The sequence below is a fragment of the Jeotgalibaca caeni genome (assembly GCF_028863945.1).
Taxonomy (GTDB): domain Bacteria; phylum Bacillota; class Bacilli; order Lactobacillales; family Aerococcaceae; genus Jeotgalibaca; species Jeotgalibaca caeni.
In genome coordinates this window covers 1-41,476 of record NZ_JARBEA010000020.1, presented here as the reverse complement: position 1 = coordinate 41,476, position 41,476 = coordinate 1, and the positions used below count along the sequence as shown (strand labels likewise).

Here is a 41,476-nt window from a genome sequence, read left to right as displayed (position 1 = left end):
GAGAAAAATAAATAACGAATAAAAAGGAGAGAATTTCTTCTCTCCTACAAGTCCAACTTTTGGGGGTCAGTACAAAATAATCCTCACTCATACCAAAATGTCCGAAAGCGTGCAAGTGAGCTCTTTTTAAAAGGCTCACTTGCACGCTTTCCTGTTTAGAGCTGTTGAATCATTCTTCTAAGCCTGTTTTGCGAGTAAACACCGCCGCACCATTCATAAAGAACCTTGCTTCTTAGGGGCATATTGGGAAATAATTGCTTCAACTCATTCCAGTGGAACAAAATTAATGCGCGATGAGTCCCTCGTATCCCGCAATTGGTGCAGTCATAAACTTGCCTGGAATGATGGAGTGAAAACGAGCCACAATCGGGGCAGCGTAATCCTTTGTGCAAATCTTCGTAGCAGTAGGGAGGAATATGATCCCAAAATGCGCGCTCCACTCCTTGCTGTGCCAGCAACTTTTGTACGATTAGATGGTGGTACCGTGTGAGCGGTGGGGCTCCTTTTGCTAGAGAAGTGAAGTGCCGTTTCAATTGAGTCGGCAAGAGCAGGGTTTCTTGCTCAGGTGCTCCTAGCAGAGTAAATTCAGGATGAACCATGACCGCATAGGCTTTTACTTGGAAATCTTTTGCATACCCCAACTCCCTTAACAAATTCTTGAACCGATTTTTGTTGTCTTGCATTTGGATTTGCGGATTGCTGATTTCAAATCCTGTTTCCGACACCCACATTTCCTTTCCGTAGCGATAGGTTCCGCTAAAACTCTTTACTTCGTATAAATAGAAGGATGTACCGGCCAAAACAATCGTGTCCCATTGGAAGGCATTTCCCATTTGTGGTTGGAGCAATGCTCCCGGGAAAACCAATATCGAATCGCCACAACCTTCCATCTGCTGATCTAGTTTTTCTTCCCATTCGTGCCCCTTTCTTAAATGGATCAAATAATCAGCTGATTTCCCATTAAGAGCCGTGCGAGATGCCAGCGACTCCATGATATGCAATGTTAAACTCTTTTCTCGCCTGTATAAAAACATGAATGTTCACTCCCTTCTTAATAAAGTACGCAAAAAATCTGTCTTTCCACTAAAAAAATTATTCCTATTAGACTGAGGAGGTAACCGTTAACAAGTTGCTATTTTCATTGATTTTTAATCGAAATCTTTTCAATCTTCCCTCAAAAGTGATATGATTTACAAGAGAGATTAAAATTGGAGGAGTTTATTTATGCTAATCGGAGTACCGAAAGAAATCAAGAACAACGAGAACCGGATTGGATTGACGCCCCTGGGAGTAGCCTTGCTTGTAAAAAATGGCCACCAGGTAATGGTTCAATCGGGCGGAGGACTCGGCTCTGGATTTGAGGACAAGCAGTACGAAGAAGCTGGCGCCACTTTAGAACCTTCTGCAGAGAAAGTATGGTCGGCAGAAATGGTCATTAAAGTAAAAGAACCTCTGCAAGAAGAGTACAAATATTTCCGCGACGATTTAATTATTTTCACGTACCTACACTTGGCAAATGAATTGGAACTGACCAATGCACTAGAAGCAGCCGGAACGGTTGCGATTGGATATGAAACCATGGTCGGCGAATCTGGTGACTTGCCGCTCTTGAACCCAATGAGTATTATTGCCGGTCGTCTGTCTGTTCAAATTGGGGCCCAGTATCTAGAGAGTCAATACGGCGGCAAAGGCGTCTTGATTGGCGGGGTACCAGGTGTGCGTAACGGGAAAGTAGTCATCATTGGTGGAGGCGTAACCGGTAGGAATGCACTCCAAATCGCACTTGGACTTGGCGCGCACTGTACGGTTCTTGACGTGAAACCAGAAGTTTTGGAAGAGATTGAATCGTTATATGGGAACGAAGTCATCACTTTAATGTCAAACTCCGTGAATATTGAGCGTGCAATCCAAGACGCGGATATCGTGATTGGAGCCGTCCTTATTCCAGGACGCAAGGCACCAACACTGGTTACCGAAGAAATGGTGAAGAAAATGCAGCCGGGCTCTGTCATTGTGGATATCGCGGTGGACCAAGGCGGAATTTTTGAAACGGAAGACCGAGTGACGTCGCATGACGATCCAGTTTATGAAAAACATGGCATCTTGCACTACGCAGTACCAAATATGCCAGGTGCTGTTTCGAAAACATCAACGATTGCGCTAACCAATGCTACCTTGCCTTATGCAGTGAAGATTGCTAATCAAGGATACTTGGAAGCGGCGAAGAATGATGCTACCATCATGACTGGAATCAATGTCTACAAAGGTAAACTGACGAATGCAGATGTAGCCGATTCGTTGAATAAAGAATACACCAATATTGCAAAACTATTCTAGATAGGGAAAGACTGGAGAGTGTGGAAGCATCCTTCAGTTTTTTTGTGTAAAAAACCAGTTTGATAGGAAAATTAATAATTATGGGGTATAATTTCAAAGCAATTTATTTTTAAGTGCGTGAAAAATGAATGATTATAGAAGATAAAGAGGTGCTTTGATGTTTTTAGCATGGAATGAAATAAAATATTCCAAAACTCGTTTTGCGCTTATCATTGGTGTCATGATCTTGGTTTCGTATCTGGTGTACTTCCTAACCGGACTAGCTTACGGATTAGCTCAAGACAACCGTACAAGTGTAGATAAGTGGGACGCAGATGCCATCGTGTTAACCGATGAATCGAATGCGAATATTAGTATGTCGATGATGCCGCGGAAGTTGATGGACGAAGTGAACGCGGATGAAGTGGCTGTTCTTGGCCAGACGCCAACCGTTGTTCGAAAAGAAGGATCAACGAGTGAGGATGCAAAAATTACGGTTACGATTTTTGGGATTGAATCAGATCAATTCTTGATGCCCGAAGTAATTGAAGGAGAAACCTTCACGGAAGATCATCAAGTAGTGGCTGACATCAGTATGCAAGAAGAATTTGGAATTGAGATTGGCGATAAATTGAATCTTGCCGGTAATGATTTAAGCATTGAGGTTGTTGGTTTTACTGAAGATGCGAAGTTTAACGTGGCACCCGTTTTATACGGAACGGTTGGTACGTATCAAGAAGTACGTTTCGATCAACAAGATGATTCCGAAGAAGGAAGAATCAGCGCCTTGGTCGTTCGTTCTGAAAACGGAATTGAACTAGAGAATGATAATTTACGTTCGTATTCCATCAAAGATTATATTGAGGAAATTCCTGGTTACACGGCACAAGTGTTGACCTTTGGATTAATGATCGGCTTCTTGATTATGATTGCCGCAATCGTAATCGGAATCTTTATTTATGTATTAACGTTACAAAAATCAAGTATGTTTGGGGTCATGAAGGCACAAGGAATTTCTACCTTCTATATTGCGAAATCTGTTGTCGCGCAGACATTCCTGCTTGCAGCAATTGGAGTTGGAATTGGATTGTTGTTGACAGTAGGAACATCGCTTGTTCTTCCAGCTTCTGTACCATACCGCACGAATCCACTGTTCCTGGGTGGAATTACTGGCTTGCTGATTCTTTTCGCTGTACTGGGAGCATTCTTCTCCGTTCGTACCGTTGCGAAAATTGATCCGCTAGAAGCAATTGGATAGGAGGACAAGAAGATGAAACTAATTGAATTGCAAGGTGTTACGAAATCATTTAATGATGGAAATAAAGAAGTAGAAGCTTTGAAAAAGACCGACTTCTCAGTAGAGAGCGGCGAATTCGTGGCGATTATTGGTCCAAGTGGTTCCGGTAAGAGTACCTTCCTAACCATTATCGGAGGGTTGCAAACCCCGACAGAAGGGCGTGTCTTGATTCGTGAGCAGAAGTTCAGTGAAGTAGATCAAAAAGAACGCAATAAAATGCGTTTTGAAGAAATCGGCTTTATTCTTCAAGCATCAAACTTGGTTCCCTTTTTGAAAGTAGAAGATCAAATGCGTTTGGTTAATAAAGTAGAACGCTCGAAGTTTGATAAAGAGAAGGCAGAAGACTTATTCGAAGGGCTAGGCATTACGAAGCTGCGCAACAAATATCCAAGTGATTTGTCCGGTGGTGAACGCCAACGGGTTGCGATTGCTCGTGCCCTTTATCATGATCCATCCGTTATTTTAGCGGATGAGCCGACCGCAAGTTTGGATACAACGAAAGCATTTGAAGTAGTCGAAATTCTTGCCCGCGAAACAAAGGAAAAAAATAAAGCGACGATTATGGTAACCCATGACGAGCGCTTGATTGATTACTGCGATAAAGTCTACGTCATGAAAGATGGCGTCTTGTCTCTAAAAGAAGATTAGTACAACTTTCCCCTTGCCAATTCCATTTTGCTGGACTACAATGAAGGGGATAGAAGTACCATTCAAAGACAACGAAGATATGGAAGTTTGGTTCAATCCCAACACGGTCCCGCCACTGTAATCATATGGAAACATATGGAGTCAGATCTTTATTTTCGTTTGCTAATATGCATGCGTTGCTGTTTCGAGGTAAAACAGTGTCGTTTGAAGTCTATGTAATGGCGCATAGGCTTTTTTTGTACTCAAAAAAAACAGCTTCCATATTCATTTTAGCAAAAATGAGTAGGGGTTCTATCCGTCACAGCTAAGGGCAAGGACTGATCTTCAAGGTGGAAGGAAGGACCAACGTCGGTCAACCAGTCCTCGTTTTTAGCCAATAAAAATTAGGAGTGGTATTTATGAAAAAGTATTTGGCATTATTGGCAGCAGGGTTTATTTTAACAGGTTGTGGCGTTTCAGACAGTGACACACAAGTAACGGAAACGAGCAGCGCGGTATCCTCCAGCGTGGCTGAAGAAACCGTAGCGGTAACGATTCATGTGAGTGTAGACGGTGAAGAAATAGAAGACGGCACCAAAGAAGTGGAAGTAGAACCTGGAGCAATCTTATTAGAGGTTATGAAAGAAAATTATGAAATTGTAGAGAAAGATACGTTTATTGAATCCATCAACGGTCATGAACAAGATGTAGAAGCAAGTAAGTACTGGCTATTTGACTTAAACGGCGAAATGGCTCCGGCAGGTGCAAATGACACTGAACTCCAAGAGGGAGATGTTGTGGAATGGAAACTCGAACCACTATCCTAAAAAAACAGTCGAATTTTTCAGTCAAACGAATTGCGGTGCTCTCGATTTTAGTGGCTCTGTGCTATGTAGGTCGAATTGTTTTCCAGTTCTTGCCGAATGTACAGCCCATGACGGCCGTCTTGCTAATCATTACGCTGACGTTTGGCACGAGGGACGGGCTGATTGTGACAGCACTCTCACTCATCTTGTCGAATTTGGTGCTTGGAATGGGACCGTGGATTTTTTATCAGATGATTAGCTACATGGTAATGATCGGATTCACCGGTTTGTTCCTTAGACCTTTGTATAGAAGAATGGAGACAAAATGGCTCATGGTTATTTTTGCCTTTTTGGCAGGTCTTCTATATGGATTTGTTATTTCCATCTTCTCTTCCCAAATGTTTGGCATGACCAATTTTTGGTCCTACTACTTGATGGGCGTACCTTTTGACTTGATGCATGCATTTGGAAATGCAGTCTTTTACCTGATTTTGGAACCCATTTTACGACCGTTGATTCTTTCTTCGATGAAGAAATAAAGTTCCGTCTCTTGACAGAAATTTCAAACACAATTACTATGGACGTGTGTGTTGCGCTTTCATTCAAAGAAATGAGGGGCGAAGAAATGATACAAAAGGATCGTAAAATATTTGAGTCCGTACCAGGGAAGCAAGTTACTTTGGCGCATATCATTGCGCATCCGGATCGACGGATTTTTGAAAAGTTAGGGTTGCACGATGAGCATTATCAAGCAATCGGCATCATGACTATTACCCCAAGTGAAGTCGCGATTATCGCTGTGGACCATGCGAAAAAGGCAGCACCGGTTACAATCGGTTTTGTGGATCGGTTCAGTGGTTCAGTCTTTATCCTAGGCGATGTGGCTGCGGTGGAAATGGCAATGAACGCTTCAACTACGGCACTGAAAACACAGATGGGCTTCAGTGTTCCTGCGATTACGCGGACCTAGAAGGATGAGGAATCAAATGAAGAAAATCATGTTGATTGGGTCCATCGGTAGCGGCAAGACAACACTCTGTCAACGAATCGTTGGAGAAGAATTGCGCTACCAAAAAACGCAAGCCGTCGAGTACTATCCCCAGATGATTGATACTCCTGGTGAATTTGTGCAGCATCGGCGCTACTACAATGCGTTGCAAATGATGGCTGCGGAAGCAGAAGTAATTGGGTTGGTTGCGAATGTGATGGAAAAAGAACAAATCTATTCACCCAATTTTGCTCAAAACTTAATGAAGCCATGTATTGGCATCATTACAAAAACGGATTTATGTGAGGATGAAACGATCCTCCAGGAAGCCGAAGAGCGTCTCCGATTAGCCGGTGTGGAAAGAATTTTTCAAGTGTCGGCTGTATCGGATACGGGAATCACGGCATTAATTGAATATCTGGAAGGATGAAGAATACATGCAAATTTATACAAGAACAGGCGATAAAGGGTATACAAGAATTATTGGCGGTATGCAAGTTGCCAAAGATTCAGAGCGGGTAACCGCGTATGGAACAGTGGATGAACTAAATAGTATCGTCGGTATGGCTGCAAGTTCTGATGAAGCTACACCAGCGTTACGTGAAGAACTAATGACCATTCAACAATATTTGTTCGACTGTGGGAATGACTTAGCGACACCACATGGGAAGAATCCATACCGCGTTCATAAAGAACTGACACTCTGGTTAGAAAGTCGCATCGATGAGTATGCCGATGTTCCGCCAGTCGTTGAATCTTTCATTTTGCCAGGCGGCACGAAGCTTGCGAGCCAACTTCACTTCGCCCGCACGGTAGCGAGAAGAGCAGAGCGAGAAATCGTTACGTTCATGTGGACGAATGATATGAACGAAGAAGTGGTTCGTTTTGTGAACCGATTATCTGATTACTTCTTTGCCGTTGCTCGAGTAGTAAATGCAGAAGCAAACGTACAAGACGTGCTCTATGAGCGCAGTGGACGTGTCTTCCATACAGAAATTACGAAGGCAGATTTAAAAGATTAACGTTTTTGGAACCGTTTTTCAAAATTTTGTTGACAACCTGAAAAAACAATAGTACGCTTATAGCAGTTAGAGCACAAGGGCGTGCCATCAAATACGAGCGACGAAGCCGTAAGAAACAACGTATCGAATAAGATACTTGTTTGCTTACGGCTTTTTTTGTAGGAAGGAGGTTCAGAATGGAAAAAATCAGATTTGGAACAACTTTATATCTCGGTGAGAATAGCTTGTCCCGTTTGAGTGAATTTAGAGACGAAAAGATTTTAATCATTACGGATTCATTCATCGCTCATTCAGCAATCTATCAAACGGTAACCAGCCACTTTTCAGCGAGTGTGGAAACAATGGTGTTTTCTGAAGTTGTTCCTGATCCACCTATTGATACGATTGTTCAAGGAATTGAGCAAGCAAAAGACTTTCATCCAACCATGCTCCTCGCATTGGGAGGAGGTTCTGCGATTGATGCAGCAAAAGCAATGCTGTACTTTGGCAGACAAAGCGGTACTTTCGGTAGCATTCCTTTTCTCGTGATTCCGACGACCAGCGGAACAGGTTCAGAAGTAACCAATTTTGCAATCATTACGGACGCTGAGAAAGAAGTGAAGTACCCGTTAGTTACGGACGAAATTTTACCAGATGAAGCAATCCTGGATGCGTCATTGGTACGGGATTTGCCACCGATTCCGACGGCCGATACCGGTATCGATGTATTGACCCATGCTCTAGAGGCGTATGTCTCAACGAAGGCGAATGAAATATCCGATGCTCTTGCTGAAAAAGCGATTGTCTATGTGTTTGAGTATTTAGAACGAGCATATCGCGACGGGCAGGACATGGAGGCACGCGAGAAAATGCATGTGGCTTCATGTTTGGCAGGTCTGGCATTCAACCAAGCGTCTCTCGGAATCAACCACGGCATCGCTCATGCAGCCGGAGCACGATTCCATATCGCACATGGACGCTTGAATGGCATATTATTACCGCACGTTATCCGTTATAATAGTGGAGTGACGAGCAATGGGGCAATGAATCATTTGGAGATAGCAAAACGATACACGAAAATAGCGAAACAGCTGGGTTTAAGTGCAGGAAGTCCAAAGATGGGCGTTCGAAGCTTGACGAATGCAATCGTTTCGCTAGAAAAGCGTTTAAATATGCCGACCACTTTTTCGAAGTGGGGTGTTGAACGCAGTATTTTCGAAGAACACAAACACCAAATCGCAATAGATGCGCTGAAGGATCGCTGCTCTGACACAAACCCTGTCAAAGCGACGCCAGCGGACATCGTGCAAATCTTAGAACAGGCATATGCATAGTTAGGACAAGGAGGCGTACTCATTGGAAAAGGAAAGAATCATACAGGAGTATGTTCCCGGGAAACAAATTACGGTTGCCCATGCGATTGCAAAACCTGACCCTGAGATTTATGGGAAGCTTGGTGTGTTGAACACCCAGGCGGATGCGATTGGAATCATGACCATCACCCCAAGCGAAGCAGCGATTATTGCTGTTGATATTGCGACTAAAGCAGCAGATATTGAAATCGGGTTTGTTGATCGTTTTTCAGGTTCTGTTGTGATTACCGGAGATGTTTCATCTGTCATTGTCGCATTAGAAGAAGTGCTCGACACAATGGAAAAAGTACTAGGTTTTAACCGTGTCGCACTAACGGTTAGTTAAAACAATGAGGTGAAATAATGAGTGGAAGAATCGTAGTTGTTGATGATGAACCAATCACAAGGCTGGATATCCGAGACATTTTAGAAGGCGCGGGGCACCAAGTGGTAGGGGAAGCATCAGATGGTTTTGAAGCAATCCGGGTCTGTCAAGAAACGAAACCCGATTTAGTGATCATGGACATTAAAATGCCGATTTTAGATGGTCTGACTGCTTCAAAGAAAATCGTAGCAGAAGGAACAACGTCAGGGATTATCTTGTTAACTGCCTATAGCGATCAGCAATACATCCAAAAGGCGACTAGTTTTGGTGCGCTTGGATATTTGGTAAAGCCTCTTCATGAACAATCTTTGTTGCCGATGGTAGAACTAGCCTTAGCAAAGGGGAAAGAACATGAAAAGATGGCCAAAGAGCTGGAAACACTTGCCCGCAAGTTAGAAGAGCGGAAAGTGATTGAGAAGGCCAAAGGGAAATTGATGGCAACTGAACAAATTAATGAAGATGCTGCCTACAAAAAAATGCGCTCGATCAGTATGCAGAAGCGTATTCCGATGATTAAAGTAGCAGAATTATTGGTGATGCTTGATGAATAAGCCACATGTAGTGGATGAAGATATCCAAAATATTTGCGAACGCTACACCAAGCTGAATGATCAAGAAATTGCTTTCTTAAAAGAACAAGTAGCAGATGCTCTATCGGATAAGCGCTATGAAGATTATGATGTTTTCGTAGATGTGCGGGATGCCTTTACCGGCGAAGCAATTGTGGTTTGTCACCGCCGTCCCTTGTACTCCCCATCTTTGTATAAGGAGCGTGTGGTTGGCAAGATTGCTTATCGGAAAGACGAACCAGGGCCTTTGCGGACTTTGGAGACGTCGCAGACTTCGATTGAGTTAAATGCACGTTCGCAAGAAGGTGTACTGATCAAGCAAACCTCGTATCCGATGAAGTATAAAAACAAAACGATTGCGGTCTTCATTGTTGAGCAGAATATCAGCAATGAAATCAAGCATCAGTTTGACGTAAGAAACCGTGATCGATCGTACGAGGAAGTCAGTCTGGCACTTGAAGAAATGGAAAAGGTAGAGCAGTCCATCGCAAACTTTTTAGATGATATCATTTTAATCTTTGATGCAAAGGGGATTTTGAGACATCATAATAAAGCAGCGGGTCAATACTATCAAACGTTTGGCTATATGGACTCCATTAATTCGCTTCACTATGATAACCTGGCACTTGACTTAATGACTTTTGACCGTATTTTGAGTTTGGTTTCTCTAGGCGAGTTCGAAAGTTTGAAAGGCCGAGAAATCAAGTTCGACCAGTACTACTTCAAGAGTAAAATTATTCATCTCCCTTCGAACGGTTTTGTCATTCAAATCATGAAAGACATTACCGATCAGAAGGTGAAAGAGTCACGCAAGGAAGAAGAATTTGTAACGATCCAAGAAATCCACCACCGTGTAAAAAATAACTTGCAAACAGTAGTATCCTTACTGCGGCTACAAGCTCGACGAGCCGAGAGTCCAGAAGCGAAGAAAGTACTGAATGAGAGCGTCAACCGCGTCCTATCGATTGCAGCAACACACGAACTGCTATCTAAACAAAAGGAAGACAATGTACAGCTTAAAATGGTACTGGATGCCGTTATTTTCAACCTTACTCGGTTTTTCTCAGATCAAAGGGAAATTGATTTCCAAAGCGAAATTGACTCAGAAATTATTCTAGACAGCAACAAGGCTGTAACGATTGCCCTTATTATGAATGAACTAATTCAAAACAGTTATGACCATGCTTTTACCGATAAAGAAACCGGGATGGGCAAGATTCGTGTAGAAATTAAGCAAGAAAACGATTTGATTTTTATTTATGTCGCAGACAATGGCAGCGGCTTCGACTTTGAAGCACATGGCCAGCACAATTTGGGACTTTGGATTGTTACTAGTTTTGTGGAAAGTAAGTTGAACGGTACCATTGCGGTTGATTCTAACCCACATGGCACAAAAACTCGCATTACATTTAAGAACTAAATAATCCTTTCTTACAAGGTCGTAAGAAAAAAAGCAAAGGCGCTGATAAAAAGGACTCTCCTGTAGAGACCTTTCTTTCAGCGTCTTTTTTGAAGGGAGTGAGGGAATGGCTGAAAAATTATTGAGCGTGGGCATTGATATCGGCACTTCCACTACGCAGTTAGTGCTTTCTGAATTATATATCGAGAACATGGCTTCAGCTTTTACCATTCCACGAATCTCGATTACGGATAAGAAAGTCATTTATAAAAGTGACATTCTCTTTACACCAATCTTGACGAACAACTTGATTGATGCCAACCAAATTAAACGATTTGTGGAACAACAGTATCAAAAAGCTGGTGTGAAGCAAAAAGACATCCAAACGGGTGCCATTATTATTACGGGTGAAACCGTTCGGAAAGAAAATTCCCGCGCTGTAGCGGAAGCGTTGAGTGGATTCGCGGGAGACTTTGTTGTCGCAACAGCAGGACCCGACCTCGAGAGCATCATTGCTGGAAAGGGCGCGGGTACGCATTCTTACTCCGTACACTACCATACGACTACCGTTAATTTTGATATTGGTGGTGGAACAACGAACCTCGTTTGTTTCCATGACGGCGATATCCAAGATACAGGTTGCTTTGACATTGGCGGCCGGCTCATCAAGGTGAATGAGCAACGGAAGATTACGTATATTGCACCGAAGCTTGAGACTATTATTCAAGCAGAACGGCTACAGCTAAGGCTCAATCAGACCATTGATTTGACTGATTTGAATAAACTATTGTCCATTATGGTTCAAGTGATGGAAAACAGTTTGGGTGTTGGGGAAAAGAGTCCGTATTATGACTTACTGATTACGAATAAGGACTTGCGGACTGAACGAAAAGTAGAGTATGTCTCTTTTTCCGGTGGGGTAGCCGATTATATCCAGAAAGATACGGACGAAGCACCATTTAAGTATGGAGACATTGGTATTTTACTGGGACGAAAGATTGCCCAATCAAAACTTTTCGAGCAGTTTGAAGTAATCGAGAGTGTGGAAACCATCCGAGCAACGGTTGTAGGAGCAGGATCTCATACAACAGATGTCAGCGGAAGTACCATCACCTACAAAGACAAGATTCTACCGCTTCAAAATGTGCCGGTTTTGAAGCTTTCAAAAGAAGACGAAGACCAGGCCAGCATCGAGAAGATGGCGCAAGCTATTGAAGAAAAGCTGAATTGGTTTGAAGCAGACGGCGAACAGCAGCTTATTGCCTTAGCTTTTGAAGGAGCGGTCAATCCACGCTTCCAGTATATCCAAGATTTAGCAGCGGCCATCGTGAAGGGGTTAGAGAAAGTCATCCAAAAAGGCGATCCACTCGTCATCTTGGTCAAAGAAGACATGGCAAAGGCACTAGGACATAGTCTGTATGCACAATTACCAGCAGCGTATCCTTTTGTATGCATTGACAGTGTGCATGTACAAAATGGAGACTACATTGATATTGGTAATCCGATTGCAGACGGTTCAGTACTGCCTGTCGTCGTCAAAACACTTGTATTTAATTAATGATTAAAGGAGGATTCATTCATGATTTTAAAGACCACGCTCTTTGGCCGGACCTACTCATTCAATTCCGTAATGGAAGTGATGGGAAAAGCCAATGAAGAAAAATCAGGCGATCACCTAGCTGGTGTTGCCGCTGAAAGTGCAGAGGAACGTGTCGCTGCGAAGGTTGTTCTTTCCAATCTTAAGCTTTCCGATTTATTTAACAATCCAGCTGTTCCCTACGAACTAGACGAGGTAACCCGTATTATTATTGACCGGGTGAACTTGCATACGTACGAAAAAATCAAGAACTGGACCGTTGCGGATTTACGCGAATGGATTTTGGATTTGAATACAACAAATTATGATATTCACCGTATTTCAAACGGTTTGACCGCAGAGATGGTGGCGGCCGTAACAAAAATCATGTCGAACTTAGACTTGATTATGGGTGCACAAAAAATTATTGTGACCAAAACAGCGAATACAACGATTGGTGAGCCAGGAACATTCAGTGCTCGTCTACAACCAAACCATCCAACTGACAATATTGATGGAATTATGGCTTCCGTTATGGAAGGTGTATCCATGGGGATTGGGGATGCGGTTATTGGCTTGAATCCAGTGGATGATACGACAGAGAGTGTGAAACGAATCTTGCATAAGTTCAATGACTTTATGGAAGAATGGGAGATTCCAACCCAACATACCGTATTAGCACACGTTTCTACTCAAATGGAAGCAATCGATCAAGGAGCACCATCTGGTTTGATTTTCCAATCCATTGCCGGTTCTCAAAAAGGAAACGAAGCGTTTGGAATCAGTGCACAAATGTTACAAGACGCAAACGACCTAGCTTTGAAACGTGGTACGGCAGTTGGACCAAACGTAATGTACTTTGAGACAGGACAAGGTTCAGAATTGTCATCCGATGCGCATCACAACGTAGACCAAGTAACGATGGAAGCAAGATGTTATGGTTTTGCGAAGAAATACGATCCATTTATGGTAAACACGGTTGTTGGATTTATCGGACCAGAATATTTATATGATTCCCAACAAGTAATCCGAGCAGGGTTAGAAGACCACTTCATGGGTAAACTAACTGGAATTTCAATGGGTTGTGACGTATGTTACACCAACCATATGAAGGCTGACCAAAATGATGCAGAAAACTTAACCGTTCTTCTAGCTGTCGCAGGCGTAAACTTCATCATGGGAATTCCAAATGCTGATGACGTAATGTTGAACTATCAAACAACTGGTTTCCATGAAACAGCAAGCATTCGTCAACTATTGAATAAACGCCCAACCAAAGAATTCGATGCATGGATGGAAAAAATGGGCTTCAGCGAAAATGGTCGCTTGACCGAATTAGCTGGCGATGCATCTGTCTTCTTGAAGCGTAAATAAACGGAAAAAGCAAAGGAGGGAATCTAAGTGAACGAGAGCGATTTAAAGAATATGATTAAATCCATTTTAAGTGAGATTGTGGAAGAAACACCAATTGCAACCGCAACTACAGCTACAACTGCAACGAAAGAAGCACCAACGAAGCAGACAAATGTGGAAGAAGGCTCGATTCCGGATATCACAGAAGTAAATATTCGCAAACAATTTTTAGTGCCAAATGCACAAGATGCAGAAGGGTACAAAAAAATGAAGTCCTTCACACCTGCCCGTCTTGGATTATGGCGTGCCGGTACACGTTACAAAACGGAGCCAGCGTTACGCTTCCGTGCGGATCACGCAGCGGCACAAGATGCAGTTTTCTCTTATGTAGATGAAGACTTGTTGAAGGAAATGAAATTTGTTGAAGTAGAAACGCTTTGCGGTGACAAAGACACCTACATTACCCGTCCAGACTTAGGCCGTAAATTTGACGACCAAGAAATGGCGAAAGTCAAACAAGCAATCAAACCAAATACCAAGGTAGCAATTATGGTAGGAGATGGATTAAGCTCGGCAGCGATTGAAGCGAACATCCAAGACATCTTGCCTGCCATTCGCCAAGGACTGAAGATGCATGGATTAGATTTTGGCGAAGTAGTTTTCGTGAAACACTGCCGTGTACCAGCTATGGATCCAGTTGGAGACGCAACGGGCGCTGAAGTAGTTTGCTTGTTAATCGGTGAACGCCCAGGTCTCGTGACCGCTGAATCAATGAGTGCATACATTGCTTACAAACCAACCGTTGGAATGCCAGAAGCACGTAGAACCGTTGTTTCCAACATTCACCAAGGCGGAACTCCAGCAGTTGAAGCCGGCGCTTATATCGCTGACTTGATTAAGAAAATGTTGGATATGAAAAAATCAGGTCTTGACCTGAAAGAACAACGTTAAAAGGAGGATTCCAAATGAGACAAGACAGACTTGGAGCATCCGTTCTAAGTGTAAAAATCATTCCGAATGTGGATGATGCACTGGCAAAGGAACTCGAACTAGGACCCGATCAAAAAAGTATTGGAATCATCACATCGGACAGCGATGATGTCACTTATGTAGCACTTGATGAAGCGACTAAAAAAGCAGCAGTCGATGTTGTTTATGCGAAGAGCCTGTATGCAGGCGCAGCGAATGCTTCAACCAAGTTAGCCGGAGAAGTAATTGGAATGATTGCCGGACCAAGTCCAGCAGAAGTTCGCAGCGGATTGGATGCAGCGATAGAAGTCATTGAACATGGCGCAAGTTTTTACAGTGCCAATGAGGATGATTCCATCATTTACTTTGCTCACTGTGTATCTCGAACCGGAACGTTTTTATCAAAAGGAGCCAACACAAGAGAAGGCAATGCGATTGCTTATTTAATTGCTCCTCCACTAGAAGCGATTTATGCACTAGATGCAGCAATGAAGGCAGCAGATGTACAAATGGGCGTCTTTTACGGACCGCCTACCGAAACCAACTTTGCTGGCGCACTATTGACCGGTTCACAATCTGCCTGCAAAGCAGCGTGTGAAGCTTTCGAAAAAGCTGTCCTTGCTGTAGCCGACAATCCAACCGGCTATTAATAGGCGGTGGTGAGAATGGTACAAAGAGCATTAGGATTAATTGAAGTAAAAGGAATGCTTGGCGCTGTCCTTGCTGCAGATGCAGCGATGAAGGCAGCAGATGTAGAGTTGCTTGGCAATCGTCGAATCCGTGGTGGTTTAACAACCGTCCAGTTACTAGGAGATGTGGCTGCCATTCATGCAGCCGTAGAAGCAGGTGCAGAGGTTGTGAAAAATACAGACAGTTTTGTTTCCAGCCATGTTATCGCCCGTTTGGATGAACAGGTGGAACACATGTTGTTGAAGAAGTATCAAAAAGAAGAAAAACGTGAGGAGCCAGTTGCTTCTAATCCAGTGAATCCAATCGAAAAACCGGAGATTAAACCGGAAACGATGGAAGAATTGAAGACGGAAGTAGGGGAAGTTCCAGAAGAAGAAATCAAAAAAGTTCTGGAACAAGAGCAAGAACGGATTCCAGGAGCTGAGTTGGACCCAGAAAGATTGGACCAAATGAAAGTTGTGGAATTACGCTCCCTCGCCTATAAGCGGAACATTGATTCGTTGACGAAGAAAGAGATTAAATATGCCAACAAAGAGCAATTAATCCGCGCGTTACTAGAGAAAGGAGTGAAGGATGAGTGAACCTGACAGATAAAGATCTTTTGTCGATACAAGAAACGAGAAACTTACTCAAAAAGGCAAAAGCAGCACAAAAAGAATTAGCAACCCGTTCGCAAGAAGAGATTGACCTCATCGTCAAAACAATGGCAAAAGCAGCTTACGCCAACCGCGTAAAACTGGCCAAGATGGCAGAAAAAGAAACCGGATTTGGTAGATGGCAAGATAAGGTATTGAAGAATGCCTTCGCTTCCCGTGATGTATTGAACGCCATTAAAGACATGAAAACAGTTGGAATTGTTCATAAGAGCGAAGCGGCGAAGTATATGGAAGTAGCCGTACCAGTCGGAGTCGTTGCAGGATTGATTCCTTCAACAAACCCAACGTCAACCGTTATCTACAAGGCATTAATTTCAGTAAAGGCAGGGAATGCAATCGTCTTCTCCCCGCACCCAAGCGCACTAGATTCAATCATTGAAACGGTACGTATCATGAATGAAGCAGGTCAAAAGGTTGGATTACCGGAAGGCACACTAAGTGTCATTACCCAAGTAACGATGCAAGCGACCAGTGAATTAATGACAAACCGCGACACGAACTTGATTCTTGCGACAGGTGGTTCTGCAATGGTACGCGCTGCGTATTCTTCCGGCACACCCGCTATTGGGGTAGGACCAGGTAATGGACCGGCATTCATTGAAAAGACTGCAGACATTCCAAAAGCTGTGAAGCAAATTATGGAGTCTAAAACATTCGATAACGGTACGATTTGTGCTTCTGAACAATCGATTATCGTTGAAGAAGTCAGCAAGGCAAAAGTCGTAGCAGAATTCAAGAAGCAAGGCGGCTATTTCTTGCCAACCGAAGATGCCAAGAAATTGGAAAAATTCATTCTACGTCCAGACGGCCGAATGAATCCGAAAATTGTCGGCAAGCCGGTACAAGAAATTGCGAAGTTAGCGGGTATTCACGTGCCAGCAGAAGCACGTGTCTTAATAGCAGAAGAAGACCGCGTAGGCTTACACGCTCCTTATTCCAGAGAGAAATTGGCGCCAATCTTGGCTTTCTATACCGCAAAAGGCTGGGAAGAAGCATGTGATTTGTCGATGGAGATTCTCTACCAAGAAGGTGCTGGACATACGATGGCGATTCATTCATCGGACGATGCAGTCATTCAAGAATTTGCCTTACGCAAACCGGTCTCTCGCTTATTAGTCAATACATCTGCAACGTTGGGTGGTATTGGTGCTACAACCAACCTGTTCCCAGCGCTCACATTGGGCTGTGGTGCAGTAGGCGGAAGCTCAACGTCCGATAATATTGCCCCTCAAAACTTGTTCAACTTACGCCGGATTGCTTGGGGCGTTCGCGAACTAGAGGACTTGCGCGGTGACGACGTATTTGAAGAAACAGAAGCAACACCTGTAAAAGACATTGATAAGGATGAACTCGTAAACTTATTAGTAGAACGAGTGCTCGAAAAACTAAAGTAACACCCAACAACTAGGTAACAAAAATTAAAAAAACCCAACTATTAGGAGGAAAATAAAATGGCTAGCACAAACGCATTAGGTATGATCGAAACAAAAGGATTGGTAGCAGCAGTAGAGGCTTCAGACGCAATGGTGAAGGCAGCAAACGTAACATTGATCGGCAAAGAACACGTAGGTGGCGGACTCGTAACCGTTATGGTACGCGGAGACGTTGGAGCTGTTAAAGCAGCAACAGATGCAGGAGCAGCAGCAGCTGAAGCAGTTGGCGAATTAGTATCTGTACACGTAATCCCACGCCCACATGCTGAAGTAGATGCAATCTTGCCAAAATACGACCTACAATAGTCGTTTGAAGAGGCACCGTTAAAGAAAGACAATGAGGAAGCGGTAAGGAAAGCGGCCGTTTCAAAATGGAAGCAGGCGAATAAGCAGACCTTATCCGAATCCTACAGCAGGAGGCTGAGGCATATCTAGATATGTCCCAGCCTTTTCTTTAACGAAGGGACGTGAATAAATGGCAATTCTAACAGAAAATAACATTCGGAAATTGTTGCGGACTACAAATTTGAAGGAAACAAAAGTGTTGGTGCTGGAACCAGGAACCATCATTACTCCTTCAGCAAAGAGTTATTTGACCGATGTCAAAGTGATTTATGAAGAACAATCCGAGCCAGTTCCGGTTGAGAAAGCAGAGGAACCAGTCGTATGTCAGGCACCAATCATCCGTGATGAGAGCCTGTTGCATCCGCAATTCAGCTTGAATTGGAAAATCAAGGTGGAGCAAGTGATTGGTGAAGTTCTCTATGGTCAACAAATCAGTCTCCAGCAACAAAATCGAGGATTGATTACCGAATTAGACAGTGTTTTGAATGTATTGCAGGATTTCCGCCAATTGCGGTTTTATGAGAATGATTCTGTTCATTACCAGATGGATCCGGGAAAATATCCACAGGCAGATTTTTATTCATCCGATACCTTTCTGCCAAACTATACGGACGGCGAAGTGGCCGTAATGGTATACCGTCTTTATACACAGATTCGCAATTTACAAGTGGAAGCTTCCAGCTTCCAAACTTGCTTACCGTTTGAAGAATATTACCGACTCATCAAAGCATGCCGTTTTTTAGCGGACTATGTTTGGATGTTAATGATTCAAGAAATAGAAGAAAGTAATAAGGGGAGGAGCGTATGACCATCTCATTCGATCAATTAATTGAAGAAGTTGCTGTTCGTGTCAAAGCGAATATGGAACAAACCTTTGAAATAGAAGCAAGTGGTAGACATGTGCACCTTTCACAAGAACATATTGATATCTTGTTTGGAAAAAATCACAAACTACTACCTACAAAGTATTTATCCCAACCAGGCCAATTTGCTGGTAAAGAAAGAGTTACCTTAGTAGGTCCAAAAGGAGTTCTGCATCAAGTTGTGGTGCTGGGTCCTGCTAGAGACAAGAGTCAAGTAGAGATTTCCTTTACAGATGCTCAAAAACTAGGAGTTCGTGCACCGTTACGCTTAAGTGGAGATACAAAAGGAACTCCTGGCATCATGATTATGGTAGGCAATAAGCATGTCATTTTAGATGAAGGTTTAATCGTAGCGAAGCGTCATATCCATGTGAAGGAACAAGAGGCAGCCCGTTTGAATGTGAAAGATAAAGAAGTAGTGAAAGTCCAAGTGATGAGTGAGCGTCCGCTAATTTTTGACGATGTGGTCGTTCGCGTTAGTCCAAAGTTTGAAACCTTCATGCACATCGATTATGACGAAGCAAATGCATGTGGCTTCAAGTCTGGTACCAAAGGCCGCATCATCAAAAAGGACTGATTAGGATGGAACAATTAGAAAAACTCATTCAATTGGTAACCGACCGAGTGATGGCAGAGATAGAACCACAGCCAGACAAAGAACAGTTTACGTTCGTAGGGAAGACGAAAGATTACATTTCCCGTTACTACGAGGAGAGAGGGTTCCAACAAGTAGCACCAATGGAACTTTCCACTCCCGAAGTAGTGATTGTGACAGAACTTGAGTTGTATCAGATGACTCGTTTGGCAGGATTAATGCCCATGAATGAAATGGAAGAAGCTTTATTGAACCGGTTGATGCAGCAAAAGACTGTTGTGGTGCTGGAAGAAGGAATCGAGAAAGCGTTCATGCCAAAAAGTATGCAAGCTGCGTTCGAGAAAGCAAAGGTTGAACTTCGTAAATGGGGCGTTCAGTTTAAGCAAGAGTCAGCCTTTCATCATCCAGCAGTGACTCAAACAGCTCCAACTACTCAGAAGAAGAAAGAATTGATTACCGCAGCGAAAATTCAAAACAAGAGATTATCTGCCGGTGATACGTTCTATGCTACTCCTGACATGATTATTACGGCACTCGCGAAAGATTATTTACGTGAACAAAATATCCAGTTAGAAGTGAGGGATGCCGAATGATTATCGGAAAAGTAGTTGGGAGCTTATGGGCGACCCGCAAGGATGAAAAACTAAATGGATTGAAATTCCTCTTAGTCGAAAAGCAATTAAATGAACATGAAGCAAGTCCTGAATTAGTAGTAGCTGTTGACCATGCAGGAGCTGGAATTGGGGAACAAGTCTTAATTACAACCGGCAGTTCCGCGCGTATTTCTTTCGAAAACCGCACGATTCCAGTGGACATGGTGATTGTTGGGATTATTGATTCAGTAGAATATCCAAAAGAGTAAATACTTGATATTGGAGGGAAGCATATGAGCATTAATGAAATTATTATTTGGATCATGGCAATCATCATGGTCCTTGGTGCAATCGATCGTGCCATCGGAGATCGCTTCGAGCTTGGTAAGCAATTCGAAGAAGGCTTGTTAGCAATGGGAGCATTAGCACTATCCATGGCTGGTATTATTGTATTAGCACCTAAATTATCAGATTGGCTAAGTCCAATCGTTGTTCCATTGTTTGAACTAGTTGGCGCAGATCCTGCGATGTTTGCAGGAACGTTGTTAGCAAATGATATGGGTGGTTTCTTCCTAGCTCAACAAATGACTGCTGATGCAGAAATCGTTCTCTTCTCTGGTGGGATTTTGGGAGCCATGATGGGAGCAACGCTTGTTTTCTCGATTCCAGTCGGTTTAGGAATCATCGAAGTAAAAGACCGTCCATTCTTAGCTCAAGGAATCCTATGTGGGATTGTAACGATTCCAGTGGGCGCAATGGTAGGCGGGTTGTTGATGGGAATTGGTTTTGGTAAGATCTTGGTGAACTTGATTCCGATTATTCTAGTAGCAATCTTGATTGCTCTTGGACTATGGAGATTCCCATCGAAAATGATTAATGGTTTTATCGTCTTTGGGAAGTTGATTGTCGCAGTCGCAACAATCGGTCTGGCAATTGGTGGTTTAGAATGGTTAGTCGGCGTGAAGTTGTTTGACAACCAAGAATCGCTTGCTGTTGCGTTTGAAACAGTAGGTAGTATCGCCATTACCTTAGCTGGAGCGTATGGGTTGGTATTGATTATCACAAAACTCTTCAAGAAGCCGCTTATGAAAGCAGGCGATCTTCTTGGTATGAATGATATCGCTGCTGCTGGTTTGATTGCTTCTTTGGCAAATAACATCGCAATGTTCCAAGCTGTAAAGAACATGGATAACCGTGGGAAAGTAATTAATATTGCTTTCGCCGTTTCTGCTTCCTTTGCAATCGGGGACCACTTAGGCTTTACGGCTGGAGTTGCTCCTGAGATTATTATGCCGATGATTGTTGGGAAATTAGTAGGTGGATTCTCTGCGATTGCGGTTGCTATGCTGATTACCAAAAATATCAAAAAAGAAGTAACCTCTACTGAAGAAGTAGCCGCTTAAAGGATGTGGGCAGATGACAAATATAAATAGAGCAGACATCGAACGCATGGTCCGTGAGCTGTTGATGCAAGAATACAGCAATCAGGACTCTGCACGAGATATTGATCCAAGCGGAGTAATGGCAATTAAATTACCGTTGTTCGATGTGACCGAAGAACATCGCTTGGACACTGGGAACCCGAACCACCGTGTCTACACACGTGACTTAGTAACACTTGAAGAAAGTCCACGTTTGGGTCTTGGGTTAATGGTGATGGAAGACACTACCTTTGACTGGCATCTGGGTTATGATGAAATCGATTATATGATTGAAGGAACCCTCAGCATCATTATCAACGGAAGAAAAGTAACCGCCCATCCAGGTGAACTGCTTTATATTCCAAAAGACACAGATATTCAGTTTTCTGTGGAAGGAAAAGCACGCTTTATTTACGTGACTTATCCAGCAGATTGGAATAGTTAAATGTAGACTAAAAACGAGGCGGGAGTCATTTTCCTGCCTCGTTTTTTGAAAGGAGGGTGAAGAATGGAAGGTTTTACTTTTTCAAGTGGCGTAGAGGTGGCAAACCGATTGATGTTGGCGCCCATGACAACAAGCAGCGGTACAGAATCAGGTGGTTTATCAACTGAAGATGTGGCGTTTATTTTACACCGAAGTAAAGGATTCGGTGCAGTCATTCTTGGCTCGCACAGCGTTGCGCCAACTGGCAGTGCTTTTTCAGCAGGTTGGAACATTTATGATCCTTGTAATCATGCAGCATTAACCCAACTCGTAGAACAGCTCCACCAACAAAAAGTGAAGGTGTTTATTCAACTGTATCATGCCGGGAGGTTAGCGCAGCCTCTGTTTATTGGCGGACGACAGCCGATTGCACCGAGTCGGATTCCTGCTCTACGTCCGTTTGCCTCTTACCCGAAAGAGATGAGTATGGCTGAAATAAAAGAAATCATTCAAGCGTTCAAGAAAGCTACAGAGCTGGCGATTCGACTAGGCTTCGACGGTGTAGAATTGCACGGAGCAAACACGTATCTCATCCAACAATTCTATTCTCCTCATTCGAACCGACGAACGGACGAGTGGGGTGGCACAAGAGAAAGGCGGCTACGCTTTCCGCTTGCCGTCATACGAGCCTGCCAAGAAGCAATCAACGAATGCGCAACTAGACCCTTTTTGATCGGGTACCGCTTCTCGCCAGAAGAATATGAAGTCCCAGGAATTCGACTAGAGGACACTTGCTTTTTGGTAGAGCAGATTACGAAAGAAGGCTTGGATTATGTCCATGTGTCGTTGAATGACTTTCGGAAACAAGCTCAGACAGGAGAGCGGATTCTTCCGACCATCAAAGAGCATGTAGGGGATACGCCACTCATTGGCTGTGGAAATATTCGAACGCACAGAGATGTGGATGCTGTTTTACAACAGGTTCCTCTATGTTCCATTGGCAATGCGGCCGTAATTGATCCAGATTGGGCATGGAAGATTCTCCGGGGAGATCATTCCATCAAATCAAACCTGCACGTTTCTGAACGGGAGCAAGTGAAAATTCCGCAATCCTTGTGGCAATCTTTCCTCCGCAACCCACTGCGTTATTTTCTAGAGGAGGAAACCGATGAATAACTGGCAAATACCATATAAATTTCCGAATGGGATGGAAGTACGGAACCGGTTGATTTTTGCACCGATTTCGACAATGACCAGTACCGATATTGGTTTGCTGACTGATTCGGAGATGGCCTTTTATAAAAGTAGGGCGAAAAATGTTGGGATGGTGGTTCTTGGATCAGCCTATATTTCTCAAGCCGGAAAAGCTTACAACCAAAACGTCGGAATCGCTCATGATGCGGTCATTCCCAACTTGAAAAAATACAATCAGCAACTGCATCAAGCTGGCGCTAAATCAATAATCCAACTCTATCACGGTGGTTTAGCAGTACAGTATATGGCAGCTAAAAAAGAAGTACAAGTAGTCAGCAAGCTGCCAGCTCTCGAAACGAGTGATACGAAAAATAATGTGGAGCTAACCGACGTTGCTATTCAAAAAATCATTGAAGATTTTGGCAAAGCAATCGAACGAGCGATCCGTGCTGGGTTTGACGGTATTGAGATTCATGCAGGGAACCCGTTCTTGTTGCAGCAATTCTTATCACCGCGCACGAATCAACGAACCGATTTTTGGGGCGGCGACTTATCCAAACGGATGCGTTGCTTGGAAGTGATTCTGCGTCTTGCGGACAAAATTCGAAAGAAAGTTGAGAAGCCTTTCATCATCGGCGTTCGGCTCGCTTTGGAAGAGAAAGAAGCAGGTGGACTGTCATTCCAAGATACGTGTCAAATTGCAGGCCGTCTTTCCAAACTGAATATCGATTACCTCCATTTCAATCAGCACGATTTGTTTGAAGAAATAAACGGGCAATTCAAACTGGATGTAATTGCAGAAAGTTTAGAATCATCAGTCCCGATTATTGGTAACGGCGGAATCAAGAACGAGAGCCAACTCGAAGCTGCTTGTAACGTAGCGCCACTCGCATCCGTTGCACGCCCCTTCATACTGCAGCCGAACTTTCCATTTGAAACAGAATATTCCATGACCCAACTCTCAAAAACAGTACCAAAAGGGTTGTGGAGGAGCATTCAGAGTTCGCTGGAGTGGTACGAAGGCGAATAAAAAAGCTCTACTTGATACATAAATTTACTTTATGTATCAAGTGAGAGCTTTTTTCTATTTTCCCCCATAACCATCCGAATAGTAGTTCTGAATTTTTTGGAAGTAACTTCTTACAAGGGGATCTTGTTCAAGTGCCAAGGTTTCGGCATAAGTGAGCATGGCCTTTATTTTTGGCAATGTAGATTCACAAATTAAAACAAAAGCAGTAGCAAAATCTCGTTTTGGAATGACCAATGCCGTGGCGTTAGCCATGTTTACGACACGAACGAATCCTTTTTTTGCAGCGCGTTGTGATTCACCAGTAGCTTCTCCTAAATGCCCAAGAACACTATCACCAAAACCAAAAAGGTCAACTGGTCCTTCTTCTGATATGAAAAAGTCGCACAGAGGAAGGGTTTCTTTCAAATAGGCAATTAAAGGTTCACGCGGTCCGTATAAATCTAAAGAAGAATCGACTCTTGTAACGGTCGGCTCTGCGGAACAGGTCGATGAAGGCAATTCAAGGATCAGTTCAATTGCTTCTTTCATTTCTGGAAATTCCCGAGTGATAAACCCTAGGGAAACAGAAAAAGGAATTCCATCTGTTGAAGTAGAAGAGAACAGTTGAACATAGTCCTGCTCGATTAAAGGACTGATAAAGCCAAATAAGTTGAGGGACATTGCCGGAGCCAAAACCGAACCGCCGCCATCTGTGCCAATGCCTAAATCGTTTATTCCAAGTAATACATTAACGGCTGTACCACTTGAAGATCCTGTCATCGGCTTCCCGCTCAGAGGATTGACCATCGTCACATCAATTGCTCGTCCGCCAATGCTCGCTTGATCAATGGTATGAAGAATATAATTACTTTTCTGTTGTAATTTTTCTATCAGCGTTCTAGGCACTTGAACTTTATCTTTTACTCCGATATAGCGATGCGGATTCCCATCACGAAACTGCTCCAATGCTTGAGGGAAAACGCGTGTGACACTTCCATAAGGGTTTTTCATGGCAATAAATGTTTTATTTGCTGCATCAATTACTTGATTCATATCCAACTCGATTCAACCTCACTTTTTTCAAAAAATAATTTAAATAGTATTTGCATTTCTAAAATACTTCCGTATAATAATAAGAAAGCGTTATCTTTTTATGCTAATATACAAAAAAATGTATATTACAAAAGAAGTTTATTTTTTATAACACTGATTTCTCCTAATATAGCAGAAAATGAATAAATGAGCGATTTATTTTGCTAGAAAGAGAAATCGTTTTCTCAAGTCTAATGTACAAAAAAATGTATATTCAAAGAAAGGAAGAATAGAGATGAAAAAGATTGTAGTAGGCGGACAAATTGATAAGAAAGAAGTTGCACAGATGATTGAAAAGTATGCAGATGGGAGGTTTGAAGTAGAAGTAAAGAGCGATCTTGACGCTGCCATGGCTATTAAGAGTGGTAAAGCTGATTATTACTTTGGCGCATGTAACACTGGCGGCGGCGGGGCGTTAGCAATGGCAATTGCTCTTGTTGGAAGAAGTAACTGTGCAACTCTTTCTATGCCCGGTAAAATCATGAAAGAAGAAGAATTACGCCAACAAGTTACAGATGGGAAAAAAGCTTTTGGATTCACGGCTCAACACAAAGAAAAAATTATACCAATTGTTATGGATGAAATATTGAAATTATCCGAATGATAACTGAGGAGTGAAGAAGAATGGATATTGTGCAATTAATTGTGGTTGCTGCATTAGGAGCTCTAACAGCAATCCTTTCAAATACGGGGATTGCAGTATTTAATGATGGATTACGGCCAGTTATTCCTGAATATTTAGAAGGTATTATAAGTAAAAAAGAATTAGCGGCAACTAGTTTTGCAGTAAGTTTTGGTTTGGTTATTGGTTTTGGGATTCCAGTTTCTATTGGTGCCAGCATCCTTCTGGTACACAGCTTGTTGTTGATGACTGATATTATTGGTACATGGACGCCGGCAGGGAAAACGGGAACCATTCTCGCAGGGGTTATCGGAGCCGTCTACGGAATCGGATTAACACTTGGATTACAAGCAGTAGTTGATTTGTTTGCTTTGATGCCAGTTGATGTTTTGGGACCACTAGGAGCAGTAGGAACGCCAATCGTTGTTGGGTTCGCCGTTTTTCCAGGAGTTGCAGTTGCATATCAACACGGCTTCAAAAAAGGTGCTCTTACACTTGCTGCTTCCACTCTAGTCTTATTTTTAGTAAAACGCTTTGGTACATTCCAACTTAATGAAACAACTTCTTTCACACTATCTGCTGAAGGAATGGCACTTCTGATTGGAATGATCTTTATGATTGTCTTCGCCGTTCAAGTAAAGGGCGATACTGATGATAATCAGAATTTAGTCAGCATCTTCGTAGAACGGGTTACTCGTATTAAGAAAAACTGGATTATTCTTTCTGTAGCAGGTGGGCTTGTTGCTGCAGCAACGAGCTTAACCATTATCGCTGGTGATCCAATTTCCTTAAATCTTTTAGGAGAAGGGAAATTCGGTGAGGCTGCATTAGCTGCCTTTGCAAGAGGATTAGGTTTTATTCCTTTAGTATTTTCTACAGCCATTGTTACCGGTGTCTACAGTCCAGCAGGAACAACCTTTGTTTATACTGCGGGAATATTGCTCCATGGGAATCCAATTGTTGCCTTTTTAGTTGGTGCACTCATTATGTTTGTAGAAGTGAACTTACTGAGCGTTGCTGCAAAAGGATTGGACCACTTCCCAGGAATCCGGGAAATGGGAGAACACATTCGTACGGCAATGAACCGGGTTTTAGAAATTGCATTGTTGATTGGTGGAGCTGCTGCTAGTGAACAGATTGCTCCTGGAATCGGTTATTTCTGGGTGTTTGGTGCTTACTTATTAAATAAAACAGCAAACAAACCGCTCGTGGATATGGCAGTAGGACCAGTTGCAGCAATCGCACTTGCGATTATTGTGAACATTCTATACTTGTTGGGTCTTTTCGTCCCAGCAGCTTAACAGATTTATTGAGTTTATTCGGTAATAGAAAAGAGGCGGGAGCTATCCTAGCCTCTTCATTTTTAACTAATGCCTAGGAGGGAATGAAATGCCTTTAGTACCGGGAATGACATATGCACATGAACACACAACCATTGATCTGTCTTCGCTAAAAAATTCAGAAGATACGAACCTCAATTGTTTTGAGGAAACAGTGGTGGAGTACCGAAAACTATATCAAAAAGGGGTACGAAATGTCATCGATGTAACGGTTCGCGGAATGAAGCGTAATCCTCTTTACGTCCAACAAGTAGCCGAGGCATCGGGTATGAATATTCTTCAATCAACAGGATGGTACCAAGATAAATTTCTTCCCGCTTATATTCATGAAAAGTCAATCCATCAGTTGGCAGAAATGATGCTGGAAGATATACAAGTGGGAATAGATGGCACTAACGTTAAAGCAGAGTTGATTGGAGAAATTGGTACTAGTAAAAATGAAATGACACCAAGAGAACGAAAAGTCTTTGAAGCAAGCGTACTTGTGCAAAAGAAAACCGGTGTACCCATTACCACACATACAACATTAGGGACATTCGGAAGAGAACAAGTGGCCTTTTTCAAAGAACAACAAGCAGACTTGTCCCGGATCGTAATCGGTCATGTGGATTTAACAGGTGACATAGAGTATGTGCTTGAATTGTTAAAAGAAGGTGTTTATGTAGAGTTCGATACAGTAGGCAAGGAAAACTATATGCCTGATCAGACACGACTACAGATGCTGAAGAGGATTGAACAAGCTGGATTCACGGATAAAGTATTCTTGTCGATGGATATTACCCGAAAATCTCACCTCGAATACAAAGGTGGACTTGGTTACTCCTTCTTGTTAGACCACTTCCTTCCTTTGTTGAGAGAAGGCGGTATCTCTGAATCGTTTATTGAGAAAATGATGATTCACAACCCGCAAGCTTTTTATCTTACGAAATAAATGGAGGAGGAAACAATGAAAACTTATCCGTTAAAAAGTTTAACAATGGAAGAAGCAACAAAGAAGCAATTTCAACTAGTGGACGCCATTACACAAGTCTTTCAAGGAGCGGAATTTCTTACTCGTGGTGACTTAGGCGTAGTTCCAGGTTATAACCAGCCAATTACAACCCATAAGGTAGAGGAAGTTTTGGCGACCTTTTTTCAAGCAGAAGCGGCCATGTTAGTAAGGGGAGCAGGAACCATGGCAATTCGTCTTGCACTCCATGCTTCTATTCCTCGAGAGGGAACGATTTTGGTTCACGATGCTCCTATTTATCCAACAACACAGACTTCATTTGAAATGCTAGGTTTGAAAGCACTGAAGGTAGACTTCAACAAGATCCACAAGGTAAAAGAAGTGATGCAACATAAAAAAATGGATGGAGTCTTGATTCAACTCACACGGCAAAAACCAGATGATTCATATAATAGTGAAGAAATCATTCACATAATAAAAGAACAGTTTCCAGATTTACCGATTATTACCGATGACAATTATGCTGTATTAAAGATTGCCCAGATGGGTACCGAACAAGGTGCCTCTCTCTCGTGCTTCTCAACCTTCAAAGTTTTGGGACCAGAGGGGGTTGGTTGTATAGTGGGTGAGAAGAAATTCATCGAAAAACTGCGCAAAGAAAATTACTCTGGCGGCTTACAAGTTCAAGGTCATGAATCCTTAGACGTGTTGAGAGGGATGGTATATGCACCTGTTTCGCTAGCTCTGTCGGCACAAGTAGCAGAAGAAACCTGTGCACGGCTAAATAAAGGCGAGCTACCAGAAGTAAAGGAAGCCTTTCTTGCCAATGCTCAATCCAAAGTTATTTTGGTAACGTTCAACGAACCAATTGCCAAGAGCGTATTAAAGAAAGCAGAAGAGCTAGGCGCTGCTCCAAATCCGATAGGGGCCGAATCGAAGTATGAAATCATACCGATGTTTTATAAGGTGTCCGGGACCTTCCGTCAAGCAATGCCGGAAATGGATGAGACCACGATTCGTATCAATCCAATGAGATCTGGTGCGGATACGATTATTCGAATTTTAAGAGAAGCCATCAATGACAGGGATTGAATGCACATGAGCAAATCGTTTTATCAAAAAACAGGTGTAGCAATTGAAAATATTGCTAACGAACTTTATCAATTACAAGCTGGCGATCGCGTTCCAAATATTAGTGAGTTCCAAGAGCGACTCTCCTTATCGAGAGGAACCGTTCAAAATGCATTCAATTTTCTGAAAGAAGAAGGTGCAATTGAAACGGAAAGTAAAGGCCATCTAGGAACTTATTTGAAGAAAATCGAGTATCCGGTCTTGCAGCAATATATTACTTCCAGTCAGCTATCGGGAACCATGCCATTGCCGTATTCCCGATTATACGAAGGGTTCGCAACTGGACTCTACCTCTCGTTCCGCGAAAAAGAAATTAAATTGAACCTGGCTTATGTACGGGGTTCAGAAGAGCGTATCAAAGCGGTCGAACAAGGAATGTTTGACTTTGCTGTCGTATCTCGCTTTGCAGCGGAACATGAAATTGAAAATGAGCGCAATATAAAAATAATTATGTCTTTTGGTGAGTTTTCATACTTGTCTAAGCATATCTTGGTTTTTCGTCCAGGAATCGATACGAAAATGAAGGATGGACTCCGCATTGGAATCGACTATGATTCCTTGGATCATGTTTTGCTGACAAAAGAAATTACCGAAGGATACGAAACAAAAAAAGTGGAGTTACCAAGTAATCAACTCGTATATGCCTTAAGAGAAAACCAAGTGGATGCTGGTGTGTGGAACCACGACGAAATTATTGATAAACGTTATGAAGATGTAACCTTCATGGAAATTCCACTAAAAAACCATCATCGAGCAATGAGCGAAGCAGTGGTCATTTGTCAAAAAGAAAACACACTCGTACCGTCTACTTTTAAGCGTATCGTCGAAGTCGCGCAAATCAGAGAGATTCAAAAGCAAGTGAAAGAAGGACAAATAACCCCGCGGTATTAATGGAGGAGAACCGAATGATTCAAGAGAAGTTAACTATTTTACTAGAGAACGATGTAATCGATGAATTAACTTATCAGTATATGCAAGATACCTTACAGTTTTTACTAAAGGAAGACGTTATTCAAACAGAAGATGATGCGGATACGTTTGTCACTCATTTAGCGATGGCAACGATGCGTCAGCACCGTGAAGAAGAACAAATTGATTCGGTTGAGCCATTTGTGAAGGCAGAAATTATTGCTGCAGCTGAATATGGAGAAGCCGTACGTTTGTGGGAGCGAATAAAGGAGCATATCCAGGTTGATTTTCCGGAAAATGAAAATGATTATTTCTACCTACACCTTGTGACGCTTCTTCAAACGAAACAGTAGGAGTGATTGATGATGTTCATGGAAGCAACAAAGAAACGTAATCCCCGCTTAATTGAGGCCGCAATCGAGTTGCACCAACAGGGAGAAATACTTCCGGATACGTATGTATTAGATGTTGATACGATTCTTTTCAATGCGAGAGCGATTGTAGCAGAAGCAAAAAAGCATGGGATTGAACTTTATTTCATGCTGAAACAAATTGGACGGAATCCAAAACTAGCAGAACTCCTCCTAAAAGAAGGATTTAAAGCGGCCGTAGTAGTTGATTTCCGGGAAGCAATGACCATGATGGATCATCAAATTCCTTTAGGGAACGTGGGTCATCTGGTACAAATTCCGGATCATTTGTTAAAGAAAATCATTTCCTATGGAACAGAATATATAACCGTTTATAGTTTAGACAAATTAAAACAAATTAATAAAGTCGCCAAAGAACTGAACGTACAACAGAAAGTATTGTTGCGTGTGGTGGACGAAGGTGACGCATTGTACCCAGGACAATACGGTGGATTCGAAATGAATCAACTTCTCCAATATGTAGAAGAGTTTCAACAGCTTGATTCAGTTGAAATAGCCGGGGTCACTTCTTTCCCATGTTTTTTATATAACCCAGATATCGACCAATTAGAGAAAACGGCTAATTCCGATACGCTCTTAAAAGCAATGGAATTATTAAGAGAGGCAAACTTCCCAGTCCGAGAAGTAAATATGCCTTCAACCACAAGTGTTTATACGCTACCCTTTCTGGCAAGGTTAGGTGGGACACAAGGGGAGCCCGGACATGCTTTGACAGGAACCACTCCGATGCATGCCACCAAAGAATTGCCAGAAGTTCCTGCTATTGTTTATGTAAGTGAAGTATCTCATAACTTTAAGGGAAAAGCCTATCTCTATGGTGGGGGACTCTATCGAAGAGGCAATCTTAATCATGTTCTTATCGCAAAAGGAACGGAGCGGAAGTCCGGAACCATTTTACCATTGCCGGACGAGAACATTGATTACTATTTGGAAATGGAAGATGAGCAACCAGTTGGAGCAACTGCTGTAATGGCGTTTCGTACGCAAATTTTTGTAACCAGAAGTGAAGTTGCTCTGGTCGCAGGTCTAAAAATAGGGAATCCGCATATAATAGGCGTTTACGATAGCCAAGGAAAGTATATAAGGGGATGAATGAAGTGGGAAGATTTATCGTAATTGTTTTAGATAGTTTTGGTGTGGGCTACATGAAGGACGTAAAGGAAGTAAGACCTGCTGACGAAGGCAGTAACACGGCTTGGCATATTATCGAACAAAAACCGGATATGAAACTTCCGACACTGACAAAACTTGGTTTGATGAATGCAATTGGCACAGAATCTAACCAGTTGAAATTTTCTCCCAGCGCAAACTGGGGAACTGCAAATTTAGGCCATCAAGGTGCCGATTCCTTTTTAGGTCATCAGGAAATAATGGGAACCACGCCGCCAATCCCACTGAACCAGCCTTTTAGCGCGATGATTGACGAAGTGGAAGAAAAATTAGTTAAAAATGGGTTTCAAGTTCGCCGTGTAGGAGAAGGTAATGAACCGAAAATTTTAGTAGTTAATGAATGTGCTACAGTAGGTGATAACTTAGAGACGGATCTTGGGCAAGTCTTTAATATTTCAGCCTGTTTAGATATCATGACTTTTGAAGAAGTTGTAGAACTAGGAAAAAGCGTTCGTGAAGTCGTTAAAGTTTCACGTGTTATCGCGTTCGGTGGCAAAGAAATAACGCTAGAACATTTGCTTGCTGCTCGGAAGGTGAAGGAAAATAAATTCGCAGGCGTGGATGCTCCAGAGTCAGGTGTATATAAAAAAGGATACCAAGTTATTCACCTCGGCTACGGAATTGATCCCGAAGTACAAATTCCTACTATATTAGATCACGCGGAAATTCCTGTCACGCTTGTCGGAAAAGTAGCAGATATCGTCCAGACGAAAAGTCTCGCTGTTTTTCCAGGAGTAGATAGTGATGACTTATTCGATGATTTGATTGGACAGGTGAAGAAAGTAGAACATGGATTTTTCTGTCTCAATATTCAGGAAACCGATTTGGCTGGGCATGCCGAAGACGTAGATCGTTATGCAGACCGGTTAGAAGTTAGTGATAAAAGAATAGCAGAATTAATTCCATTGCTAAACGAAAAGGATATTCTAATCGTCACCGCTGATCATGGAAATGACCCTACAATTGGGCATAGCCAACATACGAGAGAAAGAGTTCCGTTGCTCATTTACCGAAAAGGGTTGGCCGAACACAAAGTTGGCGAACGGGAAAATATGTCAGATACAGCAGCCACAGCTGCAGAATACTTTGGCGTTGCAATGCCGCAACACGGCACATCTTACCTGCAACTCCTATAGAAAAACGGCTGAGACTAAAAAGTCTCGGCCGTTTTCTGTCTCAGTCTGAAGATAAGAGAAAAAAAGCTGCTGGTCTTCAGACTTTACAAACAAAGTCTGAAGACCGGCAGCCAGAAGGTACTCTATCTTCACTTTTACACTTCTAAGTTCACTTGTTCTTCTACAACGGGTTTACGGAGTGCTCCTAATAAGAGGGCAGCTATGATTGATCCGATTGCGAGTGCTAGGAGGAACAACATGCGGTTTTCGCCAAGTCCGATTACGAAGATTCCGCCGTGTGGTGCTGGAATCGAGGTGTTCCAGAACTGGGTCAATCCACCAGCAATTGCTGAACCAACAATGGAGGAACCAATTACGCGCAATGGGTCTGCTGCTGCGAATGGAATCGCGCCTTCTGTAATGAAGGACAAGCCCATCACCAAATTGGATACGCCAGATTGACGTTCAACAGAATTGAATTTATTTTTGAACAAGAAGGTAGCAATAGCGATCGCGATTGGAGGAATCATTCCGCCGGCCATAACGGCAGCCATCCAGCGACCATCGCCAGTATCGGTAAAGATTCCGATGGAGAATGCATACGCAGCTTTGTTGAATGGACCGCCCATATCAATCGCCATCATTCCGCCCAACAAGGCACCAAGTAAAACGGTGTTTCCTGTTCCAAGTCCAGCCAAGAAATCAATCATCGCATTATTAATAGTAGAGAAAATTGGACCGACGATAAAGTACATCGCCAAACCAGTCACCAATAAGCCTACAACTGGGAAAAGGAGAATGGTTTTCAAACCAGCAACCGATTTTGGCAAGTTATTGAATAAGCGTTTCACGCCAATCATGACGTAACCAGCTAAGAAACCGGCGATTAGACCGCCTAGGAAACCAGCGTTACTCTGAACAGCCATAAACCCGCCGGCCATACCAGGAAGTAAACCAGGTCGATCAGCAATACTGTACGCAATGTATCCGGCCAAGATTGGGATCAAGAAGTTAAAGGCCGCATTCCCTGTTTGGTTGAAGGAAAGGAAGAGGGCACTTTCGTTGCCAAACCAGTTCTCAAACAAGAAAGAAATCGCCATAATAATTCCGCCGCCGACAACGAATGGCAGCATGTGGGAGATTCCGTTCATCAAATCCTTATAAAGGGAACTGAATCCGGATGCTTTTTCATACTCGCCTTCATCTGCGTTAGCTGTACTGGAATCGCCGTGGTAGATTGGTGCTTCTTGTTTTACAGCTTTGTTAATTAATTCTTCTGCTTTGTTAATGCCGTCTGCAACAGGGCGTTCCAAGACCCGTTTTCCATCGAAACGGTTCATTTCTACTTTTTTACCAACGGCTGCAATAACTGCAACAGCGCGGTCAATGTCAGAAGCAGTCAAACGATTCTTCGTTCCGTCTGATCCGTTTGTTTCTACTTTGATGTCAACGCCCATCTCAGCTGCCTTTCTCTTCAAAGCATCTTCTGCCATGTACGTATGGGCAATCCCAGTCGGACATGCGGTAACAGCTACGATGAAAGGTCGCTCGGTAGCTTCTTCTGGTTCAGGAGTGGCAGCTTCTGCTTGCTCTTCCAAGTCTTTTTCCCGCTCTGCTGCTTCAAATAAAGCTTCCACTTCTTCAGCGGTCGTTGCTTTCTTCAAACTGTCAATCAAGCTAGGATTCAACAACAAGCGTGACAAACTAGCAAGCACTTGTAAATGAACATCGTTTGCGTTGTCCGGCGCAGCAATCATGAAGAACAAGTAAGCGGGTTGACCGTCTAAGGAATCATAATCAACACCATTTTCACTGGTCGCAAATACAACAGCTGGACGTTTTACGGCCATGTTCTTCGCATGCGGCATGGCGATTCCGTCGCCAATCCCAGTGGATGCTTGTGACTCGCGCAAGTTAATCCCATCACGGAACAAATCCAAGTCATCGATAACGCCTTCTTGATACAAACGGGCAGTCATTTCTTCAATGACTCCTTGTTTGGTCGTTGCTTCTAAAGGCAGGATCATTAATTCTTTTAACATAATATCCTTGATTTTCACAGGTTATTCCTCCAATTTTTGAATCGTAATCTCTGGTAAGAGCGATTCGATTTTTTCTTTTTGGGCTAAATCATCTGAAAATGCGGTCGCGCTGCCGCAAGCCAAGCTGACGCGAAAGGCTTTTAATGTATCTTGTGTCTTCAGGTACGTACCAACAAAACCAGCAATCATCGAGTCACCGGAGCCAACAGAATTTTTCACTTCGCCTTTTGGTGACCAGCCGTGATAAACCGCGTCTTCTGTAAAGAACAGAGCACCCTCGCCAGCCATTGAAACAATAGCAAAGGAAGCACCCTCCGCTAAGAGTTTGCGGCCATAAGGAATCAAGTCTTCCTTCCTTTCTGCCTCAAAGCCATAAATGTCAGCCAGCTCATGATGATTCGGTTTCACCACTAATGGATGATCAGCCAAGGCTTTTACTAATTCTTCGCCAGTTGTATCGATGACAAAGCGAGCACCTTGCGCTTGAATCAAACGAATCAACTGTTGATAATAATCAACTGGTAAGGAAGGGGGCTTGCTGCCAGAAAGAATGACTACATCGGCAGAAGTAAGCTTGGAAAAGGTAGCCTCAAAGGCGGCCTGTTCCTCAGCAGATACTCGTGGTCCGGCACCATTCAGTTCGGTTTCAACACCTGCCTTTACTTTTACGTTAATCCGTGTGGTATCGTTCACGGTGGTGAAAGCTGTATCGATTCCTTCTTCGCTTAGCCAGTCTTCAATATAACCTCCTGTAAACCCACCCAGATAACCAATAGCAGTGGACGCTATATCCAGCTGCTTCAAGATGCGGGATACGTTAATTCCTTTCCCACCAGGTAGTTTTAAATCTTCTTGGATTCGGTTGACGGATCCAAGATTCATCTCGTCGAGTCGGACAATATAGTCAATCGACGGGTTCAAAGTCACTGTATAAATCATTCCGTCGCCTCCCAATACGTTGTTTTCTCTGTCACATTTTTTCGCATTCGTGCATCCAATCCACTACTGATTACATCACAATCGTCCACATCGGCCACTTTGGCAAATGTAACTTCTTTGAACTTGGATGAATCAACCAATACAAAACTATGCGCACTCTGTTCGATTGCTTTTTTCTTAACGGCCGCTTCCTCAACGTCCGGCGTAGTGAAGCCGTAACTTACATCAACCCCATTCATTCCCAGAAAAGCCTTGCTGAAACGGTATTCCTCTAACTGTTTAATACAAGAAGGGCCAATGGTCGCTTTGGTTTGCCACTTGATTTTCCCGCCTACTAATAAACTTGGGATCTTCAAGTCCGCCAACAAACTGGCATGAGGCACGCCGTTCGTAACGACCAGAACGTCCAAACCTTGAAGCAAGGGAATCATTTCAAAGGTTGTTGAACCGGCATCCAAGAAGATTACTTCCTCTGCTTCGATAAAGGAAACAGCTTTCGCCGCAATCAATCGTTTATCGTCGATATGCAACTGAGATTTGGTCTGCATTTCTGGTTCCGAAGAAAGTTTGTAGCCACGCTTGGCACCGCCGTGAACGCGAACACAAATCCCAGCTTCCTCAAGCATGGATAAATCCCTGCGAATCGTAGATTCAGAGCTTCCCGTTCGCTGGACAATATCTTGCATTTTTACTACATTTTGCTCTTCCAATAATTCTTTAATTAGTTGATGTCGCTCATTTGTAAACACTTTCTTCACCTCGTATGCATACTATAGCATGCCAATCATTCAAATTCAATCATAAACATTCAAAATCTATCACAACCAATCATATTGCATTTTTCAAAGGAACTATTTATACTGAAACGATGATGATAAAGGAGGGCTGTACGTGATTTTTTTTGGAACGATTGTCAATAGCTTGGCGGTCTTAGCGGGTGGAACCATTGGCCTGTTAGTAAATAAAGGTTTGTCCACAAGGTTGGCAGGAGCAGTGATGAATGCTCTGGCTCTCTGCGTTTTAGCAATTGGTATGAGTGGGATGTCGGAAAGTAGCAATATTTTAATTACGGTTTTATCGATGGTGTTGGGGGCATTGGTAGGTGAAGGGCTGGATCTGAACGAGAAGATTCACCGATTGGGGCATGCGATGGAACGCAGGTTTCAAACACCGGGCTCGCAAGTTTCTTTATCTGAAGGAGTCGTGACAGCCAGCTTACTCTTTTGTGTGGGAGCAATGGCGATTGTTGGTTCCCTTCAGAGTGGACTATCCGGGAACCACGCCACTTTATTTGCGAAGTCTTTGATTGACGGAATTTCTGCCATTGTGTTGGCTTCCAGCTTAGGAGTTGGGGTCTTACTTGCATCAGGAATTGTTTTTCTTTATCAAGGAAGCATCACGTTGTTTGCCAATATATTGGCGCCTTTATTGACGGATTCGGTCATTGGTGAAATGACTGCGGTCGGCTCACTATTGATTATTGGCTTGGCCTTTAATATGCTCAAGATGACCGATCTCAAGATCATGAACTACTCGCCAGCCGTATTTTTCCCAATCCTTCTTAGCCTATTTATGTAAGAATAGTTGTGCTATAATAGAAGAGATTTCGAATGAGGAGGAAACAAAAGCATGATAACCTTGAAGTCCCCGCGTGAAATTCAAGCGATGGAAGAGGCAGGGAAAGTCCTTGCGGATATTCACGTGGCATTGCGTGAATGGATTAAACCAGGCATAACCACTATGGATATTAATAACTTTGTAGAGAAAAAAATTCGGGAAGCAGGAGCGATTCCAGAACAAATCGGTTTCGAGGGCTATGAGTACGCAACGTGTACGAGTGTCAACGACGAAATTTGTCACGGTTTCCCAAGCGATAAAGAAGTCCTAAAAGTAGGCGACTTGGTGAAAGTGGATACCGTTGTGAATTATAACGGCGCCATGGCTGACTCTTGCTGGAGCTATGTAGTCGGCGAAGCAAGTCCAGAAGTGAAGCATTTAATGGAAGTAACAAAAAAAGCGATGTACCTAGGAATTGAACAAGCGATTCCGGGAAATCGAATTGGCGATATCGGTCACGCCATCCAAACATATGTAGAGAGCGAAGGCTTGTCTGTTGTCCGCGAATTTGTTGGGCACGGAATTGGGCCAACCATGCACGAGAGTCCATCCGTTCCGCATTACGGTGACGCTGGAAAAGGATTGCGCTTGAAAGAAGGCATGACCATTACGATTGAACCAATGGTAAACACCGGTGTTTGGAAATCCAAGATGGACAAAAACGGTTGGACTGCCCGCACGAAAGATGGCGGCTTGAGCTGCCAATACGAGCATACCATTGCCATCACTAAAAATGGCCCTGTTATTATGACAGAACAAGATTAACGTACAAGCAGGCATTCCTAAATGAGGAGTGCCTGCTATTTATGCATAAAAAGGAGAGAAGACCATGACTCAACTCGTAATTTTTGATATGGATGGCCTGATGTTTGATACCGAACGAATTAATTTTGAATCCTGGATGCAAGTAGCCAGGAAGTACGGCTTTGATTTTGATGAGCCGCTCCATTCTTCCTTTATCGGAATCCGCGAAAACGATATTCACACTTACTTAGAAACGATTTATGGTGTAGAGTCGGATATCGCATCGTGGCGAAAAGAGGTCAAGCAAACGCAAGCGGACTATATTCGAACCAATCAAACCGTTCATATGAAAAAAGGTTTGCTCGACTTGCTCGATTTTCTTGACGAACAAGGCATCCAAAAAGCTGTTGCTTCCTCCAGCTCCTTGGAAATGATCAATTATTATTTAACGTTAGAAAACGTAACGTACCGTTTTGATTTTGTCGTTTCTGGCGAGCAAGTAGAGAATGGTAAGCCCGCTCCCGATATTTTCCTGTATGCATGCGAGAAAGCCGGCGTTTCACCAACAGAAGCAATCGTGCTGGAAGATTCAAGAAACGGATTGAAAGCCGCCAAAGCAGCAGGTATCCAAAACGTCTTTATTCCAGACCGTATCGGTGTGAGCGAAGAGATGCTGGCGCTGAGTGACGTGGTGTTGGATGATTTATCACAAGTAATTGGATTATTGACCGAAAAGTGAAGACCAGCCAATAAATTTCGCTGGTCTTCAGAGTTTTGCTTCAAAGTGTGAAGACCAGAGTCCGTGTGGCTGCTGGTCTTCAGCTTTTTGCTTGCAGCATCGCTTCGGTCTTCTTTTTCACGTTATTACGCCATGCATGTACCGTCTTTCTTGAAACGCCGCGCTTTTTGGCAATGGCACTCATATCCATGCCATAGTAAAACCGATCGACCAAGAAGTTCTGCTCTTTTGGAGACAAGAGAAGGAGTATGTTCTCAACCAAAACAATGAGCGCTACATCATCTACGAATTCATTCCCGCCCGTTTCCTCCCCGGTTTCGCCTTCTTCATGGTCCGCCAACTTACGCTCACGCCGTTTTTCATCCAAAAACGCCCACTTCACTCGCTGCAAGGCATAATTAACAAATGCGTAGCGATTTTCTTCCAACAACGGATCCTTCGCACAGCTCGCATAAGCATCAAACAGCTTCAAGCAACCCAATTGATAATAATCCTCAAAATTTTGATGGGAGCGGTACATGCCCATACTCTTTAACGCCGCATAAATCACACCGCCGTACTCTTCTAATACTTGCTCCATTCCTGTTTCAGTAAGTTCTCTCAAAAAATTCAATCCTTCCTTCGATTCACTTACTGAGGCCTCAGTGGGTTCACTATAAAACTTCAATCAAGAGAACAAAAGTGGCGGAGCCAATTCAGGTCCTTTGCTGCCCAAATCGATCCATAAAACGAAGTAAATAGGCATATTTGAATAATTCGTTCTTTCCTGTACAATAAAGATATTAGAAAGGGGAGACACGATGGAATACCCATTATTGCCGAAACAAATGCCAGAACGGATCAAAAAGGTTTGGCGGAACAGTTCACTCACAACCACCATTATTCTGCTTCTCATTGGTATAGGCAGCGCACTGTTCATTCAGTGGCTTGACCACTTACAAGGAATTTGGCTATGGATTTTCGGGACTTACTTCGCCGTCCTTGTGCTGCTTCTTATTTTCACCCTTGCACTTATTCCGTATCGATACAAATACTACCGCTATGAGATTACGGCGGAGGACCTTGCTTTTCAAAAAGGCTACTTTTTCCGGTCCATCACCTATGTGCCGATCAATCGCATTCAGCATGTGGAAACCGAGCAGGGGCCTTATTTGCGAAAAGAAAATCTGATGGAGATTGTCATCCATACGGCTGCTACGAGTCATCATATTGCAGGATTAGACGTGGAAGAGGCGATGGAGCTGCGGAATCAGATTATTGAACTCGTAAAGGTGGCGAAAGAGGATGTCTGAGCGTAAAAGATTCCATCCTCTTGCTATTCTTATTTACTGGGTGCAGGCAGTCAGAGGCTGGCTCTTTCTCTTCTTTATTTTCCTGATTAATGGCGGAATCGCTACACTCTTTGGAGCAATCGTAGCGGGGATTGTGTTAGTACTCCTTTTATTTTTTGCGTTAGGGAAGTATTTTAGCCGGTCCTACGAGGTAACGCCACAGAAGATGGTCATTTATCACGGCATCATTCGAAAGAAAGAAACCGATATCCCGTATCACCGCATGCAAACCATTAAGCAGCGACAATGGTTTTTCTTCAAGCCTTTTCATGTAACCCAACTGTTAATTGAAACTGCTGGAGGAGATGAAACGAAGGCTGAAGCGTCTTTGCCGGCTGTAAAGGAAGAAGTTTTACGTCAGATTGAAGCATATCGTCAAGGTGATCAAGTAGAAGAGGAGACGGCAGAAACATACGATTACCAAGTCACGAATGGGCAAATTTTCCTGTTCGGCTTAACCGACTTGAGTATTTTAGCTAGTCTGTTTGCCTTTTTGGTTTTGATTGACGAGCTTATTCCAGAGAAATGGTTGGAGGCTGCAACAACGACAGCCGAGAGCATTCTACGAGCAGGTTGGATGTTAACCATTGCCGTCAGCTTTTTAATCATCTTACTGGGCGCTAGTTTTTCTCTTTTGAAGAATTTTATTCAGTACTATAACTTCCGGGTCAGCCGTTCTCAGCAAACATTGACGATTGAGAGCGGCTTGTTTGAACGGAAAACGCAAAAAATTCCGCTGGATAAAATTCAAGGCATCCGTATTCGCCAACAACTTCTCCGCAAGCTACTAGGCATTTCGACTGTAGAACTGATGCTGGCGGGCGGTCAAGAAGTAAAAGGAGAAGGGGAGATAACGAAACTCTACTTGCTGCCTATTGTGAAGCAAGAGAACTTGTATCAGATGCTAGGTGCACTGCTGCCAGAGTGGAAGATGCAAGAACCAGACCTTCAATTTGTTTCTCGAAACAGCCTGTGGTACTTCTGGCGCTGGAATGTATTATGGCTGCCGGTCCTTGCTGGGTTCTTTTGGTTCAACCATTGGGCAGGTATTTCCGCCGTCGTGCTCGTTTTGTTCTTGCTGCTATTCTCATGGTTCGATTACCAGTACCAAGGATACGCCATTCAAACTAAGAGCCGAATTTGCATCCAAACTTATGAACTGTGGACCAGCGTGCAAACCTTTGTGGAGCGGCCAAAAGTTCAAGCAGTAACCGAACAGACCACCAAGTGGCTCTATCCAAAACAAATCGGTCACGTAAAATTGTTCGTCAAAGCAGGACAAGGAACGGAAACCATGCAACTTCGCTACATAAAAAAAGAAGCAATCCAAGAAATCAAAGCTTTTTATGAAAGTTAACGAATCCAAAGAGGCTGGGACAAAAGCCCCAATCCTAAAAAGTTCCACACCATCGAACGACTAAATGGTGTGGAACTTTTTTTACTT

Annotated in this window: 46 protein-coding genes and 1 riboswitch; of the genes, 40 read left to right on the top strand and 6 right to left on the bottom strand. The window is 43.1% G+C overall.

The window, feature by feature from the left end; translation table 11 throughout:
- Positions 1-155 precede the first annotated feature (155 nt).
- On the bottom strand, positions 156-1,034 hold the full coding sequence (locus PVE40_RS06030) for a nuclease-related domain-containing protein (protein WP_274730980.1): 879 nt from the start codon (positions 1,032-1,034) through the stop codon (positions 156-158).
- 190 nt (positions 1,035-1,224) lie between these two features.
- On the opposite strand from PVE40_RS06030, the gene ald reads away from it, so the two are divergent.
- The 27 genes from ald (at position 1,225) to PVE40_RS05895 (ending at position 23,882) form a co-directional block, all read left to right on the top strand.
- The gene (gene ald / locus PVE40_RS06025) at positions 1,225-2,337 is read left to right on the top strand and encodes an alanine dehydrogenase (RefSeq protein WP_274730979.1); all 1,113 of its coding nucleotides are present in this window, start codon (positions 1,225-1,227) and stop codon (positions 2,335-2,337) included.
- A gap of 157 nt (positions 2,338-2,494) precedes the next feature.
- On the top strand, positions 2,495-3,574 hold the full coding sequence (locus PVE40_RS06020; protein WP_274730978.1) for an ABC transporter permease: 1,080 nt from the start codon (positions 2,495-2,497) through the stop codon (positions 3,572-3,574).
- A gap of 12 nt (positions 3,575-3,586) precedes the next feature.
- Positions 3,587-4,261, top strand: coding sequence for an ABC transporter ATP-binding protein (locus tag PVE40_RS06015; RefSeq protein WP_068562414.1), 675 nt, complete (start codon positions 3,587-3,589; stop codon positions 4,259-4,261).
- A gap of 54 nt (positions 4,262-4,315) precedes the next feature.
- Positions 4,316-4,469: riboswitch (adenosylcobalamin (AdoCbl) riboswitch) on the top strand.
- 190 nt (positions 4,470-4,659) lie between these two features.
- Positions 4,660-5,067, top strand: a complete 408-nt coding sequence (locus tag PVE40_RS06010) for a DUF4430 domain-containing protein (RefSeq protein ID WP_274730977.1) — start codon at positions 4,660-4,662, stop codon at positions 5,065-5,067.
- Positions 5,043-5,585, top strand: coding sequence for an ECF transporter S component (locus tag PVE40_RS06005; RefSeq protein WP_274730976.1), 543 nt, complete (start codon positions 5,043-5,045; stop codon positions 5,583-5,585). Before PVE40_RS06010 ends, PVE40_RS06005 begins: the two co-directional genes overlap by 25 nt.
- Positions 5,586-5,671: 86 nt before the next feature.
- On the top strand, positions 5,672-6,016 hold the full coding sequence (locus PVE40_RS06000; RefSeq protein WP_274730975.1) for a BMC domain-containing protein: 345 nt from the start codon (positions 5,672-5,674) through the stop codon (positions 6,014-6,016).
- Between the two features lie 16 nt (positions 6,017-6,032).
- Positions 6,033-6,464 carry a EutP/PduV family microcompartment system protein gene (locus PVE40_RS05995; RefSeq protein WP_274730974.1) on the top strand — a complete coding sequence of 144 codons (432 nt, stop codon included), beginning with the start codon at positions 6,033-6,035 and terminating at the stop codon, positions 6,462-6,464.
- Between the two features lie 7 nt (positions 6,465-6,471).
- Positions 6,472-7,056: a cob(I)yrinic acid a,c-diamide adenosyltransferase gene (locus PVE40_RS05990; RefSeq protein WP_068562419.1), complete on the top strand. Its 585-nt coding sequence runs from the start codon at positions 6,472-6,474 to the stop codon at positions 7,054-7,056.
- A gap of 176 nt (positions 7,057-7,232) precedes the next feature.
- Complete coding sequence (locus PVE40_RS05985) at positions 7,233-8,369, top strand: 1-propanol dehydrogenase PduQ (RefSeq protein ID WP_274730973.1); 1,137 nt, start codon at positions 7,233-7,235, stop codon at positions 8,367-8,369.
- A gap of 37 nt (positions 8,370-8,406) precedes the next feature.
- Positions 8,407-8,733 carry a BMC domain-containing protein gene (locus PVE40_RS05980; RefSeq protein ID WP_198143356.1) on the top strand — a complete coding sequence of 109 codons (327 nt, stop codon included), beginning with the start codon at positions 8,407-8,409 and terminating at the stop codon, positions 8,731-8,733.
- A gap of 17 nt (positions 8,734-8,750) precedes the next feature.
- Entirely contained in the window at positions 8,751-9,323 is a 573-nt protein-coding gene (locus PVE40_RS05975; protein WP_274730972.1) for an ANTAR domain-containing response regulator, read from the top strand.
- On the top strand, positions 9,316-10,761 hold the full coding sequence (locus tag PVE40_RS05970) for a sensor histidine kinase (RefSeq protein WP_274730971.1): 1,446 nt from the start codon (positions 9,316-9,318) through the stop codon (positions 10,759-10,761). The genes PVE40_RS05975 and PVE40_RS05970 overlap by 8 nt, the downstream gene beginning before the upstream one ends.
- A 106-nt stretch (positions 10,762-10,867) precedes the next feature.
- On the top strand, positions 10,868-12,298 hold the full coding sequence (eutA, locus tag PVE40_RS05965) for an ethanolamine ammonia-lyase reactivating factor EutA (protein ID WP_068562424.1): 1,431 nt from the start codon (positions 10,868-10,870) through the stop codon (positions 12,296-12,298).
- A 21-nt stretch (positions 12,299-12,319) separates the two neighbouring features.
- On the top strand, positions 12,320-13,690 hold the full coding sequence (locus tag PVE40_RS05960; protein WP_068562425.1) for an ethanolamine ammonia-lyase subunit EutB: 1,371 nt from the start codon (positions 12,320-12,322) through the stop codon (positions 13,688-13,690).
- Between the two features lie 27 nt (positions 13,691-13,717).
- Complete coding sequence (eutC, locus tag PVE40_RS05955; RefSeq protein WP_274730970.1) at positions 13,718-14,620, top strand: ethanolamine ammonia-lyase subunit EutC; 903 nt, start codon at positions 13,718-13,720, stop codon at positions 14,618-14,620.
- A gap of 14 nt (positions 14,621-14,634) precedes the next feature.
- Positions 14,635-15,288, top strand: coding sequence for an ethanolamine utilization microcompartment protein EutL (eutL, locus tag PVE40_RS05950; RefSeq protein WP_274730969.1), 654 nt, complete (start codon positions 14,635-14,637; stop codon positions 15,286-15,288).
- Positions 15,289-15,303: 15 nt separating this feature from the next.
- The gene (locus PVE40_RS05945; RefSeq protein ID WP_274730968.1) at positions 15,304-15,909 is read left to right on the top strand and encodes a BMC domain-containing protein; all 606 of its coding nucleotides are present in this window, start codon (positions 15,304-15,306) and stop codon (positions 15,907-15,909) included.
- Complete coding sequence (locus PVE40_RS05940; protein WP_274730967.1) at positions 15,906-17,378, top strand: acetaldehyde dehydrogenase (acetylating); 1,473 nt, start codon at positions 15,906-15,908, stop codon at positions 17,376-17,378. The genes PVE40_RS05945 and PVE40_RS05940 overlap by 4 nt, the downstream gene beginning before the upstream one ends.
- A gap of 57 nt (positions 17,379-17,435) precedes the next feature.
- On the top strand, positions 17,436-17,723 hold the full coding sequence (locus tag PVE40_RS05935; RefSeq protein WP_068562430.1) for a BMC domain-containing protein: 288 nt from the start codon (positions 17,436-17,438) through the stop codon (positions 17,721-17,723).
- A 169-nt stretch (positions 17,724-17,892) separates the two neighbouring features.
- Positions 17,893-18,570: a hypothetical protein gene (locus PVE40_RS05930; protein WP_274730966.1), complete on the top strand. Its 678-nt coding sequence runs from the start codon at positions 17,893-17,895 to the stop codon at positions 18,568-18,570.
- A complete protein-coding gene (gene eutD, locus PVE40_RS05925; protein WP_274730965.1) occupies positions 18,567-19,202 on the top strand; it encodes an ethanolamine utilization phosphate acetyltransferase EutD in 636 nt (211 codons plus the stop codon). The genes PVE40_RS05930 and eutD overlap by 4 nt, the downstream gene beginning before the upstream one ends.
- Before the next feature lie 5 nt (positions 19,203-19,207).
- Positions 19,208-19,813 (top strand): hypothetical protein, encoded by a 606-nt coding sequence (locus tag PVE40_RS05920; RefSeq protein WP_274730964.1) that lies wholly within the window; start codon positions 19,208-19,210, stop codon positions 19,811-19,813.
- A complete protein-coding gene (locus PVE40_RS05915; RefSeq protein WP_068562433.1) occupies positions 19,810-20,082 on the top strand; it encodes a EutN/CcmL family microcompartment protein in 273 nt (90 codons plus the stop codon). Before PVE40_RS05920 ends, PVE40_RS05915 begins: the two co-directional genes overlap by 4 nt.
- 24 nt (positions 20,083-20,106) lie before the next feature.
- Positions 20,107-21,216, top strand: coding sequence for an ethanolamine utilization protein EutH (locus PVE40_RS05910; RefSeq protein ID WP_274730963.1), 1,110 nt, complete (start codon positions 20,107-20,109; stop codon positions 21,214-21,216).
- 13 nt (positions 21,217-21,229) lie between these two features.
- On the top strand, positions 21,230-21,679 hold the full coding sequence (locus PVE40_RS05905) for a cupin domain-containing protein (RefSeq protein WP_274730962.1): 450 nt from the start codon (positions 21,230-21,232) through the stop codon (positions 21,677-21,679).
- 63 nt (positions 21,680-21,742) lie between these two features.
- Positions 21,743-22,834, top strand: a complete 1,092-nt coding sequence (locus tag PVE40_RS05900; protein WP_274730961.1) for an oxidoreductase — start codon at positions 21,743-21,745, stop codon at positions 22,832-22,834.
- The gene (locus tag PVE40_RS05895; RefSeq protein WP_274730960.1) at positions 22,827-23,882 is read left to right on the top strand and encodes an oxidoreductase; all 1,056 of its coding nucleotides are present in this window, start codon (positions 22,827-22,829) and stop codon (positions 23,880-23,882) included. Before PVE40_RS05900 ends, PVE40_RS05895 begins: the two co-directional genes overlap by 8 nt.
- Positions 23,883-23,936: 54 nt before the next feature.
- Here PVE40_RS05895 and PVE40_RS05890 read toward each other — a convergent pair whose 3' ends face one another.
- Positions 23,937-24,914 carry an amidase family protein gene (locus PVE40_RS05890; RefSeq protein WP_274730982.1) on the bottom strand — a complete coding sequence of 326 codons (978 nt, stop codon included), beginning with the start codon at positions 24,912-24,914 and terminating at the stop codon, positions 23,937-23,939.
- Between the two features lie 274 nt (positions 24,915-25,188).
- On the opposite strand from PVE40_RS05890, the gene PVE40_RS05885 reads away from it, so the two are divergent.
- From PVE40_RS05885 to PVE40_RS05850, 8 genes are all read left to right on the top strand, one after another.
- Positions 25,189-25,557, top strand: a complete 369-nt coding sequence (locus PVE40_RS05885) for a DUF2620 domain-containing protein (RefSeq protein ID WP_274730959.1) — start codon at positions 25,189-25,191, stop codon at positions 25,555-25,557.
- A gap of 20 nt (positions 25,558-25,577) precedes the next feature.
- A complete protein-coding gene (locus PVE40_RS05880) occupies positions 25,578-26,876 on the top strand; it encodes a YhfT family protein (protein WP_274730958.1) in 1,299 nt (432 codons plus the stop codon).
- Between the two features lie 88 nt (positions 26,877-26,964).
- On the top strand, positions 26,965-27,846 hold the full coding sequence (locus PVE40_RS05875) for a phosphotriesterase family protein (protein WP_274730957.1): 882 nt from the start codon (positions 26,965-26,967) through the stop codon (positions 27,844-27,846).
- Between the two features lie 15 nt (positions 27,847-27,861).
- Entirely contained in the window at positions 27,862-28,956 is a 1,095-nt protein-coding gene (locus PVE40_RS05870) for an aminotransferase class V-fold PLP-dependent enzyme (RefSeq protein ID WP_274730956.1), read from the top strand.
- A 6-nt stretch (positions 28,957-28,962) separates the two neighbouring features.
- A complete protein-coding gene (gene yhfZ, locus PVE40_RS05865; protein WP_274730955.1) occupies positions 28,963-29,886 on the top strand; it encodes a GntR family transcriptional regulator YhfZ in 924 nt (307 codons plus the stop codon).
- Positions 29,887-29,900: 14 nt separating this feature from the next.
- Complete coding sequence (locus tag PVE40_RS05860; protein WP_274730954.1) at positions 29,901-30,257, top strand: PRD domain-containing protein; 357 nt, start codon at positions 29,901-29,903, stop codon at positions 30,255-30,257.
- A gap of 12 nt (positions 30,258-30,269) precedes the next feature.
- On the top strand, positions 30,270-31,427 hold the full coding sequence (locus PVE40_RS05855) for a YhfX family PLP-dependent enzyme (protein ID WP_274730981.1): 1,158 nt from the start codon (positions 30,270-30,272) through the stop codon (positions 31,425-31,427).
- Positions 31,428-31,432: 5 nt separating this feature from the next.
- On the top strand, positions 31,433-32,641 hold the full coding sequence (locus tag PVE40_RS05850) for a phosphopentomutase (RefSeq protein ID WP_274730953.1): 1,209 nt from the start codon (positions 31,433-31,435) through the stop codon (positions 32,639-32,641).
- Positions 32,642-32,775: 134 nt separating this feature from the next.
- Here PVE40_RS05850 and PVE40_RS05845 read toward each other — a convergent pair whose 3' ends face one another.
- The 3 genes from PVE40_RS05845 to PVE40_RS05835 are packed head-to-tail and all read right to left on the bottom strand — an operon-like array spanning position 32,776 to position 36,350.
- A complete protein-coding gene (locus PVE40_RS05845) occupies positions 32,776-34,680 on the bottom strand; it encodes a PTS fructose transporter subunit IIABC (protein WP_274730952.1) in 1,905 nt (634 codons plus the stop codon).
- A 3-nt stretch (positions 34,681-34,683) separates the two neighbouring features.
- Positions 34,684-35,601, bottom strand: a complete 918-nt coding sequence (pfkB, locus tag PVE40_RS05840; RefSeq protein ID WP_274730951.1) for a 1-phosphofructokinase — start codon at positions 35,599-35,601, stop codon at positions 34,684-34,686.
- Positions 35,598-36,350 carry a DeoR/GlpR family DNA-binding transcription regulator gene (locus PVE40_RS05835; RefSeq protein WP_274730950.1) on the bottom strand — a complete coding sequence of 251 codons (753 nt, stop codon included), beginning with the start codon at positions 36,348-36,350 and terminating at the stop codon, positions 35,598-35,600. Before PVE40_RS05835 ends, pfkB begins: the two co-directional genes overlap by 4 nt.
- A 142-nt stretch (positions 36,351-36,492) precedes the next feature.
- On the opposite strand from PVE40_RS05835, the gene PVE40_RS05830 reads away from it, so the two are divergent.
- From PVE40_RS05830 to PVE40_RS05820, 3 genes are all read left to right on the top strand, one after another.
- Entirely contained in the window at positions 36,493-37,179 is a 687-nt protein-coding gene (locus tag PVE40_RS05830; protein WP_274730949.1) for a DUF554 domain-containing protein, read from the top strand.
- Between the two features lie 51 nt (positions 37,180-37,230).
- A complete protein-coding gene (gene map / locus PVE40_RS05825) occupies positions 37,231-37,983 on the top strand; it encodes a type I methionyl aminopeptidase (RefSeq protein ID WP_274730948.1) in 753 nt (250 codons plus the stop codon).
- A 64-nt stretch (positions 37,984-38,047) separates the two neighbouring features.
- Positions 38,048-38,701, top strand: coding sequence for an HAD family hydrolase (locus tag PVE40_RS05820; protein WP_274730947.1), 654 nt, complete (start codon positions 38,048-38,050; stop codon positions 38,699-38,701).
- Between the two features lie 79 nt (positions 38,702-38,780).
- Here the strand turns inward: PVE40_RS05820 and PVE40_RS05815 are convergent, their stop codons facing one another.
- Positions 38,781-39,305 (bottom strand): sigma-70 family RNA polymerase sigma factor, encoded by a 525-nt coding sequence (locus PVE40_RS05815; protein WP_274730946.1) that lies wholly within the window; start codon positions 39,303-39,305, stop codon positions 38,781-38,783.
- Positions 39,306-39,501: 196 nt separating this feature from the next.
- On the opposite strand from PVE40_RS05815, the gene PVE40_RS05810 reads away from it, so the two are divergent.
- Both PVE40_RS05810 and PVE40_RS05805 read left to right on the top strand, forming a co-directional pair.
- Entirely contained in the window at positions 39,502-39,993 is a 492-nt protein-coding gene (locus PVE40_RS05810) for a PH domain-containing protein (protein WP_274730945.1), read from the top strand.
- Positions 39,986-41,389 (top strand): PH domain-containing protein, encoded by a 1,404-nt coding sequence (locus PVE40_RS05805; RefSeq protein ID WP_274730944.1) that lies wholly within the window; start codon positions 39,986-39,988, stop codon positions 41,387-41,389. The genes PVE40_RS05810 and PVE40_RS05805 overlap by 8 nt, the downstream gene beginning before the upstream one ends.
- Positions 41,390-41,476 lie beyond the last annotated feature (87 nt).

Excerpts from the sequence above, each read along its gene's own strand:
- PVE40_RS06030 (WP_274730980.1), bottom strand. The coding sequence starts at position 1,034 with ATGTTTTTATACAGGCGAGAAAAGAGTTTAACATTGCATATCATGGAG.
- ald (WP_274730979.1), top strand. The coding sequence starts at position 1,225 with ATGCTAATCGGAGTACCGAAAGAAATCAAGAACAACGAGAACCGGATT.
- PVE40_RS06020 (WP_274730978.1), top strand. The coding sequence starts at position 2,495 with ATGTTTTTAGCATGGAATGAAATAAAATATTCCAAAACTCGTTTTGCG.
- PVE40_RS06015 (WP_068562414.1), top strand. The coding sequence starts at position 3,587 with ATGAAACTAATTGAATTGCAAGGTGTTACGAAATCATTTAATGATGGA.
- PVE40_RS06010 (WP_274730977.1), top strand. The coding sequence starts at position 4,660 with ATGAAAAAGTATTTGGCATTATTGGCAGCAGGGTTTATTTTAACAGGT.
- PVE40_RS06005 (WP_274730976.1), top strand. The coding sequence starts at position 5,043 with ATGGAAACTCGAACCACTATCCTAAAAAAACAGTCGAATTTTTCAGTC.
- PVE40_RS06000 (WP_274730975.1), top strand. The coding sequence starts at position 5,672 with ATGATACAAAAGGATCGTAAAATATTTGAGTCCGTACCAGGGAAGCAA.
- PVE40_RS05995 (WP_274730974.1), top strand. The coding sequence starts at position 6,033 with ATGAAGAAAATCATGTTGATTGGGTCCATCGGTAGCGGCAAGACAACA.
- PVE40_RS05990 (WP_068562419.1), top strand. The coding sequence starts at position 6,472 with ATGCAAATTTATACAAGAACAGGCGATAAAGGGTATACAAGAATTATT.
- PVE40_RS05985 (WP_274730973.1), top strand. The coding sequence starts at position 7,233 with ATGGAAAAAATCAGATTTGGAACAACTTTATATCTCGGTGAGAATAGC.
- PVE40_RS05975 (WP_274730972.1), top strand. The coding sequence starts at position 8,751 with ATGAGTGGAAGAATCGTAGTTGTTGATGATGAACCAATCACAAGGCTG.
- PVE40_RS05970 (WP_274730971.1), top strand. The coding sequence starts at position 9,316 with ATGAATAAGCCACATGTAGTGGATGAAGATATCCAAAATATTTGCGAA.
- eutA (WP_068562424.1), top strand. The coding sequence starts at position 10,868 with ATGGCTGAAAAATTATTGAGCGTGGGCATTGATATCGGCACTTCCACT.
- PVE40_RS05960 (WP_068562425.1), top strand. The coding sequence starts at position 12,320 with ATGATTTTAAAGACCACGCTCTTTGGCCGGACCTACTCATTCAATTCC.
- eutL (WP_274730969.1), top strand. The coding sequence starts at position 14,635 with ATGAGACAAGACAGACTTGGAGCATCCGTTCTAAGTGTAAAAATCATT.
- PVE40_RS05945 (WP_274730968.1), top strand. The coding sequence starts at position 15,304 with ATGGTACAAAGAGCATTAGGATTAATTGAAGTAAAAGGAATGCTTGGC.
- PVE40_RS05935 (WP_068562430.1), top strand. The coding sequence starts at position 17,436 with ATGGCTAGCACAAACGCATTAGGTATGATCGAAACAAAAGGATTGGTA.
- PVE40_RS05930 (WP_274730966.1), top strand. The coding sequence starts at position 17,893 with ATGGCAATTCTAACAGAAAATAACATTCGGAAATTGTTGCGGACTACA.
- eutD (WP_274730965.1), top strand. The coding sequence starts at position 18,567 with ATGACCATCTCATTCGATCAATTAATTGAAGAAGTTGCTGTTCGTGTC.
- PVE40_RS05920 (WP_274730964.1), top strand. The coding sequence starts at position 19,208 with ATGGAACAATTAGAAAAACTCATTCAATTGGTAACCGACCGAGTGATG.
- PVE40_RS05915 (WP_068562433.1), top strand. The coding sequence starts at position 19,810 with ATGATTATCGGAAAAGTAGTTGGGAGCTTATGGGCGACCCGCAAGGAT.
- PVE40_RS05910 (WP_274730963.1), top strand. The coding sequence starts at position 20,107 with ATGAGCATTAATGAAATTATTATTTGGATCATGGCAATCATCATGGTC.
- PVE40_RS05905 (WP_274730962.1), top strand. The coding sequence starts at position 21,230 with ATGACAAATATAAATAGAGCAGACATCGAACGCATGGTCCGTGAGCTG.
- PVE40_RS05900 (WP_274730961.1), top strand. The coding sequence starts at position 21,743 with ATGGAAGGTTTTACTTTTTCAAGTGGCGTAGAGGTGGCAAACCGATTG.
- PVE40_RS05895 (WP_274730960.1), top strand. The coding sequence starts at position 22,827 with ATGAATAACTGGCAAATACCATATAAATTTCCGAATGGGATGGAAGTA.
- PVE40_RS05890 (WP_274730982.1), bottom strand. The coding sequence starts at position 24,914 with ATGAATCAAGTAATTGATGCAGCAAATAAAACATTTATTGCCATGAAA.
- PVE40_RS05885 (WP_274730959.1), top strand. The coding sequence starts at position 25,189 with ATGAAAAAGATTGTAGTAGGCGGACAAATTGATAAGAAAGAAGTTGCA.
- PVE40_RS05880 (WP_274730958.1), top strand. The coding sequence starts at position 25,578 with ATGGATATTGTGCAATTAATTGTGGTTGCTGCATTAGGAGCTCTAACA.
- PVE40_RS05875 (WP_274730957.1), top strand. The coding sequence starts at position 26,965 with ATGCCTTTAGTACCGGGAATGACATATGCACATGAACACACAACCATT.
- PVE40_RS05870 (WP_274730956.1), top strand. The coding sequence starts at position 27,862 with ATGAAAACTTATCCGTTAAAAAGTTTAACAATGGAAGAAGCAACAAAG.
- yhfZ (WP_274730955.1), top strand. The coding sequence starts at position 28,963 with ATGAGCAAATCGTTTTATCAAAAAACAGGTGTAGCAATTGAAAATATT.
- PVE40_RS05860 (WP_274730954.1), top strand. The coding sequence starts at position 29,901 with ATGATTCAAGAGAAGTTAACTATTTTACTAGAGAACGATGTAATCGAT.
- PVE40_RS05855 (WP_274730981.1), top strand. The coding sequence starts at position 30,270 with ATGTTCATGGAAGCAACAAAGAAACGTAATCCCCGCTTAATTGAGGCC.
- pfkB (WP_274730951.1), bottom strand. The coding sequence starts at position 35,601 with ATGATTTATACAGTGACTTTGAACCCGTCGATTGACTATATTGTCCGA.
- map (WP_274730948.1), top strand. The coding sequence starts at position 37,231 with ATGATAACCTTGAAGTCCCCGCGTGAAATTCAAGCGATGGAAGAGGCA.
- PVE40_RS05820 (WP_274730947.1), top strand. The coding sequence starts at position 38,048 with ATGACTCAACTCGTAATTTTTGATATGGATGGCCTGATGTTTGATACC.
- PVE40_RS05810 (WP_274730945.1), top strand. The coding sequence starts at position 39,502 with ATGGAATACCCATTATTGCCGAAACAAATGCCAGAACGGATCAAAAAG.
- PVE40_RS05805 (WP_274730944.1), top strand. The coding sequence starts at position 39,986 with ATGTCTGAGCGTAAAAGATTCCATCCTCTTGCTATTCTTATTTACTGG.